Here is a 56,761-nt window from a genome sequence, read left to right as displayed (position 1 = left end):
CCCAGACCATCGCTACTCGATCTGCCTTGCCGAGCAATTGCAGGTTATGCGCCAGCAGCCATGCACCGGCCAGAGGCGTGCCGATGAACGTCGCCAGGCCGACGCCAGCGATGCTGTAGAGCGGCAACTGAGTGGTGGTGCTCGGTTGCAGGTCAGCCTGCGGCGTCTGGAAGGGATTGCTCTGTTGTACGTCCATGTCATGTAGCTCCTGATCAGTTCAAGGTGAAAACATCCGCATCCAGGTGTGCCGGGAAGCGCTCGCGGTAGGCATTCAGAGCCTCGCTCGATAGCTGGGTGCGGAATACACCATCGCCATCGCCAGCCATCAGCAACTCCTCGCCCTGGAAGTCCAGCACTTGGGAATCGCCAGTATAACCGTGGCCCCTGCCGTCCTCGCCGACGCGGTTCACAGCCGCGACATAGCACAGGTTCTCGATGGCTCTGGCCGGCAACAGGCGGTTCCAGTGCTGGCGACGCGCGCCCGGCCAATTGGCGGTATACAGCAGCAGGTCGGTGCCGCTGGCGTCCCGGCTCCAGACCGGGAAGCGCAGGTCGTAGCAGATCAACGGACGCACTCGCCAACCCTTGAGGTCGAACACCACCTGCTGATCGCCAGCGCTGTAATGCTTGTGCTCGCCGGCCATGCGGAACAGGTGACGCTTGTCGTAATGCGCCAGGGAGCCGTCCGGGCACGCCCAGAGCAGACGATTACGGTAGCTGCCATCCGCAGCCTGGATGATCAGGCTGCCGCAGATCACCGCGTCGATACGCTGCGCCTGCTCGCGTAGCCAGATGCTGCTGGGTCCATCCTCAGGCTCAGCCAATTCGGCCGATGCCATGGAAAAACCGGTGGTGAACATCTCCGGCAGGATCACCAGATCAGCGCCGCGCGCCTGTTCCAGCAATGCCTGAAAATGCTCGCGGTTGGCGGCCGGATCGTGCCAGACCAGCGTGGTCTGGATCAGCGCCAGTTCGAGATCGGGTTTGTTGCTCATTTCAAGGCCTCAAATAAATCGGTAGGAACGAGGGGGACGCCTAGTCCTCTGCTCGCGAAGCTTTCATAGGATCGTTCGCGAGCAGAGCTCGCTCCTACAGCTCATACCGCGCTGAGTTTCTCTGCCGCCTGACGCAGGGTTTCCTCGCGCTTGGCGAAGCAGAAACGCACAAGGCGCATCTCCTTGGGCGCGGACTGGTAGAACACCGATACCGGAATCGCCGCCACGCCATGCTCGCGGGTCAACCACTCGGCCATGGCCACGTCGTCCAGATCAGGGCGAATGGCCGAATAGTCGGCTAGCTGGAAATAGGTGCCCGGCGCACGGCTGAAGGTGAAGCGCGAGCCAGCCAGGAGGTCGCAGAACAGATCGCGCTTGGCCTGGTAGAAGGCCGGCAGTTCTTCGACATGCTCGGGGTGTGCAGCCATGAAATCGGCCAGAGCGAATTGCAGGGGCGTCACGCCACAAAAATTGACGTACTGGTGAATCTTGCGCAGCTCGGCCGTCAGTGCCGGCGGCGCCACCACGTAGCCGGTCTTCCAGCCAGTGACGTGATAGGTCTTGCCGAAGGAACTGACCACGAAAGCGCGTTGATACAGCTCCTCGTGGGCCAGCACGCTGGCATGACGCTGGCCGTCGTAGATCAGATGCTCGTAAACCTCGTCGCTGATCACATGGATATCGTGTCCGCGGATCAGCTCGGCCAGCTTGTCCAGATCGGTACGGGTCAGCAGCGCACCACTCGGGTTGTGCGGCGAGTTGAGAAAGATCAGCCGGGTACGCGGCGTGATCGCATCGGCCAAGCGCTGCCAATCGACAGCGAAATCCGGCAGTGCCAGCGGCACATGCACGCAACGGCCACCCGCCAGCTCCACCGACGGCTCGTAACTGTCGTAGCAAGGGTCGAGCACGATGGCTTCATCCCCCGGATGAATCAACGCCTGCACCGCGCAGAAAATCGCTTCGGTGGCACCTGGCGTAATGGTGATTTCGCTGTCGGCATCGCGCTGCACGCCGTAGCTGCGGGCGATCTTGGCCGCCACCTGCTGGCGCAGGCTCGGTAGCCCGGTCATCGGCGAATACTGGTTGCGCCCTTCCATGACGTGGCGCGCCACGGCTTCGCGCAATGCCTGCGGCCCATCGAAATCAGGAAAGCCCTGGGACAGATTGATCGCGCCGGTCTCCAGAGCGAGCTGGGACATCCGCGTGAAGATGGTGGTGCCGACGTTGGGCAGTTTGCTGACAAGCATCGCGACTTCCTACGAAGAACAAGGCAAGCCGCGAGGATAGCCGAAGGGCACCGCAGGCGGCACCCGCAGCGCTTATGAAAAAGCGTTGGAAGCTTATGCCGTGCGCGCCGGACGATTACCGGCGCACACCCTGGCGCAAAGCTTACTAGCGCTTGTCCTTGCGCTTTTTCTCGGCCTTCTTGTGGTGGCTCATCAGCCGGCGCTTCTTGTTCACCTGGCGATCCGTGAGCTTGTTCTTGTTGCCCTCGTAGGGGTTTTCGCCGCCCTTGTACTCGATACGGATCGGCGTACCGACCAGTTTCAGCACACGGCGGAAGGTGTTCTCCAGATAGCGGCTGTAGGCGCGCGGTACGGCGTCGACCTGATTACCGTGAATCACGATCAGCGGCGGGTTGGCACCACCCAGGTGGGCATAGCGCAGCTTGATGCGACGACCATTGACCAAGGGCGGTGCGTGGTCGCTGACAGCATCCTCGAGAATCTGCGTCAGGCGGCTGGTCGGCCAACGGGTGATGGCCGATCTGAACGAAGCCTGCACCGACTTGTACAGATGGCCAACGCCAGTACCGTGCAAGGCGGAGATGAAATGGATATCGGCGAAGTCGACGAAGAACAGCCGGCGCTCCAGCTCGGTCTTCACGTAATCCTTCTGGCCCTGATCCATGCCGTCCCACTTGTTCAGGGCGATGACCAACGCACGACCGCTTTCCAGCACGAAGCCGAGCAGGTTGAGGTCGTGGTCGACCACACCTTCGCGGGCGTCCATGACGAACACCACGACATTGGAGTCCTGAATGGCCTGCAGCGTCTTGACCACGGAGAACTTCTCCACGGCCTCGAAGATCTTGCCGCGACGGCGCACGCCGGCGGTGTCGATCAGGGTGTATTTTTCGTCGTCACGCTCGAACGGGATGTAGATGCTGTCACGCGTAGTCCCCGCCTGGTCATAGACGATGACCCGCTCTTCACCGAGCATGCGGTTGACCAGCGTGGACTTGCCGACGTTGGGGCGTCCGATGATGGCCAGCTTGATGCCGTCCTTCTCGCTCGGTCCGGGAATGCGCTTGGCCTCCTGGCCTTCCAGTACTTCCTCCTCGTCTTCGGCGCCCTCTTCCGGCTCGCCGGCGTCCTTGGGGAAAGCGCCAAGCACCACTTCCAGCATCTGGGTGATGCCACGACCATGCGCACCGGCAATCGCCAGCGGCTCGCCCAAGCCCATGGGGCTGAACTCGGCACGAGCCAGGTCTACGTCAAGGTTGTCGACCTTGTTCACCACCAGGAAACTCTGCTTGTTACGACGGCGCAGGTGCTCGCCGATCATCTGGTCGGAAGCGGTCATACCAGCACGCGCGTCCACCAGGAACAGCACGGCATCGGCCTCTTCGATGGCCTGCAGCGACTGCTCGGCCATCTTCGCGTCGATGCCTTCCTCGTCACCGGAAATACCACCGGTGTCGATCACGATATAGGTGCGCCCCTGCCACTTCGCCTCGCCATACTGGCGGTCGCGGGTCAGACCAGACAGATCGCCGACGATGGCGTCGCGGCTGCGGGTCAGGCGGTTGAAGAGTGTGGACTTGCCGACATTCGGCCGGCCCACCAGGGCAATTACGGGAACCATCAGGCTCTCCACTCGGTTAATTCAGAAAATGCAAAGGCCGCTGCAGGGGCAGCGGCCGGAATCTGTTGCGCTGCTGCACCCAGAGCTCAGCTCTGGATGCAGCATAGTCGGTTCATTTGATGGTCAGTGCCACCAACTTGCCGCTGTTGCCGTAGACGTACAGCCAATCACCCACCACCAGCGGCTGAGCGCGCAGGCCGTCACTGTCGATGCGGGTACGGCCGACGAAGCGACCATCGACCTGGCTCAGCAGATGCAGATAGCCCTCGAAGTCCCCTACGGCGACATAACTGGAGAACACAGTCGGACCCGACAGCTGGCGACGTGCCATCGAATCGTTGCTCCACAGTGCCGACGCGCTGCGTTCATCGATACCTTCGACGGTACCGCTGGCCATGCTGACGTAGACGTTGCCAAAACCTTGAGCGACGCCGACCGAGCTGGATGCCTCGCGCTGCCAAAGCACGCGACCGGACTCTAGGTCCATGGCCGCAACACGGCCCTGGTAGCTCACCGCGTAGACAGTGCCGCCGGACAGCAGCAGACCACCGTCGATATCCACCACGCGCTCCAACTCGGAACGCCCTTGAGGAATAGCGACGCGCTGCTCCCAGACAGGCAGGCCGCGCTGAGCGTCGACCGCAACCACCTTGCCGCTGGACAAGCCAGCGACCACCAGGCGATTGGTCACCAACGGAGCGCCGGTACCGCGCAGGGTCAGTACAGCCGGGGTATTCTCGACGATCCAGCGCTGGCTACCGGTGCTGGCATCGAAAGCGATAAGGCGGTCGTCCTGAGTTTGTACCACGACGATATCGCCGTTGGTTGCCGGCGCTGCCAGCACTTCACTGGTCACGCGCGAGCGCCACTGCTCTTCACCGTCGCTGGAATCCAGCGCGATCACCTCGCCCTTGAGCGTACCCAGCAGTACCTGGCCGTAACCAACGCCGATGGCACCGGACACCGGGATTTCAAGCTTCTTGCGCCAGATGATCTTGCCGCTGGTGCGGTCCATGGCCATCACCAGACCTTCGACGTCGGCGGCGTAGATCACTTCGCCATCGATGGCCGGGACCAGCATGTTGAAGGTTTCGCCCTGACCGTCACCGACCGAACGGCTCCACTCGGTGCGCAGCTCGACTTCTTCGTCGAACTTGGTCAGATCGGCAGGCGGCAGTTCCTTCTTGCTATTGCTGCTGCAACCCACAGCCAGAACGGCCAGAGCCAGCAGTGCGGCATTCTTCCAACGCATCACGTCACGCATCCCCTTTTGCCAGGTCGTCCAGCTTCATCTGCAGACCGCCAACGGCGGCATCCTCGGCCAGCGCATCCTTGGCCTTCTGATAGGCCGCGTGCGCGTCATCACTGCGACCCAGTTGGGCCAGCAGGTCGCCCTTGAGTTCTTCACGGCTAGCGAGGAAGGCATCCTCGACCTTGGCATCGAGCAACTTCAGTGCGTCGTCCGCCTTGTCCTGAGCAGCCAGCACGCGGGCCAGGCGCTGGCGCGCCAGCTCACCAAGCGTGGCGTCGGCCGGCTTGTCCAGTACACGCTGCAAAGCGGCAGCAGCATCGTCGAGACGATCCGCTTCGACCGCGACCTTGGCGACGAACAGGCTGCCATACTGGGCGTAATAGCTACCACCGAACTCACTATCAAGCTTGCCAGCCAGTTCGGCGACTTTCGCAGCGTCAGGCTTACCGGCCGGATCCAGCGCGGTTTCCAGCAGTTGCTGGTAAAGCACCGAGGCGCCCTGGGCCTGATTGTCCTGATACTTCTGCCAGCCCTGCCAGCCGAATACCACTACCAGCGCCAGTACGCCGCCAGCCAGCAACGGCTTGCCGTTGCGATCCCACCAGTCCTTCAGTTGCGCGATCTGTTCGTCTTCGGTCTGCATGTCTAACCCTGTCTTTCAGCTATTCGGATGCTCAAGCCTGCGCCAGGCAGGCTGCAAGATGCTCGGCCAGAGCATCCCAGGCAACGCTTTGTTGTTCACTGTCATCGCGCAGCGGTTTGCAACCTACCACGCGCCCTGCCAATTCGTCGTCCCCCAGAATCAACGCATAGCGTGCGCCGCTCTTGTCGGCCTTCTTGAACTGGCTCTTGAAACTGCCGCCACCAGTGTTGAGCAGCAGGCGCATCTCAGGTAGCGCGTCACGCAGACGCTCGACCAAGGCCAGCGCTGCCAGCTCCGCAGCCTCACCAAAGGCACAGACATACACGTCGGCGGCACGATTGAGTTCAGCCGGCAGCAGCTCCAGGGTTTCGAGCAGCAAAACCAGGCGCTCGACGCCCATGGCAAAACCAACACCCGGCGTGGCCTTGCCACCCAGTTGCGTGACCAGGCCATCGTATCGACCACCCGCACATACAGTGCCCTGAGCGCCGAGCTTATCGGTGACCCATTCGAATACGGTGCGGTTGTAGTAATCCAGGCCACGTACCAGCTTGTGGTTGATCTGGTAGCGAATGCCAGCCGCATCCAGACGCGCCTTGACGCCTTCGAAGTGCTGCAGCGATTCCTCGTCCAGGTAATCGCCCAGGGTCGGCGCACCGACCAACACGGCTTGAGTGTTCTCGTTTTTGCTGTCGAGGATGCGCAGCGGGTTGGTGCTCAGACGGCGCTGGCTGTCTTCGTCAAGCTGATCGAAGCGCTCCTGCAGGTAAGCCACCAGAGCATCGCGATAGGCGGCACGGGCCTCGCTGGAGCCTAGGCTATTGAGCTGCAGGGTCACCGCATCGGCCAGACCGAGCTTCTTCCACAGGCGCCAGGTGAGCACGATCAGTTCGGCATCGACATCCGGCCCCGGCAGGTTGAAGGCTTCCACGCCAACCTGATGGAACTGGCGATAGCGGCCCTTCTGCGGCTTCTCGTAGCGGAACATGGGGCCGGCGTACCACAATTTCTGCACCTGGCCACCGCCAGACAGACCGTGCTCGAGCACCGCGCGCACGCAACCCGCAGTGCCTTCGGGACGCAGGGTCAGGGATTCTTCGTTGCGATCAAGGAAGGTGTACATCTCCTTGTCGACCACATCGGTACCCTCACCGATACCGCGAGCGAACAGCTCGGTGTACTCGACGATGGGCAGGCGGATTTCCTTGTAGCCATAGCCATCAAGCAGGCTGACCAAGGTACTTTCCAGGTAGCGCCAGGCAGGCGTCTGCTCCGGCAGGATGTCGTTCATGCCACGAATGGCTTGCAGGGACTTGCTCAAGTGTATTCCTTACGCACAGATCAGCCGCGGACGATCACGGCAGCATCGGCGGCAGCCTTTTCGGCCGCCTTGTCGCGGATAAGCTTCTCCAGCTCGTCCACCAGATTTTCGTTGGTCAGCTTCGAGGCTGGTTTGCCGTCGATGTAGACCAGATTGTTCGGGCTACCACCGGTGAGGCCAATATGCGCCTCCTTGGCTTCGCCCGGGCCGTTGACCACGCAACCGATCACGGCCACATCCAGCGGCACCAGCAGATCTTCGACACGGCTTTCCAGCTCGTTCATGGTCTTGACCACATCGAAGTTCTGCCGCGAACAACTCGGGCAGGCGATGAAGTTGATGCCACGCGAACGCAAACGCAGGGATTTGAGGATGTCGAAGCCGACCTTGATCTCTTCCACCGGATCGGCAGCCAGGGAGATGCGGATGGTATCGCCAATCCCGTCGGCCAGCAGCATGCCCAACCCAACGGCAGACTTAACCGTACCGGAGCGCAGGCCACCGGCCTCGGTGATACCCAGGTGTAGCGGCTGCTCGATCTGCTTGGCCAACAGGCGGTAGGCCTCTACGGCCATGAACACGTCGGAGGCCTTCACGCTGACCTTGAAGTCGGGAAAATTCAGGCGATCCAGGTGTTCGACATGGCGCAGCGCGGACTCGACCAGTGCTTCGGGCGTCGGCTCACCGTACTTCTTCTGTAGGTCCTTCTCCAGCGAACCGGCATTGACGCCGATGCGGATCGGGATGCCCTTGTCACGCGCCGCCTCGACTACCGCCCTGACGCGGTCTTCACGACCAATATTGCCGGGGTTGATGCGCAGGCAGTCGACGCCCAGCTCAGCCACTCGCAGGGCGATCTGGTAGTCGAAGTGGATGTCAGCAACCAGCGGCACACGCACCTGCTGCTTGATTCGACCGAAGGCCTCGGCGGCATCCATGTCCGGCACGGAAACGCGCACGATGTCGGCACCGGCATCTTCCAGACGGCGAATCTGCGCCACGGTAGCGGCTACATCGTTGGTGTCGGTGTTGGTCATGCTCTGTACGGCAATCGGCGCATCGCCGCCCACCGGTACCGAGCCAACCCAGATCTTGCGCGACAGCCGGCGCTTGATCGGCGATTCGCAATGCATGCTTTACAACCCCAGTTTCAGGCGCGCGGTTTCGCCGGTCATGTGCGGCGCAATGTCCACGCTTTGGCCGTTGTAGGTCACCTGGGCGCCACGGGCAAAGCCCAGACGCAACTCCATCGGTGCTTTGCCAGTCAGTTCGATACGCTCTCCGCTGCGTTTGAGCGCACTGAGCAGAACCTTGCCATCGGCGTCGGTCACCTGTGTCCAGCAATCAGCAGTGAACTGCACATTGAGCGCACCCTGCCCGGCAGGAACAGCCACGGGGGCGACAGGCTCTGCAGCTGGTGCGCTAGCAGCGACTGCAGGCTCATTCGATACCGGAGCTGCCGGAGCCTCTGATGCACTTTCGGGCGCAGCACTTTGGGCGGCCGGTTGTTCTGCGGCAGTGGACTCTTCCGGAGCTTCGCCCGGCTCTACCGGCAACAACAGCGGGCTGCTCTGTTCGCTACCCTGGGCATCTACCACCGCCTGGTCTTCCGGCTCGGCGAGCGAATGCACCTGGGTGGTGCCATCGGCACCCTCCACTTCTACATGTTCCAATCCCAGGTCAGCCAGACTGGCACCGGGACGGCCCTGATCCTGCCACCAGAGAAAACCCGCGCCGATCAATGCCAGCAGCAGCAGGAAGCTCACCAAGCGCAGGATACTCTGCGAATAACGGACAGGTTCTTCGATACGGCCAAGAGCGTGCACACTGCTGCCAGTGGCATCGGTTCCTGTGAACTGGTCGAACTCCATCACCAGACGGCTCTGGTCCATCTCGAGAAGCTTGGCGTAGGCACGAATGTAACCACGGGCAAAGGTAGTGCCCGGCAGTTTGTCGAAAGCACCGGCCTCGATCTGAGAAAGACGCTGCGGAGTCAGATTGAGCTGAGTCGCCACCTCGGCGACGCTCCAACCCTTGATCTCCCGGGCCTGGCGCAGGCTTTCACCCGGATTGGTAGGCGTCGGCTGAGTCACTTCACTAGGTGCCGCTTTCATCGTTGCCCCGAAACAAATTGCTGATATTCCTGAGAAGCCGGATACAGACGTCGCAGTTGCAAGCCCAGGCTGGCAGCCCGATCACGGTCCTCGAACACCTCGGCAAGACGTGCACCGAGTAGCAGGCTGCGCGCGTTTTGCGGTGCCATTTCACTGAAGCTGTCGTAGTAACGACGCGCCGGCACATATTCTTTGTCCTCGTAGGACAATGCGGCCATTTCCAACAACGCGCGCGGCTGACGGCTGCTCAGACGCAGGGCACGCTGGAAGTATTCCTTGGCCTGCTCACGCTGACCGAGTTGCAAAGCTGTCATCCCGAGGTTCTCGAACACCCGCGAACGCTCTGGATAGAGGTTGTCTTCAGCGGCCTTGAGATAAGCGCTCATAGACTCGTCGTAGCGTTTCTGCTCAAACAGAAAACCACCGTAGTTGTTGAGCAGGCGAGCATCTTTCGGCCGCTGGGACAGCGCCTTGCGAAAATGCTCATCAGCCAGCTTCGGCTCCATCTCCAGTTGGAATGCCATGGCCAGTGCGGCATGCGCATCGGCGCTGGACGAGTCCAGATCGAGCGCACTCTTCAACGGCACCTTGGCGCGCTGAGTATCGCCCTGCTGGATATAGGCGAGGCCCAACTGAACATAGGCATCACGTGCCTCATCACGCCCTTTCGCCGTACGCATGGGGTCGACATCGCCGGTGGTCACACAACCGCCGAGCAGACTGGCAACTAGCAGCAATAACAGCGCAGGGCGCAAGGTCATAGGCATCCTCTCTTCAATTTCGATTGGCGGCAGCGTGAGGCTCTTGCGCCTCGTTGCCCAGCTGGCGCACGGCGATATAACGCTCGCTGCGCCGAGTACGGTCCATGACCTGGCCAACCAACTGACCGCAGGCGGCATCGATATCGTCACCGCGCGTCGTGCGTACCGTGACGTTATGGCCAGCCTTGTGCAACAGGTCCTGGAAGCGGCGAATAGCGTTATTGCTCGGCCGCTCGTACCCCGAGAAGGGGAAGGGATTAAACGGAATCAGGTTGATCTTGCAAGGCACATTGGCCAGAAGTGCGATCATCTGCTCAGCGTGCTCGGGCTGATCGTTGACGCCCTTGAGCAGAGTGTACTCGATGGTCAGCACACGCTTCTCACCCAATTTGGAGATATAGCGTTTGCAGGCGGCCAGCAGCATGTCCAGCGGATACTTCTTGTTGATCGGCACCAGCTGGTTGCGCAACTCGTCGTTGGGCGCATGTAGCGACAACGCCAGGGACACATCGATCACTTCGGCCAGCTTGTCGATCATCGGCACCACGCCGGAGGTGGACAGCGTCACCTTACGCTTGGAAATGCCGTAGCCCAGGTCGTCCATCATTATTTTCATGGCGGACACGACGTTGTCGAAGTTCAGAAGCGGCTCGCCCATGCCCATCATCACCACATTGGTGATGGCACGGTCGATCTTCGCCGGAACGCTGCCGAAGGATTTGCTGGCGATCCACACCTGGCCGATGATCTCGGCGCTGGTCAGGTCACTGTTGAACCCTTGCTTGCCCGTGGAGCAGAAGCTGCAGTCCAGGGCACAGCCCGCTTGCGAGGAAACGCACAGCGTGCCACGCCCACCTTGGGGGATGTACACGGTTTCCACGCAGCTGCCCGACGCCACACGCACCACCCACTTGCGCGTGCCGTCGGAAGAAATGTCTTCGCTGACCACTTCGGGCCCGCGAATATAGGCAGCGGCCTCGAGCTTCTCGCGCAAGGCCTTGCCGACGTTGGTCATGGCGGCGAAATCATCGACGCCAAAGTGGTGAATCCACTTCATTACCTGGCCGGCACGGAAGCGCTTCTCGCCAATGGACTCGAAGAACTGTTCCATTTCCGACTGAGTCAGGCCCAGCAGGTTGATCTTGCCGGTGGTATTGGTCATGGCTTCACCCTCGCTTCATTCGCCAATCAGCGAATGCGCGCGCACTGCTCGGTAGCGGAGAAGAAGTAAGCGATCTCGCGGGCAGCGGATGCTTCGGAATCCGAACCGTGAACAGCGTTTTCATCGATGGAAACGGCGAAGTCAGCACGGATGGTGCCGGCAGCAGCTTCTTTCGGGTTGGTAGCGCCCATCAGTTCACGGTTTTTCAGGACGGCGTCTTCGCCTTCCAGAACCTGAACGATGACCGGGCCGGAAGTCATGAAGGCTACCAGGTCCTTGAAGAAGCCACGCTCGCTGTGCTCAGCGTAGAAACCGGCGGCTTCGCGCTCGGACAGCTGCAGCATCTTCGAAGCGACAACGCGCAGGCCGGCCTTTTCGAAACGGGTGGTGATCTCACCAATGACGTTCTTGGCAACGGCGTCAGGCTTGATGATGGAGAAAGTACGTTGAACAGCCATGTGAAGCTCCAGAAACTTTAGGGTTAAAGCGAAAAATTAAACCCGCGAATTATACGCGGGTTCCGGTTAAAAGCGTAGGGCGAGCGCCGTAAGCGCCTGTTTCAGTCGAGCTCTTCGATCCAGGCGGCCTGTATCGCCTCCAGCACCTTCTCGCCCCCGCGCTGTGGGTCGTCGGAGAACTGCGGCAAGGACACGACCCAGCGGTGCAGATCGACGAAGTTCACGTAGCGCGGATCGACATCCGGCTTCTGCTCGCTCAGTTCGATGGCGATGTCCAGTACATCGGCCCACTTCAGACTCATGATCATGCTTCCCGGATCAGTGCGGCGCTTCAGCCGCGTGATTAAGCGAATACTTGGGAATCTCGACGGTGAGGTCCTCCTCACCAACGATGGCCTGACACGCCAGGCGCGAATGCGCCTCGAGCCCCCAGGCCTTGTCCAGGTAATCCTCTTCCAGCTCATCCGCTTCATTCAGCGAATCGAAACCTTCGCGCACGATACAGTGACAGGTGGTGCAGGCACACACGCCACCACAAGCGCTCTCCATCTCGATATGGTGCTCGTGCGCCAGCTCGAGAATGGAAATGCCAGGCTCGACCTCAACCACCAGGCCATCCGGGCAGAATCGCTCGTGAGGCAGAAAAATTACCTGCGGCATCAATTATTCCTCGATCTCATTCAGATTGCGCCCTGCCAGCGCGGCTTTTACCGTCGAATCCAGGCGACGGGCAGCAAAAGCATCGGTTACCTGGGACAGGCGCTTGGTCTGCCGCTCGATCGCCAGACCATCATTGCCTGCAAGCAAATCGCGCAACTCCACTACCTGCAGCTCGATAACCTCGCGCTCCTCGGCATCCAGCAAGCGGTCGCCATCGACCTGCAACGCCGCCTCGACCGCCTCGATCAGGCGCTGGCCATCGACCTGCTGCTCACGCAGCGCACGTGCCGCCTTGTCATCTCCGGCATTCTGGAAGGAGTCCTGCAGCATGCGTGCAATTTCGCCATCGGTCAGACCGTATGACGGCTTGACCTGAATGCTCGCCTCGACACCAGAACCCAGCTCACGAGCGGCAACGCTGAGCAGACCATCCGCATCGACCTGAAAGGTCACACGAATCTTCGCTGCACCCGCCACCATCGGCGGTATGCCGCGCAATTCGAAACGCGCCAGGGAACGGCAATCGGTGATCAGCTCACGTTCGCCCTGCAGCACGTGAATCATCATGGCCGTCTGGCCATCCTTGTAGGTCGTGAATTCCTGCGCACGCGCCACCGGGATGGTGGTGTTGCGCGGAATAACCCTCTCCATCAGCCCACCCATGGTTTCCAGGCCGAGCGACAGTGGAATCACGTCCAGCAGGAGCAATTCCTCACCATCAGCACGCTGATTACCAGCCAGCGCATCGGCCTGGATCGCAGCACCGATGGCCACCACCTGATCAGGGTCGATATTGGTCAGCGGCGCACGCCCGAACAACTCGCCAACAGCTTCGCGCACACGCGGTACACGCGTCGAGCCGCCCACCATGACCACCGCACCGACCTCTTCCAGATCGACACCGGAATCACGCACGGCACGGCGACAAGCTTTGAGGCTGCGCGCCACCATCGGCTCGATCAACGCCTCGAACTGTGCGCGCGACAACAAGCCCCGCCACTGACCGTGGCTCAGCTCGACACTATCGGTGTTTGTCAGCCCTTCCTTGGCCGCGCAGGCAGCCTGCAGCAAACTGCGCTGAGTCGCCGGGTCAAGATCGTTGGAAATACCGGCCTGCTGGATGATCCAATCGGCCACGGCATGATCGAAGTCATCGCCACCCAACGCGCTGTCGCCGCCAGTAGCCAACACCTCGAACACGCCGCCAGTCAGGCGCAGGATGGAAATATCGAAGGTGCCGCCGCCCAGGTCATAGATCGCGACCACGCCCTCGGCTTTCTGATCCAAGCCGTAGGCGACTGCGGCTGCAGTCGGCTCGTTCAGTAGACGCAAAACGGTGAGGCCGGCGAGACGCGCAGCATCCTTGGTAGCCTGACGCTGAGCATCATCAAAGTAAGCCGGGACAGTAATCACCGCACCAACCAGCTCACCACCCAGGACCTGCTCGGCGCGCATGCGCAGCGCTCTAAGAATTTCCGCCGACACCTCGACCGGGCTCTTCGCGCCCTGCACCGTCTCGATGAACGGCATGTGCGATTCACCTGCAGCAAAGCGGTAAGGCATTTGCTCGCCGAGTTGGTGCACGTCGGCGATGCCGCGCCCCATCAGACGCTTGACCGACAACACGGTATTGAGAGGATCGCTGGCGGCTGCCAGCTTGGCCGACTCGCCAACCTCGATGCTTGCGGCGTGATACCGCACGGCAGAAGGCAGGATAACCTTGCCATCAACGTCAGCCAGGGGCTCGGCCAGACCGCTGCGCACAGCAGCAACCAGCGAGTTGGTGGTACCCAGGTCGATACCCACTGCCAGACGACGCTGGTGCGGTTGCGGACTCTGTCCTGGCTCGGCGATCTGCAATAAGGCCATGGTCTTCTTGAAATCATCAGGCGGGCCGCCGAAGCGCCCCACAGGTTAATCGTCGAGGCGCTCTTCTAACTGGCGCACTTCATGAGAGAGCTTGTCGAGGAACTGCATACGGCGCATCAGGCGCTCGGCTTCTTCGCGGCGCGCTTCGTCGTCCCAGCATGCAGCGAAGCTCTCGTTGAGCTGCTCCTGTGCTGTTTTCAGGCGACGCTTGAAGGCCGCAACACCGGCGAGATCGGCGTCATCCTGCAGCTCCTCAAGCTCTTCGCGCAGCTGCATTTGCTGCAAGAGGAAGTCAGGATCCTGCACCGTCACTTCCAGCGGCAACTCGGGACCACGCATGGCCAATAGGTAGCGCGCACGCTGCGACGGGGTTTTCAGGACCTGATAGGCCTCATTGAGGCAGGCAGAACGCTCAAGCGCGAGGCGCTGCTCACGCTCGCCCGCATCAGCAAAACGATCCGGATGAACCTGGCGCGCCAGCTCACGATAACGGACGGCTAGTTGATCCAGGTCGAGACGAAAGCTCGGCTGCATATCGAACAGGGCGAAATGGCACGGATTACCCACGAGAACGCCTCAAACGTTGAAGCTCTCGCCGCAACCACATTCGCCGCGCACGTTAGGGTTATTGAACTTGAAGCCCTCGTTGAGACCTTCTTTGACGAAGTCCAATTCGGTGCCATCGAGATAGACCAGGCTCTTGGGATCGATGATCACCTTGACGCCATGGTTCTCGAACACCTGATCCTCCGCTGCCAGTTCATCGACGAACTCGAGCACGTAGGCCAGGCCGGAACAACCGGTAGTACGCACACCGAGGCGAATGCCCTCGCCCTTGCCGCGCCCCTCAAGGGAACGCTGCACGTGACGAGCTGCTGCTTCAGACATGGTGATGGCCATTACAAACCTCGTATCAGAGCAAGCCTTTCTTCTGCTTGTAGTCACGCACGGCAGCCTTGATGGCATCTTCGGCGAGTACAGAGCAGTGAATCTTCACTGGCGGCAATGCAAGTTCTTCGGCGAGCTGGGTGTTCTTGATGCTCTCGGCCTCATCCAGGGTCTTGCCCTTCATCCACTCGGTAGCGAGGGAGCTGGAGGCAATGGCCGAACCGCAACCATAGGTCTTAAACTTGGCGTCTTCGATCACGCCACTCTCGCTGACCTTGATCTGCAGGCGCATGACGTCACCACAGGCAGGCGCACCAACCATGCCGGTACCGACATCCGGATCTTCAGCGTTGAGCTTGCCGACGTTGCGCGGGTTTTCGTAGTGGTCGATGACCTTGTCACTGTAAGCCATGTTGTACTTCCTCTCTCATCAGGTGCCGCTCTTAAGGCGGAACGCCCATCGAGCGATCCGCCTCGGCAGCTATCAGTGTGCTGCCCATTCCACGGAGGAAATGTCGACACCTTCTTTGAACATATCCCACAGAGGCGACAGCTCACGCAGCTTGTCCACCGCCTCACGAACCTTAGCAGCGGCGTAGTCGACCTCTTCTTCAGTGGTGAAGCGACCGAAGGTAAAGCGAATCGAGCTATGCGCCAGCTCGTCATTGCGGCCCAAGGCGCGCAGCACGTAGGACGGCTCCAGGGAAGCCGAGGTGCAAGCCGAACCGGACGATACGGCGAGGTCCTTGAGCGCCATGATCAGCGACTCGCCCTCGACGTAGTTGAAACTCAGGTTGAGGTTGTGCGGTACGCGAGCAGTCAGGCTGCCGTTGACGTACAGCTCTTCCATATCTTCCAGCTGGCGGTAGAAGCGATCACGCAAGGCAGCGATACGCTGGTTCTCGGCCGCCATTTCTTCTTTGGCGATACGGAAGGCTTCACCCATGCCAACGCACTGGTGAGTGGCCAGGGTACCGGAACGCATGCCGCGCTCGTGGCCACCGCCGTGAGTCTGCGCTTCCAGACGCACGCGCGGCTTGCGGCGTACGTACAGAGCACCGACGCCCTTGGGACCGTAGGTCTTGTGTGCGGAGAAGGACATCAGATCGACCTTCAGCTTCTCCAGATCGATCTCGACCTTGCCAGTGGACTGCGCAGCATCAACATGCAGCAGCACACCGCGGGAGCGGGTCAGCTCACCGATGGCAGCGATATCGTTGACGGTGCCGATTTCGTTGTTGACGTGCATGATCGACACCAGCACGGTGTCTTCACGCAACGCAGCTTCGATCATGGCCGGTGTAATCAGGCCATCTTCGCCGGGCTCAAGGTAGGTCACTTCGAAGCCTTCGCGCTCAAGCTGGCGAGTGGTATCCAGTACCGCCTTGTGCTCGATCTTCGACGTGATGATGTGTTTGCCCTTACTGGTGTAGAAGTGCGCAACACCCTTGATCGCCAGGTTATTGGACTCCGTGGCACCACTGGTCCAGACGATCTCGCGCGGGTCGGCGCCCACCAGTTCAGCGACCTGACGGCGAGCATTTTCCACCGCTTCTTCAGCCTTCCAGCCAAACACGTGGGAGCGCGAAGCCGGGTTGCCGAAGTTGCCGTCGACCAGCAGGCATTCACTCATCTTCTGCGCTACACGCGGATCTACCGGCGTGGTCGCGGAATAATCGAGGTAAATGGGCAATTTCATTGGGTTTCTCCTATCAGGCAAACGCCCTGCTCACTCGATGGCAGACGCTTCAATCTTATCCAGGCGCGGCGTCCTGCCATTGCAGCGGCGCTGATCCTGGCGTAACGCGACCTCTTGAACCTCACGGCGAGCGACCAGATCGGCCAAGCTGATGCCACTGAGGAACTCATGAATCTGCTGACTGAGATCGCACCACAGGTGATGAGTCAGACAGGTATCGCCAGAGTGGCAATCGCCCTGCCCCTGGCAGCGCGTGGCATCTACCGACTCGTTGACCGCATCGATCACCTGAGCCACCTGAATGCCGCGCATGTCACGCGAAAGCTGATAGCCGCCACCCGGCCCTCGAACACTGGAAACCAGGCTGCCACGGCGCAGCTTGGCGAACAGTTGCTCGAGATAGGACAGGGAGATGCCCTGCCGCTCGGAAATGTCGGCCAGGGAAACGGGACCGTGCTGTGCGTGCAACGCCAGATCAAGCATGGCGGTAACGGCGTAACGGCCTTTGGTGGTCAGTCGCATGGCTCTACCACGAATCACTGAATTGCGACGAAGTATGCGATTCCCGAGTATTTAAGTCAACTATAAGACCTATTAATTTACTCAGGATTGACCGCAAAAAGAGGCGGCATTATAGCAAATGCCGCCTCTGCGCGCATCAGGCAGCAGGCTTGTCGCCCTGCCCCTTGCAGACCTCGGCGAAGTCCTCATCACGCAGGGCCGGCAGAGCCCTGGCACGATAGTCGCAGTCCATCGACGCCAAGGCCTTGCTCACATCCTCCAGACGACCATCCACCGCCTGCAGGTGGTCGAGCAGCTGACCAATGGCGCGCGCCACCGGGTCCGGCATGTCCTGACCGACACCGTAAGCATCGAAGCCGATCTTCTCGGCCATGGCCTGACGCTTGGCTTCCTGCTCATCGTCGGACTTGGCGATGATCTTGCCGGGAATACCGACTGCGGTCGCACCTGCCGGCACGGCCTTGGTCACCACCGCATTGGAGCCGATCTTGGCACCGGCGCCGACAGTGAATGGCCCAAGAACCTTGGCGCCAGCACCAACCACTACGCCGTCTTCCAGCGTCGGATGGCGCTTGCCCTTGTTCCAACTGGTGCCCCCCAGGGTCACACCCTGATAGAGCGTGACGTCATTGCCGATCTCGGCGGTCTCGCCAATGACGATGCCCATACCGTGATCGATGAAGAAGCGCCGCCCGATCTTCGCGCCCGGATGAATCTCTATACCGGTCATCCAGCGCCCAAAGTTGGACACCACGCGCGCCAGCCACTTCCAGCCCGAACGCCACAGAGCGTGCGCCACACGGTGCAGCCACACGGCATGCAACCCCGGATAGCAGGTCACCACCTCAAAGGCATTGCGCGCCGCCGGATCACGGTGAAAAACGCTTTGGATATCTTCTCGAATACGCTCAAACATCAGACTTCCCCTGCTTGTGAGGCTCTCCACGCACGGCCTTCTCTGTCTCGGTAAGGATGCCGCGCAGGATGTTCATCTCCAACTTGCTCACCGCACTACGCCCATAAAGCCGGCGCAGGCGAGTCATCAGGTGCCGCGGCTTCTGCGGATCGAGAAAACCGATCATTACCAGCACGCGCCGTAAATGACCGTAAAAGGACTCGAGCTCATCCGCTGTCGCCGCCTGGGAATTGAGCATCGCCGTGGCCTCCAGCTTCTCTACCTTGGTCGGCAGACTCGAAGCGGCCAGCCAGGCCATGCGCACTTCATAGGCCAGCACCTGCACCGCCGCCGCCAGGTTCAGCGAACTGAACTCGGGATTCGACGGGATATGCACGTGGTATTGACATCGCTGCAGCTCCTCATTGGTCAGCCCGGCGTATTCACGACCGAACACCAATGCCACTTCGCCGCCAGCAGCGGCCTGCTCGCAACTGGTTACACCGCACTCGCGCGGATCGAGCAAGGGCCAAGGAATTCGCCGATCACGCGCACTGGCACCTACCACCAGATTGCAACCGACCAGCGCCTCTTCCAGCGTATCGACCACCTGCGCAGCGTCCAGCACATCGGTCGCCCCGGAGGCACGGGCCACGGCATCCCCGCTCGGGAAATCTTCGGGAGCGACCAGCACCAGACGCGACAGGCCCATGTTTTTCATCGCCCGCGCGGCACCGCCGATATTGCCCGGATGACTGGTACCCACCAGAACGACGCGAATATTGTCCAGCAACGCAGACACTCTCAGAAACGACTAGGGGGCAACGATCTTACCCAAGCCCCAGCGTGATTGCCATGCGAGGTACAGACGGCGCTTCATCAACACCGGTTTTCTGCTAACATGGCCGGCTTTCTTTAACGCCCCAGGTGAACCTCCCATGCAGCCCATGCTGAATATCGCCCTGCGCGCCGCTCGCAGCGCCGGTGAAATGATCTTTCGCTCCATCGAGCGCCTGGATGTCATCTCGGTAGACGAGAAGGATGCCAAGGATTACGTCACCGAGGTCGACAAGGCCGCCGAGCTGATGATCGTCCAGGCCATTCGCAAGGCCTACCCGACCCACAGCTTCCTGGGGGAAGAAGGCGGCGTCCTGGAAGGCAGCGGCGATGGCGCCGACTACCAATGGATCATCGACCCACTGGACGGCACCACCAACTTCATTCGCGGCGTACCGCACTTCGCCATCAGCATCGCCTGTAAGTACCGCGGCCGCCTCGAACACGCCATCGTCCTGGATCCGGTTCGCCAGGAAGAGTTCACCGCCAGCCGTGGCCGTGGCGCCGCCCTCAACGGCCGCCGCCTGCGCGTCAGCAATCGCAAGAGCCTTGACGGCGCCCTGCTCGGCACCGGCTTCCCGTTCCGCGATGGTCAACTCGATCACCTAGACAACTACCTGAACATGTTCCGCAGCCTGACCGGGCAGACTGCCGGCATTCGCCGCGCAGGCGCCGCCAGCCTCGACCTGGCCTATGTGGCAGCCGGCCGCTTCGACGCGTTCTGGGAATTCGGCCTGTCCGAGTGGGACATGGCAGCTGGCGCCCTGCTGATTCAGGAAGCAGGCGGCCTGGTCAGCGACTTCAATGGCAGCCACGAATTCCTCGAGAAAGGCCAGATCGTTGCCGGCAACACCAAATGCTTCAAGGCCGTACTGACCGCAATCCAGCCACACCTGGCGCCCTCGATGAAGCGCTAAGCTTTTATCGAGCAATAAAAAAACGCCCCTCGGGGCGTTTTTTATTGCTCTGGATTCTTACTGGGCCTGCTGCACCAGTACCAGCTCACCTTGCTTATTGACCGGAATACGGCTACCCGGATCACGATCCATGCGCACGTTGCCGACCTTCTCACCCAACTGGTACTTCACGTCGTACCCAACCAGCTTCTCGCTGGTATCGGTCACGGTGTTGCAGCGGGTTTCGGTGGTGGTATAGGTGTCACGCTGCTGCATGCCTTCCTGAACCTTGTTGCCGGCATAACCGCCGCCAACTGCACCGGCTACTGTAGCGATCTTCTTGCCTGTGCCGCCGCCAATCTGGTTACCCAGCAGACCACCCGCGATGGCACCGATAGCGGTACCAGCGATCTGATGCTGATCCTGCACCGGACGCTGGCGAGTGACAGCCACGTCCTTGCACACTTCCCGCGGGGTTTTCACGGTTTCATTGATCGGGGTTACGGCCAGCACCTCGGCGTAGTCCGGACCACGATCAACCAGACTATAGGTGGCGACAGCGCCACCAGCGGTCACACCCACAGCACCCAGTACGGCACCTACCAACAGTGATTTATTCATTTTTGTGTCTCCTAGGCTCGGCGACTCGCGCCCTTCTCCCTGCCTAGGACAGTAAAAAGCCGCGACAAGTTCGACTTGTCACGGCTTTCGCTGTCTTTCTTGAAGCCTGTCACATCATCACGGGCGACCGTCGTCCGCCTCGGCCTCGGCCACCGGAGGAATCAGATCTTCGACGTTGAGCTTCAGCCACACCAGCACCGTAGCGCCGATATACACCGACGAATAGGTACCCACGACCACGCCGACCAGCAGGGTCAGCGCGAAGGCAGCCAGCACGTCACCGCCGAAGAACAGCAACGCCAGCAGCGCCAGCGCAGTGGACAGCGAGGTAGCGATGGTACGCAGAAGAGTCTGGGTGATCGAGATGTCGACGTTCTCGATCAGCGAGGTCTTGCGCAGTACCCGGAAGTTCTCGCGAATACGGTCGTAAATGATGATGGTGTCGTTGAGCGAGTAACCGATCATCGCCAGCACCGCCGCCAGCACCGTCAGGTCGAACGGAATCTGGAAAAACGCCAGTACGCCCAGAGTTATCACCACGTCGTGCACCAAGGACGCGATGGCACCGACACCGAACTTCCACTGAAAGCGGAAAGCCAGGTAAAGCATGATCCCGCCCAGTGCCAGGAGCATGGCAATACCACCCTGGTCACGCAGCTCCTCACCCACCTGCGGTCCCACGAACTCGACGCGCTTGACCTCGAAGCGCGCGGCCTCGTCGACCTTGCGTAGCGCAGCCGCGACCTCATTGCCCAGGTCAGGGGAATCACCAGCCAGACGCACCAGCACGTCGGTGCTGGCACCGAAGCTCTGCACCACGGCATCGGCATAGCCTGCCTGGCCCAACTCGGTCTTGATCAGATCAAGATTGGCCGACTGCTCATACTGCAGCTCGATCAGGGTGCCACCGGTGAAATCCAGACCGAAATTCAGCCCCTTGGAAAACAGCGCACCGAGGCCGATGAGCGTCAGCACGACCGTAATGGAGAAGGCGATATTGCGGATCGCCATGAAACGAATGGTTGACTTGATCATGGCTGCACCTCAGATCCACAGCTTCTTGAAGTTACGGCCACCGAAGATCAGGTTGACCAGGCCACGGGTGAACATGATGGCGGTGAACATCGACGTAATGATGCCCAGCGACAGCGTCACCGCGAAGCCCTTGACCGGACCGGTCCCCATGGCGAACAGGATGCCGCCCACCAACAAGGTGGTCAGGTTACTGTCCAGAATCGCCGAGTAGGCACGATCGAAACCCTCGTGGATCGCTCGCTGCACCGCCAGCCCCTTCGCCAATTCTTCGCGTATCCGCGAGAAAATCAGCACGTTGGCGTCGACCGCCATACCCAGAGTCAGCACGATACCTGCGATACCCGGCAGGGTCAGGGTCGCGCCAATGGCTGACATCAGACCGACCAGCAACACCAGGTTGAACGCCAGGGCAACGGTCGCCAGGACGCCAAAGAAGCGGTAGATGGCAATGATGAAGATGGCCACGAAGATCATCGCCCACTCGGTGGAAGCGATACCTTTGGCAATGTTCTCAGCCCCCAGGCTCGGGCCGATGGTGCGCTCTTCAGCGAAGTACATCGGCGCCGCCAGACCACCTGCACGCAGCAGCAGCGCAAGCTCGGACGACTCGCCTTGGCCGTTCAGACCGGTGATGCGGAATTGGCTACCCAGCGCAGACTGAATGGTCGCCAGGCTGATGATCTTCTTCTCCTCGACGAAGGAGGAAACAGCGACTTCCTGCTCGACGCCATCGACGTTCTGGCGCACGTAGCGGGTGACCGGCTTCTGCTCGATGAAGATCACCGCCATGCTGCGGCCAACGTTATTGCGCGTGGCGCGGTTCATCAGATCGCCGCCGTGGCCGTCGAGGCGAATGTTCACCTGCGGGCGACCATTCTCATCGAAGCTGGCCTGAGCGTCGGTCACCTGATCACCGGTGATGATCAGCTCACGCTCCAGCTGTACCGGCGGACGGCCTTCCTCGCGGAAGCCGAACGACTCGGTTGCACCGCGCGGCGCATCCAAGTCAGCCTGCAGACGGAACTCCAGGTTGGCGGTCTTGCCGAGAATACGCTTGGCTTCTGCAGTGTCCTGCACGCCCGGCAGCTCGACCACGATACGGTTGGCGCCCTGACGCTGCACCAGCGGCTCGGCCACACCCAGCTCGTTGACCCGGTTACGTACGGTGGTGAGGTTCTGGCGAATGGAGTACTCGCGAATCTCGGCGATCTTCGCCTGAGTCAAACCCAACTGCAGGATCTGCTGACCATTGCGCTCGACGGTGGTCAGTTCGAAATCGCTGTAGTCCTTGCGGATCAGGCGCTGCGCCTTGTCCAGCGTATCGCTGTCGGCAAAGCCGAGCTGAATCCGGCTGTTGCTTTCCGGCATGCTGCGGTAGCGAATACGTTCCTTGCGCAGCAGGCTCTTGATTTCACCTTCATAGACCTTGCGGCGCACATCCAGCGCCTTGTCCATGTCGACTTCCAGCAGGAAGTGCACACCACCGGACAGGTCCAGGCCGAGCTTCATTGGGCTCGCGCCCAGGCTACGCAGCCAATCGGGGGTGGTTTGCGCCAGGTTCAGCGCCACGACGTAATCATCGCCCAGTGCGCGACGGACGATGTCCTTGGCCGGCAACTGGTCATCTTGCTTGGTCAGACGGATCAGACCACCGCGGCCACGCTCGTCGATGCTGGCAGCCTTGACGGCAATACCGGCGTCCTGCAGCGCTTTGCTGGCACGGTCGACATCCGTCTGCTCGATGCTCAGTGCCGAACTGGCGCCACTGATCTGCACGGCAGGATCGTCTGGATAGAGGTTGGGAATGGAGTAAACCAGGCCGATTGCCAGAACGGACAGAATCAGCAGGTACTTCCACAGAGGGTATTTATTGAGCATGAACGAGCCGCCCGCTTATGACGCGGGGCGCTAAAAGCGCCCCGTCGAATGGAAACTAAGAACCGAATCAGATGGCTTTCAGCGTGCCCTTGGGCAGGGTGGCGGCGATGGCCTGCTTCTGGAATTTCAGCTCGACGGTGTCAGACACCTCGATCACCACGAAATCGTCAGCTACCTTGGACACCTTGCCAGCGATACCGCCGCTGGTGACCACTTCGTCGCCCTTCTGCAGGCCGCCGAGCAAGTTCTTGTGTTCCTTGGCGCGCTTGGCCTGCGGACGCCAGATCATCAGATAGAAGATGACCAGAAAGCCAATCAGGAAAACCCACTCGAAACCGCTGCCGGCAGGGCCAGCAGCCGCGGTATCAGCGTAGGCGGCGGGGATGAAAAAGCTCATGTAACACTCCTAATGGAAAGGATCTTGAATCGTTCAGGAATCAGTCAAGCGGCGGCACAGGCAGGCCACGCTTGGCATAGAAGGTTTCGACGAAGGCGGCCAATGTACCCTGTTGGATAGCCTCGCGCAAACCAGCCATAACCCGCTGATAATGCCGCAAGTTGTGGATGGTATTGAGCATGCTACCGAGCATTTCGCCGCACTTGTCCAGATGGTGCAGATAAGCGCGCGAGAAATGTTTGCAGGTGTAACAGTCACAGGTCGGGTCCAGCGGCGAATCATCGTGCTTGTGCACGGCGTTGCGGATCTTCACCACACCGGTGTCGACGAACAGGTGGCCGTTGCGCGCGTTTCGTGTCGGCATCACGCAGTCGAACATGTCCACGCCACGGCGCACGCCTTCGACCAGGTCTTCCGGCTTGCCTACGCCCATCAGGTAGCGCGGCTTGTCGGCCGGCATGTGCGGCGGCAGGAAATCCAGCACACGGATCATTTCTTCCTTCGGCTCACCCACCGACAAGCCGCCGATGGCCAGACCATCGAAGCCGATCTCGCAGAGCCCTTCGAGCGAGCGCATGCGCAGTTCTTCGTGCATGCCGCCTTGAACGATGCCGAACAACGCCGCGCTGCTCTCGCCATGCGCGGTCTTGGAGCGCTTGGCCCAACGCAGCGACAGCTCCATCGAACGCTTGGCCACGTCGAATTCGGCCGGGTACGGCGTGCACTCGTCGAAGATCATCACGATGTCCGAACCGAGGTCGCGCTGTACCTGCATCGACTCTTCCGGCCCCATGAACACCTTGGCGCCATCGACCGGCGAGGCGAAGTACACGCCCTCTTCCTTGATCTTGCGCATCGCGCCGAGGCTGAACACCTGAAAGCCGCCAGAATCGGTGAGGATCGGCCCCTGCCACTGCATGAAATCGTGCAGATCGCCGTGCCTCTTGATCACTTCCATGCCCGGACGCAGCCACAGGTGGAAGGTATTGCCGAGAATGATCTGCGCGCCGATCTCTTCGACGTCGCGCGGCAGCATGCCCTTGACCGTGCCATAGGTGCCCACCGGCATGAAGGCCGGTGTCTCAACCACACCACGCGGGAAGGTCAGGCGACCACGACGGGCCTTGCGGTCGGTAGCCAGCAACTCGAAGGACATGCGACAGGTGCGCGACATACTCAAACCTCGGGCCCGCGCGCGGCGGGATTGCGGGTGATGAACATGGCATCACCGTAACTGAAGAAGCGATAGCCCTGCGCCACGGCTTCGCGGTAGGCGGCCATGGTTTCGGGATAACCGGCAAAGGCCGACACCAGCATCAGCAGGGTCGACTCGGGCAGGTGGAAATTGGTCACCAGGGCATCGACCACATGAAACGGACGACCCGGGTAGATAAAGATATCGGTATCACCACTGAAGGGCTTCAGCTCACCGTCGCGCGCGGCGGTTTCCAGCGAACGCACGCTGGTGGTACCGACGGCGATCACCCGCCCACCGCGTGCACGACAAGCCGCCACGGCATCGACCACATCCTGGCCGACCTCCAGCCACTCGCTGTGCATGTGGTGATCTTCGATACGCTCGACACGCACGGGCTGGAAGGTGCCAGCACCGACGTGAAGCGTCACGAACACGGTCTCCACGCCCTTGGCACGGATCGCCGCCAGCAACTCGTCATCGAAGTGCAGGCCGGCAGTCGGCGCAGCAACGGCGCCGGCCTTCTGCGCGTAGACAGTCTGATAACGCTCGCGGTCCGCTTCATCGTCGGGCCTGTCTATATAAGGAGGCAGCGGCATATGCCCGACACGCTCCAGCAGAGGCAACACTAGCTCGGCAAAACGCAGCTCGAACAGCGTGTCGTGACGCGCGACCATCTCGGCCTCGCCGCCACCCTCGATGAGAATCTGCGAACCAGGCTTGGGCGACTTGCTCGAGCGCACATGAGCCAGCACGCGATACTGATCGAGTACACGCTCCACCAGCACTTCCAGCTTGCCGCCGGAGGCCTTCTGGCCGAACAGACGCGCCGGAATCACCCGAGTGTTGTTGAACACCATGAGATCACCAGGATGGAGCTGCTCCAGCACATCGGTGAACTGGCCGTGGCGCAGTTCACCGCTTGGGCCGTCGACTTGCAACAGGCGACTGGCACGACGCTCGGCCAGAGGGTGACGAGCGATCAGCGACTCGGGAAGGTCGAAGTGGAAATCGGCAACACGCATGATTCGGAGGGGGTATTTCTGCAGGGTGGCAAAGCTTACCGGATTTCCACCTGGCCGGCCACGTGAGCCTATGGCGCATACCTGGCGACGATACGCGCCAACGTACCATCGGCCTGCAAGGAGCGGATGGCGGCATTGAACGCCTCCAGCCGCCCAGCCAGATCCCGATGCAGGCGCAAGCGCAACTGAGAGCGATTGATCGTCGGTCCCTCCTCTACCGCCTTCCAGCGCGACACTTGCAATTGCGAACTCTCACGCTGCAGGTAGCGCCACTCCAGGCGATCCAGAATACCGGCCTCGCTGCGCCCCTGAGCCACCAGATAGATCAGCGCTCGCGCATCGGCACCATCGTTGCGCTGGAAATACTCACTGCCGGCGTAGCCGTATCCGCGCACCGTGGCGATCGAGCGACCACTAAGGTCCTGCAGGCGCTGATAGGAAAAGCGCTTGCCTGGCGCGAAGATCAGCATTTCCTCAGCCTGCAGCACTGGTACCGTCCAAACCGATACCTCGGTCTGCTCGGCATCGCTACGCCAACTTTCGCTCACGCAGCACTCGATCTGCAGATGCCCCTCACGGAACAGTTTCTGCGTACGCAGTGGCGGCAACGGATGACTGGCCTGCAACTGCTCAGGCAATCGCTGATCCAGCGCAAGCATGAACTCATGGAGAATGCCGCTGACGCGCGACTCGTCAACTATCCAGTACGGCGCCCAGCTCTCGTCGGTCACAGCGTAGGTCAGGGTTTGAGCCTGAGCCATAGGCACCAGCAACAGGCCTGCGACAAGCGCTCTGCACAATACGTTGATCACAGCCCCTCCCGCCGTTGGATTGCCTCGGCCAATTTTATATGCCGTATTCAGTACTTTTGATGATCGCCAGCGATTCTAGCTTTAGTCGCGCAATAAAAGCCGGATACCAGCAGCGCTGCCATTGGCCGTTAGTCCATGAACTGACCGACAACCAATCACACCACTCACACCGATTGACCGACGCAAGGTGCATCCCTATACTGCGCCGCCATCGTGCCCCGGTGGCGGAATCGGTAGACGCGGCGGATTCAAAATCCGTTTTCGAAAGGAGTGGGAGTTCGAGTCTCCCCCGGGGCACCACGATTCGAAGCCCGCAAGACATTGTGTCTTGCGGGCTTTTTCGTATGCGTGCGAACAACTTGAGCAATTGTTGCGAGCATGTTGCAGAAGAACTTTTCCAGCACCTCGATAACCCCCGCAAAACCTGGCCGGCGACCTTGTTGGCGGGGGTTGGCAATTGCGTAAAAGTTAGCGTAGAGTGAACCAACTGTTTGCATGGGTCGCTGTGAATCGTGACTCTGGTGCAGCAGATCATCTAGATCCGCTACATCCCGCTCGACTTCTATTACTCCTTGCAACCAGTCTCAGCCCTCTATACTTGGAGGCTGTCATCAACTCTAGTTTCAAGGAAAAAGACATGTCGAATCGTCAGAACGGTACCGTCAAGTGGTTTAACGACGAGAAAGGTTTTGGTTTTATCACTCCCGAAAGCGGTCCGGATCTGTTCGTGCACTTCCGCGCGATCGAAGGTAACGGCTTCAAGAGCCTGAAAGAAGGCCAGAAAGTCAGCTTCGTAGCTGTGCAAGGTCAAAAAGGCATGCAGGCTGACCAGGTTCAAGTCCTGGGCTAATCGCCGCTGCTTTGAAGAACCCCTGATTTCTATCAGGGGTTTTTTTTGCCTGTCATTCCTATATCCCGCCCCTCGCAGCGCCAGGTTACAGATGACACCTGCGCATTCTTATACCCGCGGTAAAGTCGCGGTTAGAATGGCGCGCACTTTCGTCACAGTGAGCCCATCATGCCGAAACACCAGCTACGCCCGCAGGGAGACTTCCCCACTGCCGGACTGATTCGTCGCCTGGCGGCCCTCTTCTACGATTTCCTACTCTGCGTGGCACTGATCATGGTGGTCACCCTGGTTTATCAGCAGGGCATTCTGCGCCTGATTCACGGCGGCGATGCGCTGATGGTCATGGCCGAAGCCGGCGCCCTGGATCATGACCCACTTCTGGCCAGCCTGGTGCTGCTGTCGCTGTTCGCCTTCTTCGCCAAGTTCTGGACGCACAATGGCCAGACCCTGGGCATGCAGGCCTGGGGACTGCGCATCCAGAACGCCGACGGCAGCGCCATCGACCTGTGGCAGGCATTGCTGCGTTTCGTGGTCGCCATCGGCTCCTGGCTGTTCGCTGGCCTGGGGTTCCTCTGGCTACTGTGGGACAAGCAGGGCCGCACCTGGCACGACATCTATTCCGACAGTCGCGTGGTGCAACTGCCAAAGAACATCCACAAGAAGTAACCCCGAGCAGATACAAAAAAGCCGGTTCAATGAACCGGCTTTTTCATGCCCGCGATCAACTCAACCCGCGCGGCGTAACAACCACACACCCGCCAGCGCGCAGATACCGGCCGGCACCAGCACCGCCAGCAGCGGCGAGAAACCGAACACCAGGCTGGATGGGCCCAGCAGGTCCTGGGCGATACGGAAGATGAAGCCCACCAGCACGCCGGTGAACACGCGCTGCCCCAGGGTCACCGAACGCAGCGGGCCGAAGATGAAGGAAATCGCCATCAATACCAGCGCGCCGGTTACCAGCGGTTGCAGGACCTTGGTCCAGAACGCCAGCCAGTAGCGGGCATTGTTCAGCCCCTGCTCACCCAGGTAATGGATGTACTGCCACAGCCCGGTGACCGAGAGCGCTTCGGGCTCCATCACCACGGTACCGAGCAGCTCCGGATTGAGCTCGATCTCCCAGCGCTCTTCCGGCTGCTTGATCACCTCGGAACGGTCCTCATGTAGCACGGTGGTCTGCACGTTGCGCAGCATCCAGTGGTTATCCCGGTATTCGGCGCGACGGGCGAAGCTGGCTGAAAGCAGGCGACGCTCGTCATCGAAGCGATAACGCGTTACCCCGAGCAGAATGCCATTGGGCTGCACGGCGTTGATATGGACGTACTCCTGGCCCTGGCGGTGCCACATGCCGCGCTTGGAGCTCTGCGCCGCACCACCACCCTGAGCCAGCGCGCGATCTGCCTGCGCCTGATTTTCGGTCAGCGGCGCGACGTATTCGCCGATCAGGATGCCGGCCAGCATCAGCACCAGCATGGGTTTCATCACCGCCCAGACGATGCGTCCGATAGACACCCCGGCAGCGCGCATGATGGTCAGCTCGCTGTTACTGGCCAGCGTACCGAGACCGATCAGGCAGCCGATCAGCGCGGCCATCGGCAGCATCTCGTAAGCACGACGCGGAGCGGTCAGCAATACGTACCAGAGCGCCTGACCAAGGCCGTAATCACCCTTGTTCAGGTCGCTAAGCTCATCGATGAAAGCGAACAGCAACGCCAGACCAAGGATGATGCCCAGCACCGCCAAAATGGCAAAGAACACCTGGGTGCCGATGTAGCGATCCAACTTAGCCATGAGCCACCTCCGACACCGGCGCACGACGACTGGCCCACCACAGACTCAGACGCTCCCAGTACAACAACAGCAGGCCGATGGCGAGGAAGATGCCGTGCACCCACCACAGCCCGAGCGCTGGCGGTAGGCGCCCCTTGTCCAGCGCGCCGCGTGCGGCGATCAGCAGCCCCAGGTAAGCCATATAGAGGAAGATTGCCGGCAACAGCTTGAGGAAGCGCCCCTGACGCGGGTTGACCTTCGACAGCGGCACGGCCAGCAAGGTTACGATGAACACCAGCAAGGGCAGTGACAGGCGCCATTGCAATTCGGCCTGCATGCGTGGGTCATCGCTGCCGAACAGCTCACGGGTCGGTGCCGCCTCGCGCTCACTGGCTTCGATGGCCACTTCAGGTTTGGGCAGCAGTACGCCATAGGTGTCGTACTGAATGGCACGATAGTCAGCTTCGCCCGGCTCGCCGTCATAGCGATAGCCATTTTCCAGAATCAGATAGCGGCTGCCATCTTCCTGAATTTCCTGACGACCACTCTCGGCTACCAGCACGGTAATACCGCGCTCCGAGCTGCCATCAGTGGAAAAGCGCTTCTCCGACATGAACACGCCACGCAGCTCGCTGCGATCAGGCGACAACTCCTGCGAATAGGTCACCCGCGAACCATCGCGAAGCGACTGGAAGCGCCCCGGCACCAGGGTATCGAGCTCGGTCAGGGCATCCTGCTCGTTGAGAATGCGTGCCACGCTGGCCACGCCTTGCGGCGCCAGACCAAGGCTCAACCAACCCACCAGCAGTGCGACGATCAACGCCGGCGCCATGCTGTAGACGGTGAGGCGCTGCTGACTGACGCCAGTGGCCGACAGCACGGTCATCTCGCTATCCAGGTACAGCCGGCCGTAGGCCAGCAGGAAACCGAGAAACAGACCGAGCGGCAGGATCAGCTGCAGGAAGCCGGGAATCCGGTAACCCATGATCAGAAACAGCACGCCAGGATCGAGCACACCCTGCGCAGCCTGGGCCAGGTATTTGATGAAACGACCACTCATGATGATCACCAGCAGCACGGCACTTACCGCACTGAGGGTCACCAGCACTTCGCGGGACAGATAACGGAAGACGATCAAACCGGACGCTCCAGGGTTGTCAGGCTCAGGCGCGAGCGCTCACACTAGCCGCACCTACTTGCCGGCCCACCGCAGGGTGGACCCTCGAAAAATGGCGGCCATTATCCGTCAAACCCGACTCTTTGTCTTGGGGACAGCTCACTATGGAATTCCTCGTCAAAAGTACCCGTGCGGAAACCCTGAAAACCGCCACCCTGGTCGTCAGCATTGGCGAAGGCCGTAAGCTCGGCGACGCCGCTACGGCCGTCGACCAGGCCAGCAACGGTGCACTCAGCGCCGTGCTCAAGCGTGGCGATATCACCGGTAAACCAGGCCAGACCCTGCTGCTGCATAGCCTGCCGGGGCTCAAGGCCGAGCGTGTACTGCTGGTGGGCTGCGGCAAGGGCGATCTATCCGACCGCCAACTGCGCAAGTTGGTTGCAAGCGTACATGGCGTGCTCAAGGGCCTGGGCGGCAGCGATGCCCTCCTTGCCCTGGGCGAACTCAAGGTCAAGAGCCGCGACACCTACGGCAAGACTCGCCTGATCGTAGAGACTCTGGCGGACGGCACCTACCTGTTCGAGCAGTTCAAGAGCCAGAAAGCCGACCCACGCGCCCTGAAGAAGATCACCCTGATCGTCGACAAGGCCGAGCTGGCCGATGCCGAGCGCGCCCTGCAGCATGCCCGCGCCATCGCTGCTGGCGTCGCCTTCACCAAGGACCTGGGCAACCTGCCGCCGAACCTCTGCCACCCCAGCTACCTGGCTGAAGAAGCCAAGGCCCTGGGCAAGGCGCACAAGAACCTCAAGGTCGACATTCTCGACGAGAAGAAACTCAAGGAGCTGGGCGCCGGCGCCTTCCTCGCCGTGGCCCAGGGCAGCGAGCAGCCGCCACGGATGATCGTCATGCACTACCAGGGCGGCAAGAAGGATGAAAAACCCTTCGCCCTGGTCGGCAAGGGCATCACCTTCGACACCGGCGGCATCAGCATCAAGCCGGCTGCCGGCATGGACGAGATGAAATACGACATGTGCGGCGCCGCCAGCGTGTTCGGCACGCTCAAGGCCGTGCTGGAGCTGCAACTGCCGATCAACCTGGTGTGCCTGCTGGCCTGCGCCGAAAACATGCCCAGCGGCCGCGCCACCCGCCCCGGCGACATCGTCACCACCATGAGCGGGCAGACCGTGGAGATCCTCAACACCGACGCCGAAGGCCGCCTGGTGCTTTGCGACACCCTGACCTATGCCGAGCGCTTCAAGCCGCAGGCGGTGATCGACATCGCCACCCTCACTGGCGCCTGCATCGTCGCCCTGGGCAGCAATGTTTCCGGCCTGATGGGCAACAACGACGCGCTGATCAAGCAGATCCTCAAGGCTGGCGAAAGCGCCGACGACCGCGCCTGGCAACTGCCGCTGTACGACGAGTACCAGGAGCAACTGGACAGCCCCTTCGCCGATATCGCCAACATCGGCGGGCCGAAGGCCGGCACTATCACCGCAGGCTGCTTCCTGTCGCGCTTTGCCAAGAACTTCCATTGGGCGCACTTGGATATCGCCGGCACTGCCTGGATCAGCGGCGGCAAGGACAAAGGCGGTACGGGCCGCCCGGTGCCGATGCTGACCCAGTACCTGCTGGATCGCGCCAAGGTCTGATGCCGCAACCGGGTCACGCCCTCGTAGGAGCGGATTCATCCGCGATAATTCGCGATGAAATCGCGGATGAATCTGCTCCTACAGAATCCGATACACCGCCATTCGCCTTTTATCGTCGAAACCACTGATGCCCAGAATCGAGTTCTACGTCCTTTCCTCCAGCGACGCCGCAGGGCGCTTGCGCGCTGCCTGCCAACTGGCACTGAAGGCCTGGAGCGCCGGCCTGCCGGTGTTCGTGCGCGGTAGCGACGAAGCGCAATGCGGCGAGCTCGACGAGATGCTCTGGCAGTTCAAGGCCGAACGATTCGTGCCCCATGATCTGCACCGCGACGCCCCACTGTCACCCGTGGCGCTGGGTATCGACGAAGTGCCGAGCACCGAGCAAGGCGTGCTGATCAACCTCGGCAGCAGCCTGTCGCCGCATGTCGAACGCTTTTCTCGGATCATCGAGATCGTCAATCAGCAGCCGGAACAGCTGAGCGCCTGTCGCGAGAATTTCCGTACCTATCGCCAGCGCGGGTATGATCCGCAACGCGTCGAACTTTAGTGTCCGTGCACGCTCACAACACAAGTCACTCCCGCCCAATTTCTCGCTGCGCCGATAATCATGGACACCCCCAAGCCGCCACAAAAACCTGCGCAGTTGCTGCACGACCTGGAGTCGATTCGCGAACTGCTGGGTGACGACAGCCACGAGCCACCGCTGCTGATCGATTCGCTCGATCCGGATAGCATTCCGGTGCTGTCCGATATCGTCAGCGCGCCGCCTGGTCCGCCGCCGCCCTTCCACACGCCGTCGTCACCCAAGCCTGCCGCCCCAGCGCAACCCGCCGCAAGCGCAGCCGCCCCGAGCCCGCTGCGCGAACGCATCGAGCCGCGCCTGCACGACAGCGCCCGCGATCTGCAGCACCTGAGTGGCGAGCTACGCGCCGCTGCGCAACTGATCCTGCAGGACGTGATCGACGATTTCGTGCCGCAGATCGAGGCCGAACTCAAGCGCCGCCTCGAAGCCCGCCTGCCGCGCCTGCTTCCGCCGCGCAAATAGACGAAGCCGCCCCAAGCTGCAGGAGCCCCACCTTGGGGCGAATGCTTGACACCCAAGATCAATCGCTGCGCCCCGAGCGGGGCTTTTGTGCATCTGCTCGCTGGCCAGCCTGCAGATGGCGGGTTGCACCCGCCCTACAGTTCTGCCCTTACGCCACAAGGGCCATCCCCGTTATACTTGTCGGCTTTTCCGATCAGCCGTCAAAGGGTCCCGCCGCGCATGGACAAGACCTACCAGCCGCACGCCATTGAAACCGCCCTGTACCAGAACTGGGAAGCCAAGGGCTACTTCGCCCCGCAGGGCTCGGGTGAGCCTTACACCATCATGATCCCGCCGCCGAACGTCACCGGCAGCCTGCACATGGGCCACGGCTTCAACAACTCGATCATGGATGCGCTGATCCGCTTCCGCCGCATGCAGGGCCGCAACACCCTGTGGCAGCCAGGCACCGACCACGCGGGCATCGCCACGCAGATGGTGGTCGAGCGTCAGCTGGCCGCCGACGGCATTGGCCGCCACGACCTGGGCCGCGAGAAATTCCTGGAAAAAGTCTGGGAATGGAAGGAGCAGTCCGGTGGCACCATCACCCGGCAGATTCGCCGCCTGGGCAGCTCGGTGGACTGGTCGCGCGAGCGCTTCACCATGGACGACGGCCTGTCCGAAGCCGTGAAAGAAGCCTTCGTGCGCCTGCACGAGGACGGTCTGATCTATCGCGGCAAGCGCCTGGTCAACTGGGACACCAAGTTCCACACCGCCATCTCCGACCTCGAAGTGGAAAACCACGACGAGAAAGGCTCGCTGTGGAACCTGCGCTACCCGCTGGCCGACGGCAAGAAGACCGCTGAAGGCAATGATTACCTGATCGTCGCCACCACCCGCCCGGAAACCATGCTCGGCGACAGCGCCGTGGCCGTGCACCCGGAAGACGAGCGCTACAAGGCGCTGATCGGCAGCTTCGTCGAACTGCCGTTGCTGGGCCGCCGTATTCCGATCATCGCCGACGACTACTGCGACCCCGAGTTCGGCACCGGCTGCGTGAAGATCACCCCGGCGCACGACTTCAACGACTATGAAGTGGGCAAACGCCACAACCTGCCGCTGATCAACATCTTCGACAAGAACGCTGCGGTGCTGGCTCAGGCCCAGGTGTTCAATATCGACGGCAGCGTCAACGCCGAGATCGACGGCAGCCTGCCGGCCGAGTACGCAGGCCTCGACCGCTTCGTCGCGCGCAAGCAGATCGTCGCGGCATTCGACGCCGCCGGCCTGCTGGAAAAAATCGAAGATCACGCGCTGAAAGTGCCGAAAGGCGACCGTTCCGGCACCGTGATCGAGCCGTGGCTGACCGACCAGTGGTACGTCTCCACCAAACCGCTGGCCGAGAAGGCCATCGCCGTGGTCGAGAGTGGCGAAATCCAGTTCGTGCCCAAGCAGTACGAGAACATGTACTTCAGCTGGATGCGTGACATTCAGGACTGGTGCATCAGCCGTCAGCTCTGGTGGGGCCACCGCATTCCGGCCTGGTACGACGACGCCGGCAACGTCTATGTCGGACGTGACGAGGCGGAAGTCCGTGCCAAGCACAACCTCGGCGACGCCAACCTGCGCCAGGACGAAGACGTGCTGGACACCTGGTTCAGCTCCGGCCTGTGGACCTTCTCCACACTCGGCTGGCCGCAGCAGACCGATTTCCTCAAGACCTTCCACCCGACCGACGTGCTGGTCACCGGCTTCGACATCATCTTCTTCTGGGTCGCCCGGATGATCATGCTGTCGACCCACCTGACCGGGCAGATTCCGTTCAAGACCGTGTACGTGCACGGCCTGGTACGTGATGGCCAGGGCCAGAAGATGTCCAAGTCCAAGGGCAACGTGCTCGACCCGCTGGACATCGTCGACGGCATCGACCTCGAATCGCTGGTGGCCAAACGCACCAGCGGCATGATGCAGCCCAAGCTGGCCGAGAAGATCGCCAAACAGACCCGCGCCGAATTCCCCGACGGCATCGCCGCCTACGGTACCGACGCCCTGCGCTTCACCAACCTGGCGCTGGCCTCCACCGGCCGCGACATCAAGTTCGACATGGGCCGCGTCGAGGGTTACCGCAACTTCTGCAACAAGCTGTGGAACGCCGCCAACTTCGTTATCGAGAACACCGATGACAAGGACACCGGCATCAATGGCGAGGCAGTCGAGCTGTCCCCGGTAGATCGCTGGATCATCTCCGCCCTGCAGCGCACTGAGGCCGACGTCACCCGTCACCTCGATGCCTTCCGCTTCGACCTGGCGGCGCAAACCCTGTACGAGTTCATCTGGGACGAGTACTGCGCCTGGTACCTGGAGTTGGTCAAGCCCGTACTGTGGGACGAGAACGCGCCCATCGAGCGCCAGCGCGGCACCCGCCGTACCCTGGTGCGCGTGCTGGAAGTGATCCTGCGCCTGGCTCACCCGTTCATGCCCTTCATCACCGAAGAAATCTGGCAGCGCATCAAGGCCCAGGCCGGCGTGCAGGGCGAAACCCTGATGCTGCAACCCTGGCCGGTGGCCAATGAGAGCCGCATCGACGCCGCCGCCGAAGGTGACATCGAGTGGGTCAAGCAACTGATGCTCGGCGTGCGCCAGATCCGTGGCGAGATGAAGATCTCCATGGCCAAGCGCATCGACATCATCGTCGCCAACGCCAGTGCCGAAGACTTGCGCCGCCTGGCCGACTTCGAGCCACTGCTGAGCAAGCTGGCCAAGCTGGAGTCGGTGCGCGTGCTGGAGGCCTCCGAAGAAGCGCCAATGTCCGCCACCACCCTGGTGGGCGAGATGGAAGTGCTGGTGCCGATGGCCGGGCTGATCGACAAGGACGCCGAACTGGCGCGCCTGGACAAGGAAATCGGTCGTCTGGAAGCCGAAGTGCAGCGCGTCGGCGGCAAGCTGAGCAACCAAGGCTTCGTCGCCAAGGCCCCTGCCGAAGTGCTGGAGAAGGAACGCGCCAAACTGGCAGAGGCCGAACAGGCCCTGAGCAAGATGGTCGAGCAGCGCGGCAAGATCGCCGCACTCTGATCACTGCGCAGCACCCACAGGCCCGCGCCCTAACCGGCGCGGGTTTGTTTTTTGTGGGAAGGGCTTCAGCACAGCTCGTAGGGTGGGCTTCAGCCCACCATCGGTACTGCGCCTCAACTGAGCCGCCCTCGCAAAGCACGCCCGATAACACACCTGACCTTCTATGGAGAGCGCCTCCCAGGCCTCTACCCCTTGTTTGATCGATTACCCGGAACACCCATGACTGCCCGCTCCCCTTCCCTGCTCGACGCGTTGCTACCGATTGGCGTACTCGTCGTGCTGCTCAGCCTCTCCGTTTATCTGTTCGGCGACAGCTCCTCCAGCGGCCCGAACCAGATCGCCCTGATGAGCGCCGCCTTCGTCGCCGGCCTGGTCGGCCTGAAGAATGGCCTGCGCTGGGCTGAGATCGAGGAGGGCATACTTGCCGGCATCCATATGGCGATGAAGGCCAACCTGATTCTGCTCGCGGTCGGTGCGCTGATCGGCACCTGGATTCTCGCCGGCACGGTGCCGACCATGATCTGGCTGGGCCTGAAGCTGATCAGCGCCGAGTACTTCTACCTCACCAGTTGCCTGATCTGCGCGCTCACCGCGCTGTCCATCGGCAGTTCCTGGACGGTGGCCGGCACCCTGGGCATCGGCCTGATGGGCGTGGCAGCCGGCCTGGGACTGGACCCGGCGATCACCGCCGGGGCGATCATTTCCGGCGCCTATTTCGGCGACAAGCTATCGCCACTGTCGGACACCACCAACCTGGCGCCAGCCGCCGCCGGCGCCGACCTGTTCGCGCATATTCGCAACATGCTGCGTACTACGGTGCCAGCACTGCTGATCACGCTGGTGATCTTCTTCACCCTCGGCCAGCAGGCCAGCGCCGAGCACGACACCGGACGTATCGTCGAGGTGCTGACGGCGCTGGAAGCGCAGTTCAACCTGGGCTGGCACCTGCTATTGCCGGTGGCCTTCCTGCTGCTGCTCGCGGTACGCCAGTGGGCCGCTTTTCCGGCGGTGTTTCTCGCTGCCCTGCTCGGCGCCGTATTCGCCATAGTGTTCCAGCCAGAGGTGATGGCGCGCCTGAGCGACCCGGCGGTCGGCGCACTGGCGCCGCTGAAAACGGTATGGACTGCGCTGTTCGCCGGCTATGAGTCGGCCAGTGGCAACGCCGAACTCGATGGCCTGCTGTCCAAGGGCGGCATGGCCAGCATGCTCACCACCGTGTGGTTGATCATCTGCGCCATGTGCTTTGGCGGCGTACTGGAGCGCCTCGGCCTGCTGCAGCGCCTGTTGCAGAGCGCCCTGCGTCTGGTACGCAGCGACAGCGGCCTGGTCGCTAGCACCATTACCACCACCATCGGCACCAACGTCATCACCGCCGACCAGTACATCGCCCTGGTACTGCCAGGCCGTATGTACCGCGCCGAATACGAGAAACGCGGCCTGGCGCCGACCAGCCTGTCACGGGCGCTGGAAGACGGCGGCACCCTGACCTCGGTGCTGGTGCCCTGGAACACCTGCGGCGCCTACATGGCCGCCACACTGGGCGTGGCGACACTGAGCTACCTGCCGTATTGCTTCTTCAACCTGCTCATGCCGGTGATGGCCATCGCTCTGGCCTACTTGCTGCCACCCAAGGCGCTGACCTCCGTCTGACCTCGGCTTCGTTCGGGCCAGCCAGCGCGCCGGCCCGACTATTCTCATCAGGTAGCGAAATGCTCCTGCCTTTGCCCGTTTCGCTATAAAAACCTTCCCTTTTTCCAATTGTTTCAGGCATCTTCACCCGCCTGACAGCAATCCTCCGGCACGTCACTACCAATAAAAATCAGAGCGGAACTCCGACCATGTATGCGTTGATGGCACTCGTCTTCATCCTCGGCTACCTGTGTATTGCACTCGAACATCCGTTAAAAATCGACAAGGCAGCTTCCGCACTGCTCACTGCCGTGATCGCCTGGACCCTGCTGGTTCTCGGCGCAGACAGCATTCTGCCAATGCTCGGCACCGGGACCGCCGGCTCCAGCACCAACACCCATCACGTGGTCGAGGAGCTGCGTCATCACCTCGGTGAAATCTCCGAAATCCTGTTCTTCCTGATGGGCGCGATGACCATCGTCGAACTGATCGATGCCCACGAGGGCTTCAAGGTCATCACCGACCGTATCCGCACGCACAAGCGCGTGCACCTGCTGTGGCTGGTGGGGCTGATTACCTTCTTCCTGTCCTCGGCACTGGACAACCTGGCCACCACCATCGTGATGATCTCGTTGCTGCGCAAACTGATCGCCGACCGGCACGAGCGTTGGTTCTATGCCGGCATCGTGGTCATCGCCGCCAATGCCGGCGGTGCCTGGTCGCCGATCGGCGACGTCACCACCACCATGCTGTGGATCGGCAATCAGGTCACCGCCACCGGCATCATCGTCAAGCTGTTCCTGCCCAGCCTGGTCTGCCTGCTGGTGCCGCTGCTGATCATGAGTTTTCGCCTCAAGGGCGAAGTGGCCGAACCGCGCATCAAGGAAAGCAGCGAGAGCCGCCGCGACCCGACCACGCCGTTCGAACGCAACCTGGTGTTCGGCCTGGGCCTGGGTGCACTGATCTTCGTGCCGATCTTCAAGACCATCACTCACCTGCCACCGTACATGGGAATCCTCTTCGGCCTCAGCCTGCTGTGGATCACCACCGAGATCATCCACCGCAGCAAGAACAGCGAAGAGAAGGACCCGCTGTCGGTGGTCGGCGTGTTGCGCCGTATCGACATCACCAGCGTGCTGTTCTTCCTCGGCATCCTGCTCGCGGTTTCCGCGCTGTCCAGCGCCGGTCACCTGATTCAGGTGGCCACCTTGCTCAAGGACAGCCTGGGCAACATCTACAGCATCGCCATCTCCATCGGCATGCTCTCGGCCGTGGTGGACAACGTGCCGATGGTCGCCGGTGCCATGAAGATGTATCCGCTGATCAGCCCCGAAACCCTGGCCACGGCGGCCGCTGACGAACTGCCATGGCTGCGCAACTTCGTGGTCGATGGCAACTTCTGGGAAATGCTCGCCTACTGCGCCGGCACCGGCGGCAGCTGCCTGATCATCGGTTCGGCGGCGGGTGTGGCTGCCATGGGCATGGAGAAGATCAACTTCATCTGGTATCTGAAGAGGATCACCGGCCTGGCCTTCATCGGCTACCTGGCCGGCGCCGCCACCTACATCCTGATGTTCGCCGCCTGACCCGGTGCGGCGCTCGGAACCGTACAGGGAGTCAGCATGCAGACGAGCAAGACCCGCACCAGTTTCTACCGCCGCCTTTACGTAGCCTGGCTGATCGACAGCGGCCAGGCCGTCAGCGTGCCGGCGCTGATGGACGCCACCGGTATGCCACGGCGCACCGCACAGGACACCCTCGCCGCACTGGCCGAGCTGGATATCGACTGCCAGTTCGAGCAGAACCAGGGCGAACGCAATAACGCCGGTCACTACCAGATTCGCGATTGGGGGCCGATCGACAAACGCTGGATCGCCGCCAACCTGCAGCAGATCAAAACCACGCTCGGTTATCCCTGAGATAATCGCTCCCATACTTTCTGGGAAGCATGATGAATCCTGATCTGCTCTGGGTGCTCGGCCTGCTGGCCGGCGCCGTCACCCTCTTCATCATCGGCAAGCCACGCATGGACGTGGTCGCCCTGCTGGTGCTGGTCGCCCTGCCGCTGACCGGTGTGCTCGACCTGCAGCAGACCCTGGCCGGCTTCAGCGACGCCAACGTCATTCTCATCGCTGCGCTGTTCATCATCGGCGACGGCCTGGTGCGCACTGGCATCGCCTACCGCCTCGGCGACTGGCTGGTGGCCAAGGCCGGCAGCAGTGAGACGCGCCTGTTGATCCTGCTGATGCTGGCAGTGGCAGGCCTCGGTTCGGTGATGAGTTCCACCGGCGTGGTGGCGATCTTCATCCCCGTGGTGCTCGGTGTGGCGGCACGCCTGCGCATCGCCCCGGCGCGACTGATGATGCCCCTGGCCTTCGCCGGGCTGATCAGCGGCATGCTGACGCTGGTGGCCACGCCGCCGAACCTGGTGGTGCATGCCGAACTGCGCCGCGCCGGGCTGGAGGGTTTTGGCTTTTTCGATCTCACGCCCATCGGCCTGGCGGTGCTGGTGCTCGGTGTCGGCTACATGCTGATCGCCCGCCGCTGGCTGGTACGCAGCGACGCCGATGGCAACGCCGAGCCACCACGCCTGACCCTGGCCGACCTTGCCGAGCGCTATCGCCTGAGCGAACGCGAGCGGCGCCTGCAGGTGCGCGCCGACTCGCCTCTGGCCAATCAGGTACTCAACGAACTGCAACTGCGCCGCGAACATGGCATCAATGTCATCGCCATCGAACGCCGCCAGCGCCTGCGCACCCTGTTGCTGATGGCCAGCGGTAATACCCTGCTGGAGCCGGGCGACGTGCTGCTGGTGGACATCGCCAGCCCCACCATCGGCCTGCTCGGCAGCTACCAGGCATTGGGCCTGGAACCCATGCCGCTGCCGCATTCGTATTTCAGCCTGCACGCCCACGAGCTGGGCCTGGCCGAAGTGGCGCTGCCGCCGGAATCGCAACTGCCAGGCAAGACCATCCAGGAACTGGGCTTTCGCTCGCGGCACAAACTCAACGTGGTCGGCCTGCGCCGCCAGGGCCAGGCACTGGAAGGCGTGCTGGTGGACGAAAAGCTCAAGGCCTCCGACACCTTGTTGGTGGCCGGCGCCTGGCGCGACATCCACCGCCTGCAGGGGTTGAGCCGCGATTTTCTGGTGCTCAGCCTGCCGGCGGAAGTGGCCGAGGTGGCACCTGCTGCGCGCAAGGCACCCTACGCATTGCTCAGCCTGGCGGTGATGGTGCTGCTGATGGTCAGTGGCCTGGTGCCCAACGTGCAGGCTGCACTGATCGCCTGCCTGTTGATGGGCGCGTTTCGCTGCATCGACCTGGATAGCGCCTACCGTGCCATTCACTGGCCAACGCTGATCCTCATCGTCGGCATGCTGCCCTTCGCCCAGGCGTTGCAACAGACTGGCGGTGTCGAGCTGGCGGTGCAGGGACTGGTCAGCGGTCTTGGCGATGCCAGCCCAAGGCTGATACTCGCCAGCCTGTTCGCCCTGACCGCGGTGATCGGCCTGTTCATCTCCAACACCGCCACGGCGGTGCTGATGGCGCCGGTGGCCATCGCCACCGCACAAGCGCTGAGCGTTTCGCCGCTGCCCTTCGCCATGACTGTGGCCCTGGCCGCCTCGGCCGCCTTCATGACGCCGATCTCCTCGCCGGTGAACACCCTGGTGCTGGGGCCAGGCCAATACCGTTTCGGCGACTTCGTGCGCATCGGCGTGCCCTTCACCCTGCTGGTGATGATCGTCAGCGTGGCGCTGGTACCGCTGATCTTTCCGCTCTGAGTGTCTGCGGTGCGCACGCGCAGGCTACCAATCGCAACGCCGGGGACGTAGGGTGCCGCGCACCAGCTTCCCTTGTCCCGAATGCAGTGCGTGCCCAGCCCGACTATGGGAAAATCCCGCACCCCGAATCGCCGAAGCTCGTTCATGCCCCAGTCCCCGAAACGCCCCCGCAAGCCCGCGCCCGCCGCGGTGAAGACCGCACCGGCCAAGGGCGCGCTGCATCCGCGCAATCGCCATCAGGGGCGTTATGACTTCCCGGCGCTGATCAAGGCAAGCCCCGAGCTGGGCGGTTTCGTCATCACCAACCCCTATGGCAAGCCGAGCATCGACTTCGCCAACCCGGCGGCGGTCAAGGTGTTCAACCGCGCGCTGCTGGCGCAGTACTACGGCATCCGCCACTGGGATATCCCCGATGGCTACCTGTGTCCGCCAATTCCAGGGCGCGCCGATTACCTGCACAACCTTGCCGATCTGCTGGCGAGCGACAACGATGGGCAGATACCCCGTGGCGCCAATATCCTCGCGCTGGATATCGGTGTCGGCGCCAACTGCATCTATCCGCTGATCGGCCATTGCGAGTACGGCTGGCAGTTTCTCGGGGCCGACATCGCAGACGCTGCATTGGCCTCCGCGCGCGCCATCGTCAGGGCCAACCCGCAGTTGGCGGGCGGCATCGAACTGCGCCAGCAGGCCAATGCCGAGCACATCTTCCTCGGCCTGCTGCAGGCGAACGAAGCAGTCGACCTGACCCTGTGCAACCCGCCCTTTCACGCCAGCGCCGATGAAGCCAGCAGTGGCAGCACGCGCAAGTGGCGCAACCTGGGCAAGCTCGACCCCAAGCGCAAGTTGCCGGTGCTCAACTTCGGCGGCCAGGCAGCAGAGTTGTGGTGCCCGGGTGGCGAAGCCGCCTTTCTCAAGCGCATGGCCAGCGAAAGCGCGCAAGTGGCGGAGCAGGTGCTGTGGTTCAGCAGCCTGGTATCCAAAGGCAGCAACGTCGAGTTGCTACAGGGCTGGCTGGCCAAAGCCGGCGCTGCCGAGGTACGCATCCTCGGCATGTCCCAAGGGCAGAAGCAGAGCCGCCTGGTGGCCTGGACGTTCAAGAATGCCGAAGAGCGCAGCACCTGGCGGCAAATCCGTTGGCGTTGAGGCAGCTGGTGCGCACGGCGCACCCTACGCGCTATCCGTAGCTAAGTAGGGCGTACCGGGGGCGTTCCGTTCACGCAGCAGTACACCACCACAATCCCTTACCGGCCTCCATGGCGGACTGTTCGCTTAGGCTCCTGAGTCCGCCCTACGGCGCAGTTACCAGGGCAGCCAGCCGCCCCACACCAGCCAAAGCCCGGCCACCGTCATGCTCAGCAGCGTCACCGGTACGCCGCTGCGCGCATAATCGACGAACCCCAGGCTGACGCCCTGACGTTTCGCCCCTTCAGCGACGATCAGGTTGACCACACTGCCAATCAGCAGCAGGTTGCCGGCCAGGGTCGACATGACCGCCAGACCGATCAGCACCGAATGCGACAACTCCGGCATCAGCCCCAGCAGCAACACCACGAAGGGCACGTTGCCGATCAGATTGCCCGCCACCAGCGAGGCGGTGGCCAGCGACACCACGCCCTGCGGCAGCAGGCCATACTCGGCCAACCAGGCCGCCCCCTGCGCCAGTTGCGGCAACTGCAGCGCGGCGCCGCTGACCAGGAACAGGCCCACGAACAGCAGCAACAGGTTCCAGTCCACCTTGTTCACGTAGTCGCGGCTGTCTACCCGGCGCGAGGCCATCACCAGCACCGCGACCAATAGCGCCGACAGCTCGCGCGGCATCGCAGTGGCGAACAGCGCCAGCAAGGCCAGGCTGGCCAGCAGTGGTTTGAGATAGCTGTGCGCACCATAGATATGCTCGACCGGCGTATCGTCCGCCGCCAGCGGCTTGGCCTCGCCCCAGCGATGACGCCACTGCAGCCAGATCACCGCATAAACGATCGCCATCGCGGCCACCGCAGGCGGCCCCGCGACGGCCACATAGCCCCAGAAATCCAGGCCGCCAGCCTGGCCGATGAGAATGTTCTGCGGGTTACCGATCAGGCTCGCGGCCGAGCCGGCGTTGCACGACAACGCCAGCGCCAGGAGAAACGGCCGTGGCTCCAACCCGCGCAGATGCAGGCTGCGACACAGCAGCGGAGTCAGGGCGAAAGCGACGATATCGTTGACCAGCACCGCCGAGAGCAAGCCCCCCAGCAGCACCACGCCCATCAGCAAAACCGCCGGACGCTCGGCATGCTCGGTCAGGTAGCGATTGAGCCAGGCATACACCCCGGAAAAGTCGAACTGCGCGGAAATCAGCATCAGCGCCAACAGCAGCAACAACGCCCCCGGGTCGAGATGATGGGCCGCATCCTCCATGCTCAGCGCACCGCTGACCAACAGTAGCACTGCAGCGCAACAGGCGATCCAGCTGCGGTCGATGCGCAAACCGCGAACGCCGCCAGCGGCCATGCCCAGATAGGTGAGGACGAACAGGCCAATGGTCAGCCAGGCAGCGAAGGTCATGCGCTATCCACCCGAACGGATGCACGAAAGGAGCCGCGGACTCTAGCGAGAGCCAAGCGAGACGGGAATAGTCCGCCGCACTTTTTTATGGCTCTCAGGGCCGCGCCAGGTAAGCCGTCACGTGTGCCTGATAGGCCGGCGATTCACGCTGATGCTGCACCTCTGCCCAGATTCGCTCGGCCAGATCAGGGTCACGCATAAGCAGCGTGTTGGACAGCATCAGGTAATAGGGCTTTTCCTCGAGCAGTTGCGGCAATTTTTCCACCCGCTGAGCCAGTTGAGGATTGGCCTGCAGAACGAAATCACCGCGCATGGTCTGCAAGGCGACGGCCTCGACCCGACCGTGCACCAGCATCTGCAACAACGCCAGTGGATCGCGACTGGACTCGTCCACTTCCAGCCCATGGGCCAGCAGCAGATCGCGAATGGAGAAACCACTGAGCGAGCCGACGCGGCCATTCACCTGGCTGAAATGCTGACCGTCCCAGGACACCGCGCTGCCGACACGGCGATACAGGGTATAACGCGAAGAGTGCAAACGCCTGCTGGCATCCGGGCGACCATCGGCATCGGTGGGGTAATGGCCCATCTGCAGGCGCTCGGTCTTGAAGCTTGCAGCGAAAGCACCGTCATAGAGGCCCTGCTGCATGCCTGACAGACAACGCTTCCAGGGTACCGCCACGTACACCACCTGCAGCTCCAGCGCCTGCTTTACCAGATTGAGCAGTTCCAGATTGAGGCCTGTGCCGTCGGTCATCACCCAAGGGTAGGCGTTCTGATCTTCATGACAGAACGTCAAGGTTGGCTGGGCGCCATAACAGGTGCCGGCCAGCAGCCAGAGCAAGCAGTAATGCAGCGCTTTGTGCAAAAACGAGACTCCATCACCGGAATGCCTGACGACGGGCATTCGATACGCGGTTTGTCACCGACTTCTTGTGCTGTGCCAAGCATAGGCATATTCGCCTTGAACCGTCTGCAGCAATTTGGTGCACACCGACGATCACGGGCCAGCAGCACACGGCCAGGCCAGACGCTAGGCTTCAATCATTCCACTACCGGGCAGCCTGGAGCATGACTGGGATCAACAGGACAAAAACAGTAGAGTGCCAGCCTCCTGTTGCCCGCGCTGTCGAGGACTACAGATGCGTCAACGTCTGCTGATCGTACTGTTTAGCCTGCTCTGCTCCAGCCCTCTCGCGGCGGCGGAGGCGCCTTTGTTACGGATCAGCGCCGGTGAATGGCCGCCCTACCTGTCCGCCAAGCTGGAACACCAGGGGCCGGTGGCTCACCTGCTGCGTGACCTGCTGGCCGAGGAAGGCTACCGCGTCGAATTTACCTTCCTGCCCTGGCCACGCGCCTACGCCGAAGCCGCCGCAGGCCGTTACGACGCCAGCGCCGTATGGATGCACAAGACCGAGCGTGAGGCGGACTTTCTCTTCAGTGCCCCGCTGCTCGACGAGCAGTTCGTGTTCTTCCACCTGAAAACCCAGCCGTTCGACTGGCAGCGCTTCGACGACCTCAGCGGCATGAACCTCGGCGGCGGCCTGGAATACAGCTACGGGCCGGCTTTCGACGCCTTTCTTGCCGAGGGCAAGGTACGCATCGAACGGGTGTCCAGCGACCGGCAGAACTTCGAGAAACTGCTCAAGGAGCGCGTGGTGCTCTATCCGCAGGAGCTCAATGTCGGCTACGCCGCGCTGCGTAACGAGTTCTCCAGGGAGGATGCCGAGCGGATCACCCACCACCCCAAACCGCTGCTGGTCAACCTCAGTTACCTGATGCTGCCCAAGCGTCTGGCACGTAGCAAAGCGCTACGCGAGCGCTTCAACGCCCGCCTGCAACAGTTTCGCGCCGAAGGCCGTTACCAGAAGTACTTCGACGACCTGCAGGCCGGCCACTACCAACCCGTACCGGAGCGGACCAGCCCGTAGCCCGGATGCAATCCGGGGCAGCGGTACTTGATATTCCCGGATTGCATCCGGGCTACGAATCTGCGCGGGAATGACGAGAACTTCAGACAGTCGTCATCCCCGCGAAGGCGGGGAGCCAGAAATGGGCAGTCAATGATCAGCGAATAAAACCGCGGCTGACCTCACGGAACAGCTCGGTGCCGGCCTGCTCCAGCCATTCGAAGGCGACCATCTCGCGCGAGACGATCGCCGCGCCGGCACGCTCCATACGCGCCAGGCCCAGTGCCTTGTCGCGCGGCCGACGCGAACCCACGGCCTCGTCGACCACGAACACCTCACGCCCAGCCGCCAGCAAGCCCATTACCGTCTGCAGCACGCAGACATGGGTTTCCGTGCCACAGACGACGAACTGCCGGCGCTCGCCACCGGGCAAATCGAACACCCCGGCCCCGGCGGTTGCCGAGAAGTGAATCTTCTCGCGCAGCCCATCGCCCGGCAGCAGCTCATGCAGGCCCGGCTCGGTATAACCCAGCCCCTTGGGGTACTGCTCGGTCGCGATCACCGGGACGCGCAGCCGCTGCGCTACTTGCACCAGCCAGGTGGCTTGCTCGACCACTGCCGCGCCACCGTCGATGGCCGGCAGCAGCCGCTCCTGCAGATCGATCACCAGCAAGGTGGAATCCTTCGCTCGCATCAGCATCACTACGCTCCTTCCTTCACCGCAAAACGCGCGTCGAGCCGGCTGTAACCGAGGCCGACGCCCTTGTGCACCCGCAACTGCACGGGAATACGTTCCTTCATCGCCTCGACGTGGCTGATCACGCCGATGGTCTTGCCGCTGGCGTTGAGGTTGTCCAGCGCATCCAGCGCCACCTCCAGCGTCTCGCCGTCCAAGGTGCCGAAACCCTCGTCGAGAAACAGCGAGTCGATGCTGGTCTTGTGGCTGACCAGATCCGACAACGCCAACGCCAACGCCAGGCTGACCAGGAAACTCTCGCCACCGGACAGCGTGCGGCAGTCGCGCGCCACGTCGGCCTGCCAGGTGTCGCAGACCTCCAATTCGAGCTCGCCGCTGCTCTTGCGCGCCAGTTGGTAGCGACCGTGCAAACGCGTCAGTTGACGGTTGGCCAGGTGGATCAGGTGATCGAGAGTCAGGCCCTGGGCGAACTTGCGGAACTTGGCACCGTCGGCCGAGCCGATCAGGCCGTTGAGCTGTTGCCACAGGCGCTGCTCGCTCTCCTGTGCATTGATTTCGGCGAACAGCGCCTGCTGGCTGCTGCGCCGCGCCTCGTCGGCCTGCAACTGCGCTCGCAACTCCCCCTGACGCTCGCTGAGGGCGCGCAGGCGCTCCTGCAATGCCTGGATCTGCTCGGCCAACTGCTCCAGGCTCAAGGCAGTTTGCGGCTCGGCCATGAGGCGCTGGACCTCGGCCTGAGCCGCCGTCAGCAGGGTCGCGGCCTGGGTGTGAGAGCGTTCGAGATCGGCCTTGAGTTGCAGCAAGCGTTCGCGTTCGTCATCACTCAGCACGGCAGCTTCGAACGCGGCCTGATCGGCGAAAGGGCTGCTCAGCAGCGCCTGTTGCCAGGCCTGCTGACCGGCTTGCAGGCGTTGCTGTTCACGCACGAGCAAGGCCGCCTGGGCTTGCTCGCTACCGGCCAAACCATCGCGCTCACGCTGGGTCGCTGCCAGCCGCTCGGCGGATTCACGCAGGGCCTGCTGCGGGTCGGTAGCCGGCACGGGGGCAGCCAGGTTCGGCGCACCCGATTCCTGCCAACGCGACTGCCAGTGCTCGGCCTGCACCTGAGCGTCGTCCAGTTGTCGCTGCGCCTCGCGCTCGAGGTCGAGCAACTGCTGCTCGCGCGCCTGCGTCTGCTGCCAGGCGTGCCAGGCGGCTTTCTGCTGCGCGAGCCAACCCGCGCCGTCGGCCGGCAACTCGTTGGCGAAGCCTTGCAGACTGGCCAGCAGCTCCTGAGCCTGCTGTGCCTGTTCGGTCTGCAGCGCGTTCAGATGCGCCTGTTGCTCGGCCAGGCGCGCCTGGGTGTTGTCCAGATCGCGGCTGAGTATTGCCTGCTGCCGCTCGGCCTCGGCCTGCTCGCGCTCAGCGCTTTCGCGCAACTCGCGCAGACGCTGCAGCTCGGTTTGCTGCGCCTGCGCAGCTTCCAGGCGCGCGTGTAGCGCAGCCAGTTCGTGCTCGTGCTGTTGTTGCAAAATTGTCAGCTCGGCAGTGTCCTGCAGGCGGATGTCCTGCTCGCTCAGTTGCTGTTGCCATTGCTGATCCAGTGGCAACAATTGCGCCTCCGCCTGAGCCTGTTGCGTCTGCACCTGCTCGATTTGCGCGGCCAGGCGGGTCAGCTCATCACGCAGATTGGCGCCCTGGTTCTCCAGGTCGCTCAACTCGCTGCGACACTGCGCCAACGCCTGTTCGGTGGCCGAGACATTCAGCGCCTGGTACTGGCTGATCGCCGGATGTTCGTGCGAGCCGCACAGCGGGCAGGCCTCGCCTGGCTGCAGGCGGGCGCGGTACGCCTCCAGATCCTGAATGCGCTGTTCTTGCTCCAGCAGCTTTTCCTTGTCGGCGACCTGCTGCTTGAGCGCCTTGTAACGCTCGCGCAGGGCGTTGATCTCGGTGTTCTTGTCCGCCTGCCGGCGCTGCAGCTCAGCCAGACGCGGTGGTAGCTCGGCCAGTTGTGCGCCCAAGGCTTCGCGACTCTGCGCCAGTTGCTGCAGGCGGTCGAACACGCGGCTGCGTGTTTGCAGGCGCTGCCAGTCCTGGCGCAAGCCCGCCTCTCCCGCTTCGCCCAGCAAAGCCTGCACAGCGCCCTGCTGCTGCACCTCGGCGTCACGCGCCTGCCGCACCTGCTGTTGCAGCGTTGTCAGATGCACTCCCTGCTCGTCACGCTGGCGCTGCAAGGTCGTCAGTTGCACAACGGATTCGCTCAGGCGCGCTTGCGCTGTCTGCTGCGCCTGCTCAGCCTTGGCCCGTTGTGTGAAGCGCTCATCCCAGCCACTGAGCAATTCGCCCAGGCGCGCCTGCGAGCTGCGCTCGCTCAGCCATGCCTGCACCTCGACGTGCTGCTGTTGCACCTGCGTCAGCGCGACGTGGCGCTGCTCACGCCAGTGCGCCGCATTATGGCTGGCCTGCCACAGTGCCTGCAGTTCACGCTCGGCGCACATCTGCAGTTGCTCGCGCAGCGCGAACAAATCTCGCTCGGCCTGCTGGCTATCGTGCTGCGCCTGTTGCCAGGCCTGGTGCAGTGGCAGCAGACGCGCTGCCGGCTCGCTGGCGGCCAAACGCTCCAGGTCCTCGACTGCAGCAGCCTGACGTTGCCGGGCCTGCTCCAGCCCTTGCGCCGCCTCGCCGGCTTGTTGCTCGGCACGCTGCAGCGCCTCACGCCAGCGCTGCCCGACCAGCAGCGTTTGTTGTTCGACTTGCAGCGGGGCCTGCTCCTGAGTCAGGCGCTCGGCTTCGGCCTGCAGTTCGGCGCGTTGCGCCTCATCCAGCAGTTCCATGCCCTGTGCGCGGCTTTTCAGCAGGCCCAGCGCCTGTTCGGCGGCCTTGGTGCGCTCGTAGACTTGCTGGGATATCTGCCCGTAGACCTCGGTGCCGGTCAACTCCTCCAGCAGCTCGGCACGCTGGTTGGCATTGGCTTCGAGAAACGCTGCAAAGCCACCCTGGGCCAGCAGCATGGATTTGGTGAAACGCTCGAAGTCCAGGCCGGTCAGCTCGGCAGTCAGGCTTTCCTTCTCGCGGATCTTGTCAGTGAGGATTTCGCCATCGGCGATACGCGCCAGCTCCACCTTGGGCGCCTGCAGCGCACCGTCGACCTTGTCGCGCGCACGGCGCTGGCTCCAGAAGGCGCGGTAGCCCTGCCCTTTCACCTCGAACTCGACCTCGGCCAGGCAGTCGGCGGTGTGCCGCGTCATCAGCTCGTTGCCGCTGGCCGACAACGTGCTCATGCGCGGCGTGCGGTGATACAGGGCCAAACAGATAGCGTCGAGCAAGGTGGTCTTGCCCGCACCGGTTGGCCCGGTGATGGCGAACAGACCGCTACCGGCGAAAGGCTCGGCAGCGAAGTCGATCTTCCATTCGCCCTTGAGGGAGTTGAGATTCTTGAGGCGCAGGCTGAGGATTTTCATGCACAGGTCGTAAGCCGTTGAAGGCCGTCATTCTGGCATATCCAGGTAACGATTCAGTCGCGGCAATAGCCCTCGCCGCTGCGTACGGTCAGGCAGTTCTGTTTATCCAGCAGCCATTTCATGCCGGTGGCTTCGCCGTCGGTGGCGCTGATGCTCTCCACCACACCATCACGCACGAAGACGATCTTCGCGCCCTGCGCACGGCCGACGAAACGACGCGGGCCGTCGAGGTTGGCGATGGTCAGGCGGTAGTCAGTCGGCGTGCCACTGATATCCAGGTAGGTGCCCTCGGGCCCGTTCCAACGCCCCTGCCATTGCTCGGTCACCTTGGCGTCCTGCTCGCCGGAGGATTTGGCGCAGCCGACCAACAACAGGGGAATGGCCGCAGCCGCGAGAATAATCTGTGCAGTTCTTTGCATGACGCTCTCCACTGGAAGGGTTGTAGCGCTTTCGACCCGGCCGCTCATGAGCGGTTCAGGCCTGCGCTCACAGTATCTCGATACGGTCGCGGCCGTTGGCCTTGGCGCGGTACATCGCCTGATCCGCGCGTTCCATCAGGCTGTCCAGGCTCTCGCCGGGGCGGTACTCGGCAATGCCGAAACTGGCGCTCTTGCGCTGCACGCGGTCGAAGGCAAAGCCGTTGATGCGCGCCTGCAGGGCCTGCATGGCGCGCTCGGCATGGGCCGCATCGATCTCCGGCAGGACGATGAGAAACTCCTCGCCGCCGAGCCGGCCGACCTTGTCCACCACGCGCACGCCATCACGCAACAGCCCGGCGAACTGACGCAGCACGTTGTCGCCCACAGCATGGCCATGGGTGTCGTTGACGCTCTTGAAGTGGTCGATGTCGATCAGCACCACCGAGAACGGTGTGCCGTAGCGATTGGCCCGCGCCACCTCCTCGATCAGAAAATGCAGGGTGCGCGAGCGATTCCACAACCCGGTCAGGCTGTCGATGCTGGCGCTCAGGGCCAGGCTGTCCTGATGCAGGAACATGCGTTTGTGAGCCTTCTCCAGCAGAAAGGCGCTGAGCAGGCCGAAGGAGAACGACGCCAGAATCCAGATCAGGTGCAGGCGCTGCATGCCAGGCGTCAGCGAGTGCTCCAGCGTCACCAGCAGGATCGCCGCCAACGAAACCAATGACGTGAGCATCGCACGCTGCAGCGTGAGGCCGGATATGGCAAAGGTCCACATCAGATTGAGGTAGATTTCCGGCGCATAGAAGGCAAAGCGCGGCGAGCCGAAGTTGAAGTAAAGGTTGGCCAGTACCGAGACGATTGGGGCCGCAGTGAGCAACGCCAGCATCAAGGGCTGCCGCCGCGGCTGGAAACTAAGCAAGCCGATACTCAGCAACGCCGCAGGCACCAACAGCGCATGAATGATCAGCCGTGCGAAGGGCTGATCGGTCTCGACGTTCTGCTCGATGGCAGCGTAGATCAGGTACAACCCGGTGGTGAGAAACGCCACGTAGCGAATCTGCGGAATCTTCGCCTGCAGATACCAGCAGGCGAACGCCTGCCGAGTCGCCTCTGGCACTCCATGCAAAGGGTCAAGCGCACGCAGCAAGGTGTTGAACAACGGCACTTTCGCTCCCCTGTCGAAAAGCCACTATTCACAGCATAGAACGCTTGTCGTGCCGAGTGCGATGTGGGCTTCGCTCAATCTCTCGTCAAACCACGCCAGCCAGATTGATCCGCGCCTGTGCCTCATAGCGTGCCCTGAAATGATCCGTGCTGTAGACCGTCGGGCGTGCCAGAAATGACTGAAGGACGCTACGCCGCTTCATTCGGTAGACGAAGCCCGGCACCCAGGCGTACTCGGCACGCACCTGGGCGTCGTACTCGGCAAAACGCTCCGGCGTGGCGCCAAGAATGGCCAAGTCTATATCCACCAACAACTGCTCATCCGGCTCGCTTGGCGTGGCGTCATGCCGGGTGGCCATGATCAGTTGCTCGACCCGCGCCAATGTCGCCTGGCTGGCCTGACAGCTCGCCAGCACCCGGCAGGCCCAATCTGCACTCAGGCGCTCGTTATCCTTGCCGCGCACGTCGTAGACAGCATCGTGAAACCACAGCGCGATGGCCACCTCCCCCGACTGCTGCGCCAAATGTCGCGCCTGCTCGAAATGCGTCAGGCATTCGCCCAGGTGTTGCTGTGAGTGATAGTGCCGCTGCGGCTCCTCATAGGCACGAACGAGCTGCTCAAACAGACCGGCCGGCGGCTGCAGACCGAGGTCTGACCAGGCGCGGGCCCAGGATGATGGGAGAAGGATCATAGTAGGGGTAGATAGCGGCCGTTTGGTTAAGGGGCAGGTTTTAACCCGTTCCGAGTGAGCGAGGCGAACGGCTTGAACTACTTGTTATACGATATCAATTGGTGATTCCCGTTCCCATGTTATCTTCCAGCGCCTCACCAATTTGATGCAAGCCAATGACAGTAGAGTTTTCAGCCGCCCAGTGTAAATTACTGATAATTTCCGCCAAAGCTTTCTTGTCCATTTCTAATGAAACCTCAGGTTCAAGAATTTTTAGCTCTTTACTCAGTGCCATCAATTTTGAAGCAATTTTTTCAAACTCTACTTGAGTGGTATTGCGCTTCATATTTTCCTAAATCGTATAACGTTTTGGTTAAGGGGCGGGCTTTAGCCCGTCCCAGTGAGCGCAGCGAGCGATTTGAACCAATTGTTAGACGCTCGGATGTACGCATAATTTAAAGCACCGCTTTTCTGCTTGTAACGCGTTACGCGATAAACTTGGCGAAACGCAATAAATACAATGTTTCGATGTAACTGACCAACTGCGATTTTAACGTGCCCCGATAGTGGCGGCTGACGTTCAGTAAACGCAAATTTTGAATAATTGTGAAGCCTAAAGCAGCGGAGCGATGTTGCGGCTGTACACGGTACAAAAAACCATTAAGCGGAACGCGATTAGGCTAACGTTTGGTTAAGGGGCGGGCTTTAGCCCGTCCCAGTGAGCGAAGCGAACGATTTGAACCAGTTGTTATATTTGTTTTACTGCATAGCTTTCAGCTTTGCGGTAACTACTCTGAAGTGATTTTGGAAGTAACCCTAAGAATGCGTCTTTTAAAAATGAGGAGGCAACTTCCATGCCTTTTTGGTCACTAAAATCCCACGCGCTACCTTTGTCATTTGCCGCATAACGAATAATACTTTCAAATAATGCGCGAACAGAGGTGAAGGCTTCATCTTTTTTCATTTGTTCCAAGTTGCAAACAAGTGCGCTATTTATATTAAGTTCATCAGGATCACTAGAGGGGCTTACATCCAATAGCAGGAGCTCATTCTCGCCGCTGTAGCGCCATTTTGTTTTGCCCTCAAAATCCTCCAGAGCAGCTACAAAAGAGTTGTCACTATAGCTCCAATCTGCTCCGTCTATATTTGTTACAACTTTAAGGTCAGGGTATTTGTTTTGCGGCCAGTAAGCACCATAGCCGCAACAAAATATATCGATGTGCTCTTTAGAGCGATGATGGAAATAGCTGAGAGACTCTAGGATTTCACTTTTACAAAACTGCGAATTTGGGTTGCAAAACAAAACTGCAACCAGGCTTCTCTTGTGAGTTTTTGCATTGATGTCAGCCATTGCTTTTGATGACGCAGGGCTAACGCCATCAAAAAATGCTATCCGTTTGGGCCGTTCTGAAAATTGATTATTAACGGCCTTTACTATGTCTTTATATAGGATGGCGTCGATCATTGCGCAGTTATTCCCTTAAAATATAACAGTGATTAGATGGAAGGCGGTACTAATCCGATAGTAGATCCTTCCATCTAACTCCGCATCATCGTCATCGCAGTCCTGGAAAAACTCTTTTCAAATCATGATATTACCAGCCAGCTCCTGGTGTCTGGACGTATTCGCTTGACTTCCTCTTTTTGCTCTACCATTACTACTGTACAAAAACACAGCCAGGGAGTCGGCCATGGAAACCTCCAGCAAACCTCGCCTGCAAGAGCAGTTCAGGGCGGTTATGCGGTTGCATCACTACAGTATCCGCACAGAAAAATCCTACTGGTACTGGATTCGCTATTTCATCCGCTTCCATCAACTGCGCCATCCACTGGAGCTTGGCGCTGCAGAGGTCAATGCTTTCCTCACCTGGCTGGCAGTTGAGCGCCAGGTAGCTGCCGCCACCCAGAATCTGGCACTCAATGCACTGGTTTTCCTATACGACAAGGTATTGCAGCAACCCCTCGGGCAAGTGGGTGAGGTGGTGCGCGCAAAACGCTCAGCGCGTATTCCCTGCGTACTTACGCATGAGGAAGCCAGTAGCTGATGTATGGCGCCGGCTTGCGAGTGGTGGAAGCTGCACGTTTGCGAATCAAGGATGTGGATTTCGATAAGCAGATCATCACCATTCACGACGGCAAAGGCGCGAAAGACCGAACGACACTTCTGCCGGCACCCTTGATCACACCGCTGCTGGAGCGCAGAGAGCGTATGTTTCGCGCCTGGACGCAGCGGGACAGCTTTTATCACGCTCCCGTCAGCCTGCCATTTGCGTTACGTCGCAAATACCCCAAGGCCGGATGTTCATTCGAGTGGCAATGGCTGTTCCCGTCGACCGGGCTTTGCACGGATGAGGACGGGCAGATCGTTCGTCATCACCTTCATGTCAGTGCCATTCAGAAAGCTGTCAGGCATGCCGTGCGGCAATCCAACCTGCACAAGCCAGCAAGTTGCCATACCTTTCGCCACAGTTTCGCCACCGAGTTACTGCGTCGGGGGAGCGATATCCGCACAGTGCAAACGCTACTAGGGCACGCGGATATACGTACGACGCAGATTTATACGCATGTGCTGGGACAGGGCTTTGCCGGTGTAGTCAGCCCGCTGGGGTGAGATGACTGATCGTGACAGTATTCGCGGGTTGCATACGGGCTATGGTAGCGATGCGCTCGACCTACTCGAGAACTTCGTAATGCCGCACCACATCGACGGTCACTTGCCCCCAGCGAGAAGCACGAACACGCGCCTGATGAAGAGCGAAGGCCTGACGGTCGACAAACTCCTCAAAAACGTCGAAGCGGAGTGGGCTCTCAGCACTTTCGGTCACGATAAAGCTAACGCAACCGGGCTCTTCCAGCGTCAAACGCCGATGGTTGACCAGTTCGCGACGAACCTCTTGTAAGTCCTTTTCCGGCACCAGGATGTAACCCTTCAGCGTCACTTTGGCCATAAGCCCTCCCTATTGATGAGTCGCTCGCGCAGCTATTGTCTCTGCACCGCCTCCACCACCTGCCGATACAACCCCTGCAGGCGCTGTGCATCCTCTTCTTCCAGCGTCTCTTGCTGAAGGCGGCGAGCGAAAACATCTTCCACGCTCAACTCGTCCAGCGTCTCCCGCGCTTCACTGGCCAGGCTGGCTGCCGCATTGCCGCGTTCACGACGGATGCGCAGCATCTCCACGGGATACCCTTCGCATAGGGCATTGATGCGACTTTGCAGGTCGCTCAGGTAGTCGTCGGTGCTCACCTGCACTTCCAGCCACACGGGGCGCTCGGGTGTGCCCTGTGTGGCGATGTCGGCGATGGCGACGGCCAGTTCCTTGAGTGAGCCGCGCAGGCTGGCCATGGGCTGGAACACCGGCACGGGCAATGCCGTGATCGATTGCAGCGCGGCAGTGCCGAACTCCAGCAGCAGCACCTCCTTCTGCTGGCGCGCTTCGTCGAAGGACAGGGCAATCGGCGAGCCGCTGTAGCGGATGTGTGCCAGGCCGCCGACTTTCTGTGGGCGATGGATATGGCCAAGGGCGATGTAGTCAGCCGGCGGGAAGGCACTGGTGGGGAAGGCCTCCAGGCTGCCGACGTAGATTTCCCGTACCGATTCGCTGGCACTGGCGCCGACTGTGGTCAGGTGGCCGGTGGCGATGATCGGCAGCGGCTGGCCCAGCGTCTCACGCGTGCTCAGCGCCAGTTCGTAAAGCGCTCGGTAATGTTCGGCGATGGCCTGCTGCAGCGACTGTTGTTTGTCCTGTGCGCTCTGCCCGGCCTGGCTGGCCATGACGTCACGTGGACGAATGAAGGGGATGGCGCAGAGGATGGCGCCCGGCTGGCCGGCACGATCATCTAGCACCAGCACTTGCTCGGCCAGGTCGAGCCCGACGCCCGGCACCACCTGGGTACCCAGTTGCGCCAGCAGGCTGCGGCTTTCGCCGAGCATGGCGGGTGAGTCGTGGTTGCCACCGAGTACCACCAGGGCGCAGCCGGCATCGCGCAGCTCCACCACCAGACGGTAATACTGCTCGCGGGCATAGCTGGGCGGCGACCCAGTGTCGAACACATCGCCGGCGATCAGCAGCACGTCCACCCGGTGCGTGCGTACCTGCTCCAGCAGCCAGGCGCAAAAGGCCTGGTGCTCGGCCTGACGGGTCTTGCCCATGAAGTGCTGGCCCAGGTGCCAGTCGGAGGTGTGCAGGATGCGCAGGCTCATAGCGGCCAGTC

58 protein-coding genes and 1 tRNA gene (2 of these 59 only partly in view) are annotated in these 56,761 nt (G+C 61.5%); 16 read left to right on the top strand and 43 right to left on the bottom strand.

Annotated elements, in window-relative coordinates; all coding sequences use genetic code 11:
• The 22 genes from BM059_RS08990 to trmJ all read right to left on the bottom strand — a co-directional run.
• Window positions 1-196 carry the 5' end (the start) of a hypothetical protein gene (locus tag BM059_RS08990; protein WP_074938101.1) on the bottom strand. 260 nt of this gene lie to the left of the window's left edge, so the window shows 196 of its 456 coding nt (coding positions 1-196); its start codon is at window positions 194-196; its stop codon lies off the left edge, out of view.
• A 16-nt stretch (window positions 197-212) separates the two neighbouring features.
• On the bottom strand, window positions 213-995 hold the full coding sequence (locus BM059_RS08985; RefSeq protein ID WP_074938099.1) for an amidohydrolase: 783 nt from the start codon (window positions 993-995) through the stop codon (window positions 213-215).
• Between the two features lie 101 nt (window positions 996-1,096).
• The gene (locus BM059_RS08980; protein WP_074938097.1) at window positions 1,097-2,245 is read right to left on the bottom strand and encodes a pyridoxal phosphate-dependent aminotransferase; all 1,149 of its coding nucleotides are present in this window, start codon (window positions 2,243-2,245) and stop codon (window positions 1,097-1,099) included.
• Window positions 2,246-2,390: 145 nt separating this feature from the next.
• Window positions 2,391-3,866 carry a ribosome biogenesis GTPase Der gene (gene der / locus BM059_RS08975; RefSeq protein ID WP_074938094.1) on the bottom strand — a complete coding sequence of 492 codons (1,476 nt, stop codon included), beginning with the start codon at window positions 3,864-3,866 and terminating at the stop codon, window positions 2,391-2,393.
• Between the two features lie 112 nt (window positions 3,867-3,978).
• Window positions 3,979-5,130 carry an outer membrane protein assembly factor BamB gene (bamB, locus tag BM059_RS08970; protein ID WP_074938092.1) on the bottom strand — a complete coding sequence of 384 codons (1,152 nt, stop codon included), beginning with the start codon at window positions 5,128-5,130 and terminating at the stop codon, window positions 3,979-3,981.
• Window positions 5,123-5,761 carry a tetratricopeptide repeat protein gene (locus BM059_RS08965; RefSeq protein WP_074938090.1) on the bottom strand — a complete coding sequence of 213 codons (639 nt, stop codon included), beginning with the start codon at window positions 5,759-5,761 and terminating at the stop codon, window positions 5,123-5,125. Before BM059_RS08965 ends, bamB begins: the two co-directional genes overlap by 8 nt.
• 31 nt (window positions 5,762-5,792) lie before the next feature.
• Window positions 5,793-7,082, bottom strand: coding sequence for a histidine--tRNA ligase (gene hisS / locus BM059_RS08960; RefSeq protein WP_074938088.1), 1,290 nt, complete (start codon window positions 7,080-7,082; stop codon window positions 5,793-5,795).
• Window positions 7,083-7,102: 20 nt separating this feature from the next.
• Window positions 7,103-8,215: a flavodoxin-dependent (E)-4-hydroxy-3-methylbut-2-enyl-diphosphate synthase gene (gene ispG, locus BM059_RS08955; protein ID WP_037001956.1), complete on the bottom strand. Its 1,113-nt coding sequence runs from the start codon at window positions 8,213-8,215 to the stop codon at window positions 7,103-7,105.
• A 3-nt stretch (window positions 8,216-8,218) separates the two neighbouring features.
• Window positions 8,219-9,196 (bottom strand): RodZ domain-containing protein, encoded by a 978-nt coding sequence (locus BM059_RS08950; protein ID WP_037001954.1) that lies wholly within the window; start codon window positions 9,194-9,196, stop codon window positions 8,219-8,221.
• On the bottom strand, window positions 9,193-9,957 hold the full coding sequence (pilW, locus tag BM059_RS08945; RefSeq protein ID WP_074938086.1) for a type IV pilus biogenesis/stability protein PilW: 765 nt from the start codon (window positions 9,955-9,957) through the stop codon (window positions 9,193-9,195). Before pilW ends, BM059_RS08950 begins: the two co-directional genes overlap by 4 nt.
• A gap of 13 nt (window positions 9,958-9,970) precedes the next feature.
• Entirely contained in the window at window positions 9,971-11,119 is a 1,149-nt protein-coding gene (gene rlmN / locus BM059_RS08940) for a dual-specificity RNA methyltransferase RlmN (protein WP_037001952.1), read from the bottom strand.
• 26 nt (window positions 11,120-11,145) lie between these two features.
• Window positions 11,146-11,577 carry a nucleoside-diphosphate kinase gene (ndk, locus tag BM059_RS08935; protein WP_037001951.1) on the bottom strand — a complete coding sequence of 144 codons (432 nt, stop codon included), beginning with the start codon at window positions 11,575-11,577 and terminating at the stop codon, window positions 11,146-11,148.
• A 101-nt stretch (window positions 11,578-11,678) separates the two neighbouring features.
• The gene (iscX, locus tag BM059_RS08930; protein WP_037001993.1) at window positions 11,679-11,879 is read right to left on the bottom strand and encodes a Fe-S cluster assembly protein IscX; all 201 of its coding nucleotides are present in this window, start codon (window positions 11,877-11,879) and stop codon (window positions 11,679-11,681) included.
• Between the two features lie 16 nt (window positions 11,880-11,895).
• Window positions 11,896-12,237 carry an ISC system 2Fe-2S type ferredoxin gene (gene fdx / locus BM059_RS08925; protein ID WP_037001949.1) on the bottom strand — a complete coding sequence of 114 codons (342 nt, stop codon included), beginning with the start codon at window positions 12,235-12,237 and terminating at the stop codon, window positions 11,896-11,898.
• 3 nt (window positions 12,238-12,240) lie between these two features.
• A complete protein-coding gene (gene hscA / locus BM059_RS08920; protein ID WP_074938471.1) occupies window positions 12,241-14,106 on the bottom strand; it encodes a Fe-S protein assembly chaperone HscA in 1,866 nt (621 codons plus the stop codon).
• 45 nt (window positions 14,107-14,151) lie between these two features.
• A complete protein-coding gene (hscB, locus tag BM059_RS08915; protein ID WP_037001948.1) occupies window positions 14,152-14,673 on the bottom strand; it encodes a co-chaperone HscB in 522 nt (173 codons plus the stop codon).
• 9 nt (window positions 14,674-14,682) lie between these two features.
• Window positions 14,683-15,006: an iron-sulfur cluster assembly protein IscA gene (iscA, locus tag BM059_RS08910; protein WP_037001946.1), complete on the bottom strand. Its 324-nt coding sequence runs from the start codon at window positions 15,004-15,006 to the stop codon at window positions 14,683-14,685.
• A 13-nt stretch (window positions 15,007-15,019) separates the two neighbouring features.
• Window positions 15,020-15,406, bottom strand: a complete 387-nt coding sequence (gene iscU, locus BM059_RS08905; protein ID WP_017362576.1) for a Fe-S cluster assembly scaffold IscU — start codon at window positions 15,404-15,406, stop codon at window positions 15,020-15,022.
• A 72-nt stretch (window positions 15,407-15,478) separates the two neighbouring features.
• The gene (locus BM059_RS08900; RefSeq protein ID WP_037001945.1) at window positions 15,479-16,693 is read right to left on the bottom strand and encodes an IscS subfamily cysteine desulfurase; all 1,215 of its coding nucleotides are present in this window, start codon (window positions 16,691-16,693) and stop codon (window positions 15,479-15,481) included.
• A 30-nt stretch (window positions 16,694-16,723) separates the two neighbouring features.
• Window positions 16,724-17,215 carry a Fe-S cluster assembly transcriptional regulator IscR gene (iscR, locus tag BM059_RS08895; protein ID WP_037001944.1) on the bottom strand — a complete coding sequence of 164 codons (492 nt, stop codon included), beginning with the start codon at window positions 17,213-17,215 and terminating at the stop codon, window positions 16,724-16,726.
• Between the two features lie 136 nt (window positions 17,216-17,351).
• Complete coding sequence (cysE, locus tag BM059_RS08890; RefSeq protein ID WP_037001943.1) at window positions 17,352-18,131, bottom strand: serine O-acetyltransferase; 780 nt, start codon at window positions 18,129-18,131, stop codon at window positions 17,352-17,354.
• A complete protein-coding gene (gene trmJ / locus BM059_RS08885; protein WP_074938084.1) occupies window positions 18,124-18,903 on the bottom strand; it encodes a tRNA (cytosine(32)/uridine(32)-2'-O)-methyltransferase TrmJ in 780 nt (259 codons plus the stop codon). The genes cysE and trmJ overlap by 8 nt, the downstream gene beginning before the upstream one ends.
• Before the next feature lie 145 nt (window positions 18,904-19,048).
• Between trmJ and suhB the strand changes: the two genes are divergently transcribed.
• A complete protein-coding gene (gene suhB / locus BM059_RS08880; protein ID WP_037001941.1) occupies window positions 19,049-19,864 on the top strand; it encodes a type III secretion system regulator SuhB in 816 nt (271 codons plus the stop codon).
• A gap of 57 nt (window positions 19,865-19,921) precedes the next feature.
• Here the strand turns inward: suhB and BM059_RS08875 are convergent, their stop codons facing one another.
• The 7 genes from BM059_RS08875 to BM059_RS08845 all read right to left on the bottom strand — a co-directional run bounded on the left by BM059_RS08875 (window position 19,922) and on the right by BM059_RS08845 (window position 26,755).
• Window positions 19,922-20,464, bottom strand: coding sequence for a glycine zipper 2TM domain-containing protein (locus BM059_RS08875; protein WP_037001940.1), 543 nt, complete (start codon window positions 20,462-20,464; stop codon window positions 19,922-19,924).
• A 117-nt stretch (window positions 20,465-20,581) separates the two neighbouring features.
• Window positions 20,582-21,499, bottom strand: a complete 918-nt coding sequence (secF, locus tag BM059_RS08870; protein ID WP_074938082.1) for a protein translocase subunit SecF — start codon at window positions 21,497-21,499, stop codon at window positions 20,582-20,584.
• 9 nt (window positions 21,500-21,508) lie between these two features.
• On the bottom strand, window positions 21,509-23,377 hold the full coding sequence (gene secD, locus BM059_RS08865) for a protein translocase subunit SecD (protein ID WP_074938080.1): 1,869 nt from the start codon (window positions 23,375-23,377) through the stop codon (window positions 21,509-21,511).
• 67 nt (window positions 23,378-23,444) lie between these two features.
• Window positions 23,445-23,774 (bottom strand): preprotein translocase subunit YajC, encoded by a 330-nt coding sequence (yajC, locus tag BM059_RS08860; RefSeq protein ID WP_037001935.1) that lies wholly within the window; start codon window positions 23,772-23,774, stop codon window positions 23,445-23,447.
• Between the two features lie 40 nt (window positions 23,775-23,814).
• A complete protein-coding gene (gene tgt, locus BM059_RS08855; protein ID WP_139220726.1) occupies window positions 23,815-24,930 on the bottom strand; it encodes a tRNA guanosine(34) transglycosylase Tgt in 1,116 nt (371 codons plus the stop codon).
• A gap of 20 nt (window positions 24,931-24,950) precedes the next feature.
• Window positions 24,951-25,994: a tRNA preQ1(34) S-adenosylmethionine ribosyltransferase-isomerase QueA gene (queA, locus tag BM059_RS08850; protein ID WP_074938076.1), complete on the bottom strand. Its 1,044-nt coding sequence runs from the start codon at window positions 25,992-25,994 to the stop codon at window positions 24,951-24,953.
• A 68-nt stretch (window positions 25,995-26,062) separates the two neighbouring features.
• Entirely contained in the window at window positions 26,063-26,755 is a 693-nt protein-coding gene (locus BM059_RS08845) for a substrate-binding periplasmic protein (RefSeq protein WP_244154399.1), read from the bottom strand.
• Window positions 26,756-27,021: 266 nt separating this feature from the next.
• On the opposite strand from BM059_RS08845, the gene BM059_RS08840 reads away from it, so the two are divergent.
• The 3 genes from BM059_RS08840 (at window position 27,022) to BM059_RS08830 (ending at window position 28,322) form a co-directional block, all read left to right on the top strand.
• Window positions 27,022-27,106 (top strand) — tRNA-Leu (locus BM059_RS08840).
• Between the two features lie 337 nt (window positions 27,107-27,443).
• On the top strand, window positions 27,444-27,656 hold the full coding sequence (locus BM059_RS08835; RefSeq protein ID WP_003459665.1) for a cold-shock protein: 213 nt from the start codon (window positions 27,444-27,446) through the stop codon (window positions 27,654-27,656).
• A 168-nt stretch (window positions 27,657-27,824) separates the two neighbouring features.
• Window positions 27,825-28,322, top strand: coding sequence for an RDD family protein (locus tag BM059_RS08830; protein WP_074938072.1), 498 nt, complete (start codon window positions 27,825-27,827; stop codon window positions 28,320-28,322).
• A 60-nt stretch (window positions 28,323-28,382) separates the two neighbouring features.
• Here BM059_RS08830 and lptG read toward each other — a convergent pair whose 3' ends face one another.
• A complete protein-coding gene (gene lptG, locus BM059_RS08825; protein WP_074938070.1) occupies window positions 28,383-29,447 on the bottom strand; it encodes an LPS export ABC transporter permease LptG in 1,065 nt (354 codons plus the stop codon).
• The gene (gene lptF, locus BM059_RS08820; protein WP_037001924.1) at window positions 29,440-30,564 is read right to left on the bottom strand and encodes an LPS export ABC transporter permease LptF; all 1,125 of its coding nucleotides are present in this window, start codon (window positions 30,562-30,564) and stop codon (window positions 29,440-29,442) included. Before lptF ends, lptG begins: the two co-directional genes overlap by 8 nt.
• A 143-nt stretch (window positions 30,565-30,707) precedes the next feature.
• Here lptF and BM059_RS08815 point away from each other — a divergent pair, with 143 nt between their 5' ends.
• The 9 genes from BM059_RS08815 to rlmF all read left to right on the top strand — a co-directional run bounded on the left by BM059_RS08815 (window position 30,708) and on the right by rlmF (window position 42,847).
• Window positions 30,708-32,195, top strand: a complete 1,488-nt coding sequence (locus BM059_RS08815; RefSeq protein ID WP_074938069.1) for a leucyl aminopeptidase — start codon at window positions 30,708-30,710, stop codon at window positions 32,193-32,195.
• Window positions 32,196-32,322: 127 nt separating this feature from the next.
• Complete coding sequence (locus tag BM059_RS08810; RefSeq protein ID WP_037001922.1) at window positions 32,323-32,742, top strand: DNA polymerase III subunit chi; 420 nt, start codon at window positions 32,323-32,325, stop codon at window positions 32,740-32,742.
• 60 nt (window positions 32,743-32,802) lie between these two features.
• Window positions 32,803-33,240 carry a hypothetical protein gene (locus tag BM059_RS08805; RefSeq protein ID WP_037001921.1) on the top strand — a complete coding sequence of 146 codons (438 nt, stop codon included), beginning with the start codon at window positions 32,803-32,805 and terminating at the stop codon, window positions 33,238-33,240.
• A 219-nt stretch (window positions 33,241-33,459) separates the two neighbouring features.
• Complete coding sequence (locus tag BM059_RS08800) at window positions 33,460-36,291, top strand: valine--tRNA ligase (protein ID WP_074938067.1); 2,832 nt, start codon at window positions 33,460-33,462, stop codon at window positions 36,289-36,291.
• A gap of 219 nt (window positions 36,292-36,510) precedes the next feature.
• Window positions 36,511-37,941, top strand: a complete 1,431-nt coding sequence (gene nhaC / locus BM059_RS08795) for a Na+/H+ antiporter NhaC (RefSeq protein ID WP_074938065.1) — start codon at window positions 36,511-36,513, stop codon at window positions 37,939-37,941.
• 188 nt (window positions 37,942-38,129) lie between these two features.
• A complete protein-coding gene (gene nhaD / locus BM059_RS08790; protein WP_074938063.1) occupies window positions 38,130-39,506 on the top strand; it encodes a sodium:proton antiporter NhaD in 1,377 nt (458 codons plus the stop codon).
• A gap of 36 nt (window positions 39,507-39,542) precedes the next feature.
• Entirely contained in the window at window positions 39,543-39,839 is a 297-nt protein-coding gene (locus BM059_RS08785) for a winged helix-turn-helix domain-containing protein (protein ID WP_037001915.1), read from the top strand.
• 32 nt (window positions 39,840-39,871) lie between these two features.
• Window positions 39,872-41,701: an SLC13 family permease gene (locus tag BM059_RS08780; protein WP_074938061.1), complete on the top strand. Its 1,830-nt coding sequence runs from the start codon at window positions 39,872-39,874 to the stop codon at window positions 41,699-41,701.
• A 144-nt stretch (window positions 41,702-41,845) separates the two neighbouring features.
• Window positions 41,846-42,847, top strand: a complete 1,002-nt coding sequence (rlmF, locus tag BM059_RS08775; RefSeq protein WP_074938059.1) for a 23S rRNA (adenine(1618)-N(6))-methyltransferase RlmF — start codon at window positions 41,846-41,848, stop codon at window positions 42,845-42,847.
• A 156-nt stretch (window positions 42,848-43,003) separates the two neighbouring features.
• Here rlmF and BM059_RS08770 read toward each other — a convergent pair whose 3' ends face one another.
• Window positions 43,004-44,248: an SLC13 family permease gene (locus BM059_RS08770; protein ID WP_074938057.1), complete on the bottom strand. Its 1,245-nt coding sequence runs from the start codon at window positions 44,246-44,248 to the stop codon at window positions 43,004-43,006.
• A gap of 94 nt (window positions 44,249-44,342) precedes the next feature.
• Window positions 44,343-45,116 (bottom strand): substrate-binding periplasmic protein, encoded by a 774-nt coding sequence (locus BM059_RS08765; protein ID WP_037001910.1) that lies wholly within the window; start codon window positions 45,114-45,116, stop codon window positions 44,343-44,345.
• 274 nt (window positions 45,117-45,390) lie between these two features.
• On the opposite strand from BM059_RS08765, the gene BM059_RS08760 reads away from it, so the two are divergent.
• Entirely contained in the window at window positions 45,391-46,179 is a 789-nt protein-coding gene (locus tag BM059_RS08760) for a substrate-binding periplasmic protein (RefSeq protein ID WP_074938055.1), read from the top strand.
• Between the two features lie 136 nt (window positions 46,180-46,315).
• On the opposite strand, the gene BM059_RS08755 is transcribed toward BM059_RS08760, so the two are convergent.
• The 7 genes from BM059_RS08755 to BM059_RS08725 form a co-directional block, all read right to left on the bottom strand.
• Complete coding sequence (locus tag BM059_RS08755) at window positions 46,316-46,858, bottom strand: hydrolase (protein ID WP_074938053.1); 543 nt, start codon at window positions 46,856-46,858, stop codon at window positions 46,316-46,318.
• 2 nt (window positions 46,859-46,860) lie between these two features.
• A complete protein-coding gene (locus BM059_RS08750; RefSeq protein ID WP_074938051.1) occupies window positions 46,861-50,295 on the bottom strand; it encodes an AAA family ATPase in 3,435 nt (1,144 codons plus the stop codon).
• Between the two features lie 53 nt (window positions 50,296-50,348).
• Complete coding sequence (locus BM059_RS08745; protein WP_074938049.1) at window positions 50,349-50,714, bottom strand: hypothetical protein; 366 nt, start codon at window positions 50,712-50,714, stop codon at window positions 50,349-50,351.
• Between the two features lie 67 nt (window positions 50,715-50,781).
• Window positions 50,782-51,879, bottom strand: coding sequence for a GGDEF domain-containing protein (locus tag BM059_RS08740; protein ID WP_083413252.1), 1,098 nt, complete (start codon window positions 51,877-51,879; stop codon window positions 50,782-50,784).
• An 85-nt stretch (window positions 51,880-51,964) separates the two neighbouring features.
• Complete coding sequence (locus tag BM059_RS08735) at window positions 51,965-52,570, bottom strand: HD domain-containing protein (protein WP_074938047.1); 606 nt, start codon at window positions 52,568-52,570, stop codon at window positions 51,965-51,967.
• Between the two features lie 94 nt (window positions 52,571-52,664).
• Window positions 52,665-52,895 carry a hypothetical protein gene (locus BM059_RS08730; protein ID WP_074938045.1) on the bottom strand — a complete coding sequence of 77 codons (231 nt, stop codon included), beginning with the start codon at window positions 52,893-52,895 and terminating at the stop codon, window positions 52,665-52,667.
• A gap of 402 nt (window positions 52,896-53,297) precedes the next feature.
• Complete coding sequence (locus BM059_RS08725) at window positions 53,298-54,014, bottom strand: hypothetical protein (protein WP_074938043.1); 717 nt, start codon at window positions 54,012-54,014, stop codon at window positions 53,298-53,300.
• Between the two features lie 226 nt (window positions 54,015-54,240).
• Here BM059_RS08725 and BM059_RS25875 point away from each other — a divergent pair, with 226 nt between their 5' ends.
• On the top strand, window positions 54,241-54,594 hold the full coding sequence (locus BM059_RS25875) for a phage integrase N-terminal SAM-like domain-containing protein (protein ID WP_244154398.1): 354 nt from the start codon (window positions 54,241-54,243) through the stop codon (window positions 54,592-54,594).
• Window positions 54,594-55,160, top strand: a complete 567-nt coding sequence (locus BM059_RS25870; RefSeq protein ID WP_244154397.1) for a tyrosine-type recombinase/integrase — start codon at window positions 54,594-54,596, stop codon at window positions 55,158-55,160. Before BM059_RS25875 ends, BM059_RS25870 begins: the two co-directional genes overlap by 1 nt.
• 61 nt (window positions 55,161-55,221) lie before the next feature.
• Here the strand turns inward: BM059_RS25870 and BM059_RS08715 are convergent, their stop codons facing one another.
• The 3 genes in view from BM059_RS08715 to BM059_RS08705 are tightly spaced (at most 32 nt apart) and all read right to left on the bottom strand, a layout consistent with a single transcriptional unit that may run on beyond the window.
• Window positions 55,222-55,497, bottom strand: coding sequence for a putative quinol monooxygenase (locus tag BM059_RS08715; protein WP_036998688.1), 276 nt, complete (start codon window positions 55,495-55,497; stop codon window positions 55,222-55,224).
• A gap of 32 nt (window positions 55,498-55,529) precedes the next feature.
• Window positions 55,530-56,750: an exonuclease subunit SbcD gene (sbcD, locus tag BM059_RS08710; RefSeq protein WP_074938041.1), complete on the bottom strand. Its 1,221-nt coding sequence runs from the start codon at window positions 56,748-56,750 to the stop codon at window positions 55,530-55,532.
• Window positions 56,747-56,761, bottom strand: partial view of an Lrp/AsnC family transcriptional regulator gene (locus tag BM059_RS08705; protein WP_036998683.1) — the 3' portion only. The gene runs 405 nt beyond the window's last position; 15 of the gene's 420 nt are visible here — the last part of the coding sequence; its start codon lies off the right edge, out of view; its stop codon occupies window positions 56,747-56,749. The genes sbcD and BM059_RS08705 overlap by 4 nt, the downstream gene beginning before the upstream one ends.

The sequence above is a fragment of the Ectopseudomonas composti genome (genome assembly GCF_900115475.1).
Classification (GTDB): domain Bacteria; phylum Pseudomonadota; class Gammaproteobacteria; order Pseudomonadales; family Pseudomonadaceae; genus Aquipseudomonas; species Aquipseudomonas composti.
This window is presented reverse-complemented; position numbering and strand designations above follow the sequence as displayed.

Coding starts and splice junctions, on each gene's coding strand:
- BM059_RS08985 (WP_074938099.1), bottom strand. CDS start 995: ATGAGCAACAAACCCGATCTCGAACTGGCGCTGATCCAGACCACGCTG.
- BM059_RS08980 (WP_074938097.1), bottom strand. CDS start 2,245: ATGCTTGTCAGCAAACTGCCCAACGTCGGCACCACCATCTTCACGCGG.
- der (WP_074938094.1), bottom strand. CDS start 3,866: ATGGTTCCCGTAATTGCCCTGGTGGGCCGGCCGAATGTCGGCAAGTCC.
- bamB (WP_074938092.1), bottom strand. CDS start 5,130: ATGCGTGACGTGATGCGTTGGAAGAATGCCGCACTGCTGGCTCTGGCC.
- BM059_RS08965 (WP_074938090.1), bottom strand. CDS start 5,761: ATGCAGACCGAAGACGAACAGATCGCGCAACTGAAGGACTGGTGGGAT.
- ispG (WP_037001956.1), bottom strand. CDS start 8,215: ATGCATTGCGAATCGCCGATCAAGCGCCGGCTGTCGCGCAAGATCTGG.
- BM059_RS08950 (WP_037001954.1), bottom strand. CDS start 9,196: ATGAAAGCGGCACCTAGTGAAGTGACTCAGCCGACGCCTACCAATCCG.
- pilW (WP_074938086.1), bottom strand. CDS start 9,957: ATGACCTTGCGCCCTGCGCTGTTATTGCTGCTAGTTGCCAGTCTGCTC.
- rlmN (WP_037001952.1), bottom strand. CDS start 11,119: ATGACCAATACCACCGGCAAGATCAACCTGCTGGGCCTGACTCAGTCG.
- ndk (WP_037001951.1), bottom strand. CDS start 11,577: ATGGCTGTTCAACGTACTTTCTCCATCATCAAGCCTGACGCCGTTGCC.
- iscX (WP_037001993.1), bottom strand. CDS start 11,879: ATGAGTCTGAAGTGGGCCGATGTACTGGACATCGCCATCGAACTGAGC.
- fdx (WP_037001949.1), bottom strand. CDS start 12,237: ATGCCGCAGGTAATTTTTCTGCCTCACGAGCGATTCTGCCCGGATGGC.
- hscA (WP_074938471.1), bottom strand. CDS start 14,106: ATGGCCTTATTGCAGATCGCCGAGCCAGGACAGAGTCCGCAACCGCAC.
- iscA (WP_037001946.1), bottom strand. CDS start 15,006: ATGGCCATCACCATGTCTGAAGCAGCAGCTCGTCACGTGCAGCGTTCC.
- iscU (WP_017362576.1), bottom strand. CDS start 15,406: ATGGCTTACAGTGACAAGGTCATCGACCACTACGAAAACCCGCGCAAC.
- BM059_RS08900 (WP_037001945.1), bottom strand. CDS start 16,693: ATGAAATTGCCCATTTACCTCGATTATTCCGCGACCACGCCGGTAGAT.
- iscR (WP_037001944.1), bottom strand. CDS start 17,215: ATGCGACTGACCACCAAAGGCCGTTACGCCGTTACCGCCATGCTTGAT.
- cysE (WP_037001943.1), bottom strand. CDS start 18,131: ATGTTTGAGCGTATTCGAGAAGATATCCAAAGCGTTTTTCACCGTGAT.
- suhB (WP_037001941.1), top strand. CDS start 19,049: ATGCAGCCCATGCTGAATATCGCCCTGCGCGCCGCTCGCAGCGCCGGT.
- BM059_RS08875 (WP_037001940.1), bottom strand. CDS start 20,464: ATGAATAAATCACTGTTGGTAGGTGCCGTACTGGGTGCTGTGGGTGTG.
- secF (WP_074938082.1), bottom strand. CDS start 21,499: ATGATCAAGTCAACCATTCGTTTCATGGCGATCCGCAATATCGCCTTC.
- secD (WP_074938080.1), bottom strand. CDS start 23,377: ATGCTCAATAAATACCCTCTGTGGAAGTACCTGCTGATTCTGTCCGTT.
- yajC (WP_037001935.1), bottom strand. CDS start 23,774: ATGAGCTTTTTCATCCCCGCCGCCTACGCTGATACCGCGGCTGCTGGC.
- tgt (WP_139220726.1), bottom strand. CDS start 24,930: ATGTCCTTCGAGTTGCTGGCTACCGACCGCAAGGCCCGTCGTGGTCGC.
- queA (WP_074938076.1), bottom strand. CDS start 25,994: ATGCGTGTTGCCGATTTCCACTTCGACCTTCCCGAGTCGCTGATCGCT.
- BM059_RS08845 (WP_244154399.1), bottom strand. CDS start 26,755: ATGGCTCAGGCTCAAACCCTGACCTACGCTGTGACCGACGAGAGCTGG.
- BM059_RS08835 (WP_003459665.1), top strand. CDS start 27,444: ATGTCGAATCGTCAGAACGGTACCGTCAAGTGGTTTAACGACGAGAAA.
- BM059_RS08830 (WP_074938072.1), top strand. CDS start 27,825: ATGCCGAAACACCAGCTACGCCCGCAGGGAGACTTCCCCACTGCCGGA.
- lptG (WP_074938070.1), bottom strand. CDS start 29,447: ATGGCTAAGTTGGATCGCTACATCGGCACCCAGGTGTTCTTTGCCATT.
- BM059_RS08815 (WP_074938069.1), top strand. CDS start 30,708: ATGGAATTCCTCGTCAAAAGTACCCGTGCGGAAACCCTGAAAACCGCC.
- BM059_RS08810 (WP_037001922.1), top strand. CDS start 32,323: ATGCCCAGAATCGAGTTCTACGTCCTTTCCTCCAGCGACGCCGCAGGG.
- BM059_RS08805 (WP_037001921.1), top strand. CDS start 32,803: ATGGACACCCCCAAGCCGCCACAAAAACCTGCGCAGTTGCTGCACGAC.
- BM059_RS08800 (WP_074938067.1), top strand. CDS start 33,460: ATGGACAAGACCTACCAGCCGCACGCCATTGAAACCGCCCTGTACCAG.
- nhaC (WP_074938065.1), top strand. CDS start 36,511: ATGACTGCCCGCTCCCCTTCCCTGCTCGACGCGTTGCTACCGATTGGC.
- nhaD (WP_074938063.1), top strand. CDS start 38,130: ATGTATGCGTTGATGGCACTCGTCTTCATCCTCGGCTACCTGTGTATT.
- BM059_RS08785 (WP_037001915.1), top strand. CDS start 39,543: ATGCAGACGAGCAAGACCCGCACCAGTTTCTACCGCCGCCTTTACGTA.
- BM059_RS08780 (WP_074938061.1), top strand. CDS start 39,872: ATGAATCCTGATCTGCTCTGGGTGCTCGGCCTGCTGGCCGGCGCCGTC.
- rlmF (WP_074938059.1), top strand. CDS start 41,846: ATGCCCCAGTCCCCGAAACGCCCCCGCAAGCCCGCGCCCGCCGCGGTG.
- BM059_RS08770 (WP_074938057.1), bottom strand. CDS start 44,248: ATGACCTTCGCTGCCTGGCTGACCATTGGCCTGTTCGTCCTCACCTAT.
- BM059_RS08760 (WP_074938055.1), top strand. CDS start 45,391: ATGCGTCAACGTCTGCTGATCGTACTGTTTAGCCTGCTCTGCTCCAGC.
- BM059_RS08755 (WP_074938053.1), bottom strand. CDS start 46,858: ATGCTGATGCGAGCGAAGGATTCCACCTTGCTGGTGATCGATCTGCAG.
- BM059_RS08750 (WP_074938051.1), bottom strand. CDS start 50,295: ATGAAAATCCTCAGCCTGCGCCTCAAGAATCTCAACTCCCTCAAGGGC.
- BM059_RS08745 (WP_074938049.1), bottom strand. CDS start 50,714: ATGCAAAGAACTGCACAGATTATTCTCGCGGCTGCGGCCATTCCCCTG.
- BM059_RS08735 (WP_074938047.1), bottom strand. CDS start 52,570: ATGATCCTTCTCCCATCATCCTGGGCCCGCGCCTGGTCAGACCTCGGT.
- BM059_RS08730 (WP_074938045.1), bottom strand. CDS start 52,895: ATGAAGCGCAATACCACTCAAGTAGAGTTTGAAAAAATTGCTTCAAAA.
- BM059_RS08725 (WP_074938043.1), bottom strand. CDS start 54,014: ATGATCGACGCCATCCTATATAAAGACATAGTAAAGGCCGTTAATAAT.
- BM059_RS25875 (WP_244154398.1), top strand. CDS start 54,241: ATGGAAACCTCCAGCAAACCTCGCCTGCAAGAGCAGTTCAGGGCGGTT.
- BM059_RS25870 (WP_244154397.1), top strand. CDS start 54,594: ATGTATGGCGCCGGCTTGCGAGTGGTGGAAGCTGCACGTTTGCGAATC.
- BM059_RS08715 (WP_036998688.1), bottom strand. CDS start 55,497: ATGGCCAAAGTGACGCTGAAGGGTTACATCCTGGTGCCGGAAAAGGAC.
- sbcD (WP_074938041.1), bottom strand. CDS start 56,750: ATGAGCCTGCGCATCCTGCACACCTCCGACTGGCACCTGGGCCAGCAC.